Annotated in this window: 55 protein-coding genes and 1 tRNA gene (2 of these 56 cut by a window edge); 31 read left to right on the top strand and 25 right to left on the bottom strand. The window is 33.5% G+C overall.

Annotated features, from left to right (window positions below; genetic code table 11):
- The 3 genes from HNP35_RS03710 to HNP35_RS03700 form a co-directional block, all read left to right on the top strand.
- On the top strand, nt 1-807 hold the 3' portion of the coding sequence (locus HNP35_RS03710; protein WP_184158343.1) for an acyl-CoA dehydrogenase family protein. It extends 372 nt beyond the left edge of the window; only the last 807 of its 1,179 coding nucleotides appear in the window; the start codon falls outside the window, past its left edge; it ends in the stop codon at nt 805-807.
- Nucleotides 808-897: 90 nt separating this feature from the next.
- Complete coding sequence (locus HNP35_RS03705; protein ID WP_184158345.1) at nt 898-1,680, top strand: DUF3050 domain-containing protein; 783 nt, start codon at nt 898-900, stop codon at nt 1,678-1,680.
- A 64-nt stretch (nt 1,681-1,744) separates the two neighbouring features.
- Nucleotides 1,745-2,503: an SGNH/GDSL hydrolase family protein gene (locus HNP35_RS03700; RefSeq protein WP_184158347.1), complete on the top strand. Its 759-nt coding sequence runs from the start codon at nt 1,745-1,747 to the stop codon at nt 2,501-2,503.
- Between the two features lie 530 nt (nt 2,504-3,033).
- On the opposite strand, the gene HNP35_RS03695 is transcribed toward HNP35_RS03700, so the two are convergent.
- From HNP35_RS03695 to HNP35_RS03655, 9 genes are all read right to left on the bottom strand, one after another.
- The gene (locus HNP35_RS03695; RefSeq protein WP_184158349.1) at nt 3,034-4,053 is read right to left on the bottom strand and encodes a hypothetical protein; all 1,020 of its coding nucleotides are present in this window, start codon (nt 4,051-4,053) and stop codon (nt 3,034-3,036) included.
- Nucleotides 4,031-5,659 (bottom strand): NAD(P)/FAD-dependent oxidoreductase, encoded by a 1,629-nt coding sequence (locus HNP35_RS03690; protein ID WP_184158351.1) that lies wholly within the window; start codon nt 5,657-5,659, stop codon nt 4,031-4,033. The genes HNP35_RS03695 and HNP35_RS03690 overlap by 23 nt, the downstream gene beginning before the upstream one ends.
- Entirely contained in the window at nt 5,634-7,154 is a 1,521-nt protein-coding gene (locus HNP35_RS03685) for a polyamine aminopropyltransferase (protein WP_184158353.1), read from the bottom strand. Before HNP35_RS03685 ends, HNP35_RS03690 begins: the two co-directional genes overlap by 26 nt.
- A complete protein-coding gene (locus tag HNP35_RS03680) occupies nt 7,147-7,362 on the bottom strand; it encodes a DUF350 domain-containing protein (protein WP_184158355.1) in 216 nt (71 codons plus the stop codon). The genes HNP35_RS03685 and HNP35_RS03680 overlap by 8 nt, the downstream gene beginning before the upstream one ends.
- Before the next feature lie 13 nt (nt 7,363-7,375).
- The gene (locus HNP35_RS03675; RefSeq protein WP_184158357.1) at nt 7,376-7,555 is read right to left on the bottom strand and encodes a hypothetical protein; all 180 of its coding nucleotides are present in this window, start codon (nt 7,553-7,555) and stop codon (nt 7,376-7,378) included.
- On the bottom strand, nt 7,548-8,780 hold the full coding sequence (locus HNP35_RS03670) for a DUF4178 domain-containing protein (protein WP_184158359.1): 1,233 nt from the start codon (nt 8,778-8,780) through the stop codon (nt 7,548-7,550). Before HNP35_RS03670 ends, HNP35_RS03675 begins: the two co-directional genes overlap by 8 nt.
- Nucleotides 8,781-8,783: 3 nt before the next feature.
- The gene (locus HNP35_RS03665) at nt 8,784-9,146 is read right to left on the bottom strand and encodes an S-adenosylmethionine decarboxylase family protein (RefSeq protein ID WP_184158360.1); all 363 of its coding nucleotides are present in this window, start codon (nt 9,144-9,146) and stop codon (nt 8,784-8,786) included.
- A 136-nt stretch (nt 9,147-9,282) separates the two neighbouring features.
- Nucleotides 9,283-9,369 (bottom strand) — tRNA-Ser (locus HNP35_RS03660).
- Between the two features lie 51 nt (nt 9,370-9,420).
- A complete protein-coding gene (locus HNP35_RS03655) occupies nt 9,421-10,302 on the bottom strand; it encodes a LysR substrate-binding domain-containing protein (RefSeq protein ID WP_184158362.1) in 882 nt (293 codons plus the stop codon).
- 90 nt (nt 10,303-10,392) lie between these two features.
- On the opposite strand from HNP35_RS03655, the gene HNP35_RS03650 reads away from it, so the two are divergent.
- On the top strand, nt 10,393-11,634 hold the full coding sequence (locus HNP35_RS03650; protein WP_184158364.1) for an MFS transporter: 1,242 nt from the start codon (nt 10,393-10,395) through the stop codon (nt 11,632-11,634).
- A gap of 168 nt (nt 11,635-11,802) precedes the next feature.
- Here HNP35_RS03650 and HNP35_RS03645 read toward each other — a convergent pair whose 3' ends face one another.
- The 6 genes from HNP35_RS03645 to HNP35_RS03620 form a co-directional block, all read right to left on the bottom strand.
- Nucleotides 11,803-12,831 carry an asparaginase gene (locus HNP35_RS03645; protein ID WP_184158366.1) on the bottom strand — a complete coding sequence of 343 codons (1,029 nt, stop codon included), beginning with the start codon at nt 12,829-12,831 and terminating at the stop codon, nt 11,803-11,805.
- The gene (locus HNP35_RS03640) at nt 12,821-13,957 is read right to left on the bottom strand and encodes a 1-acyl-sn-glycerol-3-phosphate acyltransferase (protein WP_184158368.1); all 1,137 of its coding nucleotides are present in this window, start codon (nt 13,955-13,957) and stop codon (nt 12,821-12,823) included. The genes HNP35_RS03645 and HNP35_RS03640 overlap by 11 nt, the downstream gene beginning before the upstream one ends.
- A 63-nt stretch (nt 13,958-14,020) precedes the next feature.
- Nucleotides 14,021-14,800 carry a TatD family hydrolase gene (locus tag HNP35_RS03635; protein WP_184158370.1) on the bottom strand — a complete coding sequence of 260 codons (780 nt, stop codon included), beginning with the start codon at nt 14,798-14,800 and terminating at the stop codon, nt 14,021-14,023.
- 292 nt (nt 14,801-15,092) lie between these two features.
- Nucleotides 15,093-16,742: a S41 family peptidase gene (locus tag HNP35_RS03630; protein WP_184158372.1), complete on the bottom strand. Its 1,650-nt coding sequence runs from the start codon at nt 16,740-16,742 to the stop codon at nt 15,093-15,095.
- A gap of 130 nt (nt 16,743-16,872) precedes the next feature.
- Nucleotides 16,873-17,598, bottom strand: a complete 726-nt coding sequence (locus HNP35_RS03625; RefSeq protein WP_184158374.1) for a tetratricopeptide repeat protein — start codon at nt 17,596-17,598, stop codon at nt 16,873-16,875.
- A 2-nt stretch (nt 17,599-17,600) separates the two neighbouring features.
- The gene (locus tag HNP35_RS03620) at nt 17,601-18,185 is read right to left on the bottom strand and encodes an RNA polymerase sigma factor (RefSeq protein WP_184158376.1); all 585 of its coding nucleotides are present in this window, start codon (nt 18,183-18,185) and stop codon (nt 17,601-17,603) included.
- A 130-nt stretch (nt 18,186-18,315) separates the two neighbouring features.
- On the opposite strand from HNP35_RS03620, the gene HNP35_RS03615 reads away from it, so the two are divergent.
- The 5 genes from HNP35_RS03615 (at nt 18,316) to HNP35_RS03595 (ending at nt 25,031) form a co-directional block, all read left to right on the top strand.
- Nucleotides 18,316-18,615: a hypothetical protein gene (locus tag HNP35_RS03615; RefSeq protein WP_184158378.1), complete on the top strand. Its 300-nt coding sequence runs from the start codon at nt 18,316-18,318 to the stop codon at nt 18,613-18,615.
- Between the two features lie 191 nt (nt 18,616-18,806).
- Nucleotides 18,807-19,778, top strand: coding sequence for a hypothetical protein (locus HNP35_RS03610; RefSeq protein ID WP_184158380.1), 972 nt, complete (start codon nt 18,807-18,809; stop codon nt 19,776-19,778).
- Nucleotides 19,779-19,890: 112 nt separating this feature from the next.
- Nucleotides 19,891-21,843, top strand: a complete 1,953-nt coding sequence (locus HNP35_RS03605) for a PKD domain-containing protein (protein WP_184158382.1) — start codon at nt 19,891-19,893, stop codon at nt 21,841-21,843.
- Nucleotides 21,844-21,994: 151 nt separating this feature from the next.
- Entirely contained in the window at nt 21,995-24,634 is a 2,640-nt protein-coding gene (locus tag HNP35_RS03600; protein WP_184158384.1) for a CHAT domain-containing protein, read from the top strand.
- Nucleotides 24,594-25,031 (top strand): retropepsin-like aspartic protease, encoded by a 438-nt coding sequence (locus HNP35_RS03595; RefSeq protein WP_184158386.1) that lies wholly within the window; start codon nt 24,594-24,596, stop codon nt 25,029-25,031. Before HNP35_RS03600 ends, HNP35_RS03595 begins: the two co-directional genes overlap by 41 nt.
- A 297-nt stretch (nt 25,032-25,328) precedes the next feature.
- Here HNP35_RS03595 and HNP35_RS03590 read toward each other — a convergent pair whose 3' ends face one another.
- From HNP35_RS03590 to HNP35_RS03565, 6 genes are all read right to left on the bottom strand, one after another.
- The gene (locus HNP35_RS03590; protein WP_184158388.1) at nt 25,329-26,579 is read right to left on the bottom strand and encodes a TCR/Tet family MFS transporter; all 1,251 of its coding nucleotides are present in this window, start codon (nt 26,577-26,579) and stop codon (nt 25,329-25,331) included.
- A gap of 323 nt (nt 26,580-26,902) precedes the next feature.
- Nucleotides 26,903-30,079 (bottom strand): efflux RND transporter permease subunit, encoded by a 3,177-nt coding sequence (locus HNP35_RS03585; protein ID WP_184158390.1) that lies wholly within the window; start codon nt 30,077-30,079, stop codon nt 26,903-26,905.
- A 96-nt stretch (nt 30,080-30,175) separates the two neighbouring features.
- Complete coding sequence (locus HNP35_RS03580) at nt 30,176-31,243, bottom strand: efflux RND transporter periplasmic adaptor subunit (protein ID WP_184158392.1); 1,068 nt, start codon at nt 31,241-31,243, stop codon at nt 30,176-30,178.
- A 12-nt stretch (nt 31,244-31,255) separates the two neighbouring features.
- The gene (locus HNP35_RS03575; RefSeq protein WP_184158394.1) at nt 31,256-32,587 is read right to left on the bottom strand and encodes a TolC family protein; all 1,332 of its coding nucleotides are present in this window, start codon (nt 32,585-32,587) and stop codon (nt 31,256-31,258) included.
- A 95-nt stretch (nt 32,588-32,682) separates the two neighbouring features.
- Nucleotides 32,683-33,282: a TetR/AcrR family transcriptional regulator gene (locus HNP35_RS03570; RefSeq protein ID WP_184158396.1), complete on the bottom strand. Its 600-nt coding sequence runs from the start codon at nt 33,280-33,282 to the stop codon at nt 32,683-32,685.
- A gap of 110 nt (nt 33,283-33,392) precedes the next feature.
- Nucleotides 33,393-33,914, bottom strand: a complete 522-nt coding sequence (locus HNP35_RS03565) for a YceI family protein (RefSeq protein WP_184158398.1) — start codon at nt 33,912-33,914, stop codon at nt 33,393-33,395.
- A 267-nt stretch (nt 33,915-34,181) separates the two neighbouring features.
- On the opposite strand from HNP35_RS03565, the gene HNP35_RS03560 reads away from it, so the two are divergent.
- Both HNP35_RS03560 and HNP35_RS03555 read left to right on the top strand, forming a co-directional pair.
- Nucleotides 34,182-35,156, top strand: a complete 975-nt coding sequence (locus HNP35_RS03560) for a polyprenyl synthetase family protein (RefSeq protein ID WP_184158400.1) — start codon at nt 34,182-34,184, stop codon at nt 35,154-35,156.
- A 52-nt stretch (nt 35,157-35,208) separates the two neighbouring features.
- Entirely contained in the window at nt 35,209-35,562 is a 354-nt protein-coding gene (locus tag HNP35_RS03555) for a hypothetical protein (RefSeq protein ID WP_184158402.1), read from the top strand.
- 29 nt (nt 35,563-35,591) lie between these two features.
- Here HNP35_RS03555 and HNP35_RS03550 read toward each other — a convergent pair whose 3' ends face one another.
- Both HNP35_RS03550 and HNP35_RS03545 read right to left on the bottom strand, forming a co-directional pair.
- Nucleotides 35,592-36,107, bottom strand: a complete 516-nt coding sequence (locus HNP35_RS03550; protein WP_184158404.1) for a hypothetical protein — start codon at nt 36,105-36,107, stop codon at nt 35,592-35,594.
- Nucleotides 36,108-36,149: 42 nt separating this feature from the next.
- Nucleotides 36,150-36,701: a hypothetical protein gene (locus HNP35_RS03545; RefSeq protein WP_184158406.1), complete on the bottom strand. Its 552-nt coding sequence runs from the start codon at nt 36,699-36,701 to the stop codon at nt 36,150-36,152.
- A gap of 117 nt (nt 36,702-36,818) precedes the next feature.
- On the opposite strand from HNP35_RS03545, the gene HNP35_RS03540 reads away from it, so the two are divergent.
- The 6 genes from HNP35_RS03540 (at nt 36,819) to HNP35_RS03515 (ending at nt 44,642) form a co-directional block, all read left to right on the top strand.
- Entirely contained in the window at nt 36,819-39,593 is a 2,775-nt protein-coding gene (locus tag HNP35_RS03540) for a 2-oxoglutarate dehydrogenase E1 component (protein WP_184158408.1), read from the top strand.
- Nucleotides 39,594-39,682: 89 nt separating this feature from the next.
- The gene (gene odhB, locus HNP35_RS03535) at nt 39,683-40,927 is read left to right on the top strand and encodes a 2-oxoglutarate dehydrogenase complex dihydrolipoyllysine-residue succinyltransferase (protein WP_184158410.1); all 1,245 of its coding nucleotides are present in this window, start codon (nt 39,683-39,685) and stop codon (nt 40,925-40,927) included.
- A gap of 203 nt (nt 40,928-41,130) precedes the next feature.
- The gene (locus HNP35_RS03530) at nt 41,131-41,463 is read left to right on the top strand and encodes a hypothetical protein (RefSeq protein ID WP_184158412.1); all 333 of its coding nucleotides are present in this window, start codon (nt 41,131-41,133) and stop codon (nt 41,461-41,463) included.
- A gap of 21 nt (nt 41,464-41,484) precedes the next feature.
- Nucleotides 41,485-41,784, top strand: coding sequence for a hypothetical protein (locus tag HNP35_RS03525; protein ID WP_184158414.1), 300 nt, complete (start codon nt 41,485-41,487; stop codon nt 41,782-41,784).
- A 5-nt stretch (nt 41,785-41,789) separates the two neighbouring features.
- Entirely contained in the window at nt 41,790-43,340 is a 1,551-nt protein-coding gene (locus HNP35_RS03520; RefSeq protein ID WP_184158416.1) for a PepSY-associated TM helix domain-containing protein, read from the top strand.
- Nucleotides 43,341-43,529: 189 nt separating this feature from the next.
- On the top strand, nt 43,530-44,642 hold the full coding sequence (locus HNP35_RS03515; protein ID WP_184158418.1) for a PepSY-associated TM helix domain-containing protein: 1,113 nt from the start codon (nt 43,530-43,532) through the stop codon (nt 44,640-44,642).
- Between the two features lie 51 nt (nt 44,643-44,693).
- Here HNP35_RS03515 and HNP35_RS03510 read toward each other — a convergent pair whose 3' ends face one another.
- Nucleotides 44,694-45,041 carry a toxin-antitoxin system YwqK family antitoxin gene (locus HNP35_RS03510; protein WP_184158420.1) on the bottom strand — a complete coding sequence of 116 codons (348 nt, stop codon included), beginning with the start codon at nt 45,039-45,041 and terminating at the stop codon, nt 44,694-44,696.
- A 211-nt stretch (nt 45,042-45,252) separates the two neighbouring features.
- A complete protein-coding gene (locus tag HNP35_RS03505) occupies nt 45,253-46,248 on the bottom strand; it encodes a TlpA family protein disulfide reductase (RefSeq protein WP_184158422.1) in 996 nt (331 codons plus the stop codon).
- A gap of 157 nt (nt 46,249-46,405) precedes the next feature.
- Between HNP35_RS03505 and aspS the strand changes: the two genes are divergently transcribed.
- The 14 genes from aspS to nuoL all read left to right on the top strand — a co-directional run.
- Nucleotides 46,406-48,157: an aspartate--tRNA ligase gene (gene aspS / locus HNP35_RS03500; RefSeq protein WP_184158424.1), complete on the top strand. Its 1,752-nt coding sequence runs from the start codon at nt 46,406-46,408 to the stop codon at nt 48,155-48,157.
- Between the two features lie 307 nt (nt 48,158-48,464).
- Entirely contained in the window at nt 48,465-48,659 is a 195-nt protein-coding gene (locus tag HNP35_RS03495) for a cold-shock protein (RefSeq protein ID WP_007137066.1), read from the top strand.
- 242 nt (nt 48,660-48,901) lie between these two features.
- Complete coding sequence (locus HNP35_RS03490; RefSeq protein ID WP_155101580.1) at nt 48,902-49,267, top strand: NADH-quinone oxidoreductase subunit A; 366 nt, start codon at nt 48,902-48,904, stop codon at nt 49,265-49,267.
- Nucleotides 49,268-49,425: 158 nt separating this feature from the next.
- Nucleotides 49,426-49,974, top strand: coding sequence for an NADH-quinone oxidoreductase subunit B (locus tag HNP35_RS03485; protein ID WP_184158426.1), 549 nt, complete (start codon nt 49,426-49,428; stop codon nt 49,972-49,974).
- Nucleotide 49,975: 1 nt separating this feature from the next.
- Entirely contained in the window at nt 49,976-50,497 is a 522-nt protein-coding gene (locus HNP35_RS03480; protein ID WP_184158427.1) for an NADH-quinone oxidoreductase subunit C, read from the top strand.
- 21 nt (nt 50,498-50,518) lie between these two features.
- Nucleotides 50,519-51,757, top strand: coding sequence for an NADH-quinone oxidoreductase subunit D (locus HNP35_RS03475; RefSeq protein WP_184158429.1), 1,239 nt, complete (start codon nt 50,519-50,521; stop codon nt 51,755-51,757).
- 199 nt (nt 51,758-51,956) lie between these two features.
- Nucleotides 51,957-52,487, top strand: a complete 531-nt coding sequence (locus HNP35_RS03470) for a complex I 24 kDa subunit family protein (RefSeq protein ID WP_057115709.1) — start codon at nt 51,957-51,959, stop codon at nt 52,485-52,487.
- 1 nt (nt 52,488) lies between these two features.
- Nucleotides 52,489-53,859, top strand: a complete 1,371-nt coding sequence (gene nuoF / locus HNP35_RS03465; protein WP_184158431.1) for an NADH-quinone oxidoreductase subunit NuoF — start codon at nt 52,489-52,491, stop codon at nt 53,857-53,859.
- A gap of 171 nt (nt 53,860-54,030) precedes the next feature.
- Nucleotides 54,031-55,059, top strand: coding sequence for a 2Fe-2S iron-sulfur cluster-binding protein (locus HNP35_RS03460; protein WP_184158433.1), 1,029 nt, complete (start codon nt 54,031-54,033; stop codon nt 55,057-55,059).
- Nucleotides 55,060-55,062: 3 nt separating this feature from the next.
- A complete protein-coding gene (gene nuoH / locus HNP35_RS03455; protein WP_184158435.1) occupies nt 55,063-56,115 on the top strand; it encodes an NADH-quinone oxidoreductase subunit NuoH in 1,053 nt (350 codons plus the stop codon).
- An 83-nt stretch (nt 56,116-56,198) separates the two neighbouring features.
- On the top strand, nt 56,199-56,744 hold the full coding sequence (locus HNP35_RS03450; protein ID WP_184158437.1) for a NuoI/complex I 23 kDa subunit family protein: 546 nt from the start codon (nt 56,199-56,201) through the stop codon (nt 56,742-56,744).
- Nucleotides 56,745-57,284 carry an NADH-quinone oxidoreductase subunit J family protein gene (locus HNP35_RS03445; protein ID WP_091490517.1) on the top strand — a complete coding sequence of 180 codons (540 nt, stop codon included), beginning with the start codon at nt 56,745-56,747 and terminating at the stop codon, nt 57,282-57,284.
- Nucleotides 57,284-57,604 (top strand): NADH-quinone oxidoreductase subunit NuoK, encoded by a 321-nt coding sequence (gene nuoK, locus HNP35_RS03440; protein ID WP_008466103.1) that lies wholly within the window; start codon nt 57,284-57,286, stop codon nt 57,602-57,604. The genes HNP35_RS03445 and nuoK overlap by 1 nt, the downstream gene beginning before the upstream one ends.
- A gap of 6 nt (nt 57,605-57,610) precedes the next feature.
- A protein-coding gene (nuoL, locus tag HNP35_RS03435) for an NADH-quinone oxidoreductase subunit L (RefSeq protein ID WP_184158440.1) crosses the window boundary here: on the top strand, nt 57,611-57,671 show its 5' portion. The gene runs 1,823 nt beyond the window's last position; only the first 61 of its 1,884 coding nucleotides appear in the window; its start codon is at nt 57,611-57,613; its stop codon lies off the right edge, out of view.

Raw genomic sequence — 57,671 nt, 5'->3', positions numbered from 1 at the left:
CCAAAATTGGCAACAGGAGAATTTATCGGTTGTTTTGGTTTAACAGAGCCAGATCACGGTTCTGATCCAGGAAGCATGATTACTAATTTTAAAGATATGGGCGATCATTATCTTTTAAATGGTGCCAAAATGTGGATTTCAAATGCTCCATTTGCCGATATCGCTATTGTTTGGGCAAAAAATGAAGAAGGCCGTATTCACGGTTTAATTGTAGAACGCGGTATGGAAGGTTTTACAACACCAGAAACTCACAACAAATGGTCGCTTCGTGCGTCTGCAACGGGTGAATTAATTTTTGATAATGTAAAAGTTCCAAAAGAAAATCTATTACCTAATAAATCTGGTCTTGGTGCTCCGCTTGGCTGTTTAGATTCTGCTCGTTACGGAATTGCTTGGGGCGCAATTGGCGCAGCAATGGATTGTTATGATACTGCTTTACGTTACTCTAAAGAGAGAATCCAGTTCGGAAAACCAATTGGAGGAACACAATTACAGCAGAAAAAACTGGCAGAAATGATTACCGAAATCACAAAAGCACAATTATTAACCTGGCGTTTAGGTGTTTTGAGAAACGAAGGAAAAGCAACAACAGCACAAATTTCGATGGCAAAACGCAACAATGTTAATATGGCTATCAATATCGCACGTGAGGCAAGACAAATGCTCGGAGGTATGGGAATTACTGGCGAATACTCAATTATGCGTCATATGATGAACCTAGAAAGTGTAATTACTTATGAAGGAACTCACGACATTCATTTACTAATAACCGGAATGGATGTAACTGGAATTCCTGCATTTAAATAATTGATATTTATTAAAATATATACAAAATCAATCTAAAAAGCTTCTTCTAACAAAGAAGCTTTTTATCTTTGCATCAAAATTTTTTTAAAAATGAATATCGAAGCGATAAACAAAAGTATCCAACCACAGAAAGACCAACTATTAAACCATTCTTTATATAATAAAATTCAAAACATTGACGACTTACATAGTTTTTTAGAAACTCACGTTTTTGCTGTTTGGGATTTTATGTCTTTATTAAAAGCCTTACAAGCCAAACTTACCTGTACAACAACACCTTGGTTTGCTACTAAAAATCCGGAAACACGATATTTAATTAATGAAATTGTTCTTGCAGAAGAAACTGATTTAAGTATAGACGGTAGAAGACAGAGCCATTACGAAATGTATTTGGAAGCTATGGAAGACTGCGGAGCAGATACAACTGGAGTTTTAAAATTCTTATCAGAAGTAACTTCTCTTCATAATATATTTGTGGCAATCAAACAAAGTTCGTTACATCCAAATGTAAAAGAGTTTTTAGATTTTACTTTCAGAGTAATTGAAGAAGGAAAACCACACGAAATTGCCGCTGCATTTACCTTCGGAAGAGAAGATTTAATTCCGAGCATGTTTACGCAAATACTAAAAAATTTCCAGAAAAATCTGCCAGACATCGATTTAGCAAAATTGCTTTATTATTTTGAAAGACATATCGAATTGGACGCCGACGAACACGGTCCAATGGCAATGCAGATGATTACTGAATTATGTGAAGAAGATGCTCAAAAATGGAAAGAAGTAGAAGAAGTTTCTATCCTTGCCTTAGAAAAACGTATCGGACTTTGGAATGCCATCGAAGAAGAAATCGTGATGAAAACCGAAATGGTTTAAAATCCAAACCCACATATTTAACGTAACTATTTGTTTAAAGCCATCAATCTAATTTAAACAAATTATGAAACCACATTTTAAACAAATAGTTACCGTTATATTTGCTGCATTTCTTCTAAGCTGTACTTCCGAAGAAAGCAGTTCTATACCAACCACCACTACTCCACCCGTTGTAACTCCGCCTACGACACCAAATCCTCCTATTCCGAGTTCTGTAAATTATTTAGCTTTAGGCGATAGTTATACTATTGGTCAAAGTGTTTGCGAAACCTGCCGTTTTCCAGAACAGTTAAAATCGAGTTTAAGAGCAATGTATTCGAGTACAATTTCACTCAAAATAATTGCCACTACTGGTTGGACAACATCTAATTTACTGGCAGCAATTGAATCTCAAAAACCAGAATCCAATTACGATTTAGTTACACTTTTAATTGGTGTTAACAACCAATATCAGCGCAGAGATTTTTCTGTATACGAAAAAGAATTTCCAGAATTGGTGAACAAAGCTGTTATGCTCGCCAAAAATGATAAAAAAAAGGTGGTCGTTATTTCGATTCCAGATTACGCCTACACACCTTACGGAAAAAATCTTGCTGGCACTCAAAGCGCCACAATTTCTGCCGAAATAACCAAATACAATTCTTTTGCAGAAAATTATTGCAACACCAATCAAATTGCTTTTGTTTCGATTACAGACATCACGCGCGAAGGTCTTAACAGTCCAAATCTTGTAGCTTCAGATGGCTTACATCCTTCAGAATTAGCCTATAAAATGTTTGTTGACAGAATGATGCCGAAAGTCAAAATCGCACTACAGAATTAATATTTATTATTTTAAGAAGCAGAAAAATTCGTTTTCAAAAGACATTTAGTCCCGCTATCCGCTATATCTTTTGTTCTGAACCCCAGAACAAAAGGATATCGCTTCTATCGGGGCTAGAGTAGAAATTTTGTTTTTCAAAAAAAAAATTGGTTACTATATTCAAAAAAAGACTGATTTATACTTGAAACAATCCTATCTATCCTATTTAAAATTGTTCCGTAGGAACATTTCATCGGTAGAAAAATTAAATTGTTACACGATGGCACGTTCCATAGGAACGTTTGGTTTTGACATCATTTTTAACAATCTCGTCTATCAAACGTTCCTACGGAACGCAAACCTAGCTGGTCGTTTTTTTTCTACCAACGAAACATTCCTACAGAATGAAAATGCATGTCAAAAAATGAAAATCGAAAATTTTTCTAAAAACAATTTCAGCTTCTAAAAAAAAATATTCTTTTGAAAATCAAACAAATAAATTCGGCATCAGATTAGAATAGGAAATTTGTTTTTCGAAGAAACAGAAACGTTTATTTGTTTGACTTCCAAATAAATCCGTCCAGTAAATAATGCGTAAACTGTGGAACACTCAATAAGGGAACCAATACAATCTGCCAGCTCGAAAAATCAAAAGTGCTTACTGTGATATTTTCATTCCAAACAAAAAACTCCCAGAGAAATTCTTCTGAAAAAGCAATTAATAAAAGAATTCCAATGTAGATTAAAATTCCTTTATATTGTTTTAAAAAAGATAAACTTCCCAATTCTGATTCTGATTTTCCGTCGATTTCTTTAAAATAAACCAAAGCCATATACGGAATTCCGTGTGAAACGACATTCAATAAAGTAAAAATCAAATCATTATTAAAATATACTATTCCGAAATACCAAGACAAAGCAGTTCCCAAAATAATACTGTTTTTCGGAATATTAAAAAATCGATTTTGAATAGATTTTACAGCAGTATAAACCATATATAAACCCAAAATTCCAATATAAATCCAAAACAAGATTTCTAGAATTCTTTGATTTTCAAACCTAAAAAATTCATTTTCGACAAACCAATTGAACTTTCGCTTTGACGAAAAAAACCAATACAACATCGGGTATCCTGTTGAAGCATAGATTGTCAGGTTATCAATCCAAACCGATATTTTCGTTTTTGTTTCTTTTCGAGCATATAATCTCATAAAACCATATTGCTGTCTGATGAAATGAAAAACAGCTACATAAGCGAGAAACGACCAAAAAACCAAACTCCCAAAAGAGAAAAGTACAATTCCTGTCACTAAACAAATAATAGGCAACAGAATTAATCTTCTTTTCTGTTTTTGAAATTCGTCTGCAACAAAATAGGTTTTAAATAAAGTTGCATAAACGTGCGCTACGTCTATAAAAACAATCAGAAAAAGCCAAGTGTAAAAAGAATAATTTTCTTCAATTTGGGTAATATAATCTTGAAAAATAAAGATAATCGCCAATACAAAAAATGACGGTCCAATTATAAAAGCTAAATCCGTTTTGGGTTTATGAATCCAAGGTTGTTCCATCTACAATTTCATTTACAACATTAATTCCTTGATGAAAAGCTTCTTCAAAAATCGAAATTCCAGATAAATCACTGTGTGCGAAATAAATCTTATTTTGAATATTTTGTTTGGCTTGTTGTTTCGCTTCTCCAAAAATAAAACCTGGCACTGGCGAAATCATTCCGTGACCTAAAAGAAAAACTTCAATATCTTCTGTGTATTCTTCAATATCTGGATGCGCGACTTTTAAATCGTTCAAAACAAACTGTTTCCAGTATTCTTTGTCTTTTTTATAAAGTTCTTTTCTTGTTTTCTTCAAATCGGCAGACGAAAAACTATAATAATACGTAATGACTTTTTTGTCCTGAACCTGATTCACTGTCTGATGCTGGTCATAAACATATCCCAAACCTTTTGCATCATAAATTACATTATCCCACGAAAGTGGAAAACTAAAATTATCAAACAAATCATTGACTGTGAGCGTTGCCAAAAGCCAAGGTGTGTAATGAAAATCTTTAGTAAATTCTTTTCGGTTTTCCATCAAATATTGGTTTACAAACTGCGGAGAAGCCATTATGACTTTGTCTGCAATAATTTCAACCGAAGATTTATTGACATCATCAAAAGCCTTTGCGATTACTTTATTGTTTTCAATTTTGACTTCATAAACCAAATGATTTTTCAGCGTTTTATCTTTGGTGTATTTTTTTAGATGATTGGCTAAACGCGAATTTCCTTCTGCCCAAGTTAAAACGCTATCGTGCTTTTCGGGTGTGCAATCTTGCTTTCTTCCTGCAAAATAATGAATTCCAGCCCAAGCCGAAACGTATTCGATTCCTAAACCAAAATCGTCTTTACAACAATAATCGATATAATTGTATAAAGGTTCTGAAGTGAAATGATTTTCTTGAAACCATTTTTTCATTGTGATTTTATCTAGAGCTCTTGTTTTTTCATCAGAAGAAGAAAGATAAAGCGGAATATCAAACAAATATTTCTGATCCTTTCCTTTTCCTGTTCTGAAAATGTCCATTTGTTTAAAGAATTTATCAAACTCCAAATCATCAGCAACCGAATTTCCTTCTTTTGGAACAACGCCTTCCTGCCAATTATTTTTGTAAAATAAACGTTCGTCTGGCGCAAAAGTCAATTGTAATTCGTCGAAAACGGGAAATCCTTTTGAATCGTAACTCAATATTATTTTTTCTTCTTCTAGAAAACGAAGCAATTCTTTGTCTTGAAAATTTGGCAACGGCAAATAATGCGCACCTAAAGGATATTTGGAATATTTATTTTCTCCGTTGGAAGAATTTCCGCCCAAATGATTTTCTAATTCTACCATCAAAAAATCTGAAATTCCTTTTTTATGAAATTGTCTTGCGGCACTTAAACCAGAAATTCCTCCACCAACAATCAAATACGAAACTTCAATTTGTTTTGTCGGTTTAGGGAAATCTTTTATCCATAAACGATGTCCAAGCAAATGTTTTGTACCCGATAAACGGATCATTAGTACCGCAATTTTATCCGAACAAAACTGCAAAAACGGAACCGCAATTAAAGCCGCTCCAACTACTTTTATAAAACTCCTTCTGGATTTATTGCAGTTTTCCCCACTCTTCATCAAAATAGCGCACTAAAATTTGGTTATCTAAACGATTGATTTCTATTTGGTTTGAAATCATATCATTCGTAAAATAATTAAATCGGTCGAATTGATAATTGTAAAATTTCAATTCGTCTGCTTTTCGGTTTACGGTATTAAAAGTTGTTTCGAAACCATTTATCGCAATTGTGTAACCCCATTCTCCAAACGACGGAACATAAGCATGATAGGCATCAACTTGCGGAAAAACCTGCATAACCGTTTTATTGATACACCAAAAAGATTTCGGCGCAAAATAAGGCGAAGTTGTTTGTATTACAACCGCTGCGTCAGGTTTTAAAATGGTTTTTATGGTTTGATAAAAATTAAGCGAATACAATTTCCCCAAACTATAATTAGAAGGATCTGGAAAATCGATTATTGCAACATCGTATTTCTCTTTACAGCTTTTTGCCCAAATGTAAGCGTCAGTATTGATTACGGTAACTTTAGAATTGTTCAATGAATTTTGATTGAAATTAGTTAATACCGTATTGGTTTTGAACAATTTCGTCATTCCTTCGTCTAAATCTACCAAAGTTACTTTTTCTACATCTTTATATTTTAAGATTTCACGAACGGCTAAACCATCTCCTCCACCTAAAACCAAAACTTTCTTAACACTTTTTGCCATAGACATTGCGGGATGCACCAAAGCTTCGTGATAACGGTATTCGTCTGCCGAACTAAATTGTAAATTATTATTTAAATAAAGTCTGTAATCGCTTTTATTATGCGTTAAAACGATTCGCTGATACGGAGTTGAGTTGGTATAAATAATGTTTTCTCCGTATAATTTCCCTTCAGAATAAGCTAAAATATCATTCGAAAAAATAAAAACTACAAGTAATAATACAAACGAAAAAATGGCTTTTACTTTTAGAAAATAGACTCTTTTCAATTCTTTTTCCAGCAAAAAACATAATGCAATCGCAATACTCACATTGATCATTCCGAAGAAAAGCGAAGTTCCCATGATGCCTAATTTTGGCACTAAAACTAATGGAAATAAGATTGAAGCCAAAAGCGCTCCGATATAATCAAAGGTAAAAACATTTGAAACCAGATCTTTAAACTCCACTCTGTCTTTTAGAATATTCATTAAAAGCGGAATCTCCAATCCGACCAAAAAACCGGTTACGAAAACAAATAAATATAAAATGAATTGAAATGAGCCTACATTTTCGAACAATAGAAATAAGACAACAGAACTTAATCCGCCGATAAGTCCAACTAGTATTTCAATTTCTACGAAAGTATTCAGCAGATTTTTGTGAAAAAACTTTGAAAAAAACGAACCTATACCCATCGAAAACAGGTACACGCCAATGATAAATGAAAATTGTTTTACCGAATCGCCTAATAAATAACTAGCCAAAGTTCCTGCGACCAATTCATAAATAAGTCCGCAAGTGGCAATTATAAATACAGCAAAAAGTAAAAGAAATTCGAACCTAAGAAACTTTTTACCCATGAATTGCGGCACTAATAATCATCGAGATTCCGATGATAAATGCTGCCAGAACAATCGCAACAGCAACGTTATTTTTTTCTACGACTTCTTTCCAAGTATTTTCTGGAGTAAGTTTTTCGATAATAAAATAGCCGATTAATAAAATAACAATCCCTAAAAGAGAATAAATAATCGAATTTACTATTGGCTGAGTGTGAATTAATTCCATACAGATTGATTTTTTATTTGTGATAAAAACGGTTATAAGATGTTCGGCTTCCTGCCGTGGTATATTTTTCAGTTCTTTCGCAATCGCAGATTCGGTTTCCTGCAAGAGCAAAGTACATATAAACTCCAAAGCAAAAGAAACCTATTGCCAATGAAGCCCAGTTATTGCTAAAGAAATTAGAAATTTTATTCATAATCGTAAGTTGAATAGGAACTATCTGCCCATCTATTTTTTTCAAATTGATTTTTAAAGAATCTTATAATAAAGTAAATTACAATCATCCCGATAATAACGAGCCAAACGTTACGGCTTGAAGGTTCATTCCAAATCACATTGACACGCATGGCATTGTTTTTAATGTCTTCAGGTGCTTTCATTGGCGTAATAACAAGATGGTATTTTCCTGGTTTTACTCCACAAATATTAAACTTTTCAGAACTGCTTCCTTCTCTCCAATATTCTCCATCGGTGTATCCCGAGTAATATTCAATGTCTTTATTGGCATAAATTTCGTCATTAGTGTCTTCATTAATCAGTGCAATATTTAAGTTGGCCCAAGAATTATCAACATCTGTAGAAACCGAAATTGTCATGGGAGCCGAAGCACCTTTAAGCTCAAATGTGGGACTGGTAATTTCTTTATTATCGAATTTACTAAATTGTATGGTTTGAGAGAAAACCGTCTGTTCAAATTGATTTCGATAGATGTACCAATTTGCCGTTATAATCATCAAAGCAAAAAGACAAAAAATAATCGCTGTATTTTTGAGATCAAAAAGAGACGGCTGAATCATACCGGTTCCAGAAAGATAAGGCAGCTTTATTCCTGGAAATGCTTTTCGCATTTTTCTTTTACTGAGATATTCTCCATGAAAAGCAGTCTGAACATTATTCATTTTTTCAACCGAAACAATATATGGCGGATTTATAAATTCAGCCAAATGTATTTTTTTGTTTGGAAGCTTAAAATCAAAAAAACCTTTTGCATCAATTATTTCAGCATCCGAATGTTCAAACAAATCATAATCCTGACCATCATAATCCAGTACTTCAACTCCTTTTTTTAGATCGTCAATCTTTTCCATTTCGGTAAGCATCATCCAATGTCCATTTGAAACAGATAGATATAGAAATTCTTTTGCTTCATTCTGCAAAATAAATTCTGTCCATCTATAATCTGGATGTACTTTTTTTCTCAAAATACCAGTTACTTTGTATTCGTTTCCTTTTAAGAAACCTGTTTCGCCAATAACTAACGGATACGTTTCTGTTTCTGCTTTATATTTTGATTTTCTACGAAATTTTCCCTCATCGTCAGCTTCATATAAACTGCGACATATAGGACAAACAAAACTGACTACTTCAAAACCAACCTCTAATTCGGTTTCTACATTACAGTCGTAACAAGGAATCTTCATATCTTATCGGTTAATTTCAAAATCTTTAATAATTTCTGCTTCAAAATAAGTAACATAATCTGCCATCACGGCACGTACTTTTTGCGAGTTATCCTGAAGATAATTGCACAAATAAACATCCAAAGTAAGCTGATTGTATTCTGGCCAAGTGTGTATACAAATGTGTGATTCTTTAAGACAATAGGAAATCGTAAAACTATCATTTTCAAAGTCATGCACGACAGCTCCAACTTTTTCAAGTTCGTATTTTTCTAAAATGGAATTGGTAACCGTAACAAAACCTTTGCTGTCTGTAAGCTTCTCGGTTTTGTCGACATGTAAAGTAACCAGTTTATGCAATCCTGGCGAATAAGGAGGTAAATCCATCAAATTATTTGTATTACACTGGAGTCAAATATATAATATTTTTTGTAACAAAATAATGAGGAAAACCGTATTTTGGATATAGTTTTTTAAAGAAAAAACCCAAACCTTGAAAATACGACAGGTTTGGGTTTCTTAGCAGAAAGGAAGGGATTCGAACCCTCGATACAGTTACCCATATACTAGCTTTCCAGGCTAGCTCCTTAAACCACTCGGACACCTTTCTATTTTGGTCTGCAAATAACACGAAAAAAAATGAGTTAAACAAAGTAAATTTTTAAGATTCGTTTATGCTTTTTCTAAATTCTTCCATAAACAACTTTACGGCTTTCTTTTGGTAGCTTCCAATCGTGAGCATAAAAGATTCTCGTTTGGTTACAACTCCAGTTATTTGAATGGCTTTTAAACTATGCTCCCAGCCTTTTAGTGCCTTTTCTGCCACGATAGTTGCCCAATCGCTGTTTTCTACCATTTGCAATAAGGCATTAATCGAATTTAGTTCTATCGAAATCTTCGGTTTCATGTGATGCTTTACAAATAATATTTCTACATACTCTCTAGAATTCGATCCTTTTCCTGGAAGAATCAATGGTACATCTTCAATTTTCTTGAATGGTATTTTTTCTAAGGAAGCCAAAGAATGTTGTTTGGAAACGGCCATTACCATATTAGAAGTAAACAAAGGCACTTTTTGAATTGGAGGTCCAATCTCATGCGATGAAATTACTAATACTAAATCTAGTTCATTATTAATCAGTTTTTGTTCTAAGGATTCTGTTGTACCATAATCTACTATGATTCTTAAATTTTGGTAGCGTTTCGCAAATGTATTTACAACTGGCAAAACCAATAATCCAAAGATGTAGGTTACGCCAATTCTGAGTTCGCCGCCAATCATTTCGTTTAAATCTTCGATTGCCTGTTTTCCGTTTTCTACATTTTCTACCACTTTTTTGGCGTGAATTAGAAACACCGAACCCGCTTCTGTCAACTGTACTTTCTTCCCGATTCGCTTAAATAATGGCATACCGAGTTCTTCTTCCAATTTTTTGATTTGCTGCGAAAGTCCCGATTGGGTTACAAAACATAATTCTGCGGCTTTGGTAAAGTGCAAAACCTCAGCCGTTTTAATAAAATACTGTAGTTGATAGATTTCCATATTGATAAGTTTTGCTACTTATTATGAGTAAAATTATTAATTTTTCTAATGAAATCATAATCCCGAACTTTGTATCAAATAATTAAGATCATGTTTAAAGCCTTAAAATCTAAAAATTTCAAATTGTTCTTTTACGGACAATCTGTTTCAGTTATTGGTACTTGGATGCAGAAAACAGCCGTGAGCTGGATGGTATACAGTATAACGGGATCTGTTTTTTTATTGGGATTGGCTACTTTTTTAAGTATGATTCCGTCTTTGTTTTTAGCGCCTTTAGCAGGAAGTATTATTGGACGTTATGACAGACATAAAACGCTAATTTTTTTACAATCTCTTGCGATGCTTCAGGCAGGAACTTTAGCTTTGCTGATTTACTTTAAAATATACAATATCAATTTTATTTTGGCTTTGAGTCTTATTCAAGGAATTATTAATGCTTTTGATATGACTTGCCGCCAGACCATGATGATTGATATTGTCGATAATAAAGACGATCTTCCAAATGCAGTTGCGCTGAATTCAACAATGAACAATTTTGCTCGTATCGCCGGTCCTGCACTTGCGGGAATTATTCTGCACGAATACGGAGAAGACATTTGTTTTATTGGAAATTTCATGAGTTACATTCCAGTTTTAATTTCATTATTGCTTATGAAATTAACTCCGCATATTAAAGCCGAAAACAAACTTAATATGCTCGACGACCTTTTAGAAGGTTTGGAATATGTAAAAAAAGAGACCGAAATGGCAAGAATGCTTATGATGCTTACTTGCAGTAGTTTATTTGTTATTTCCTTCAATACTTTAATGCCAGTTTTTGCAAAAGATATTTTTAGCGGAAATGCCGAAACCTTCAGTTGGTTCGAAAGTGCCGCCGGAATTGGTTCCGTTTTATCTGCTGTTTATTTAGCCAATCTAAAATCTGCAGAAAACATGAGTAAATTAATGATTGCTGCTAGTTTGCTTCTTGGTTTCAGCGTAATTATTTTAGCCGTTTCAAACAGTATCACTATTGCTCTTATCTGTATGACTTTGAGCGGAATCGGAATGATGGGCCAAACTTCATCTATCAATATCTACATTCAGACACACAGTTCTGTCAATATGCGTTCTAGAAGTATCAGCTATTTTATGATGGCGTATCAAGGAATGATTCCTGTTGGAAGTTTAATTATTGGCTATGTTTCTCATTCGCTTGGCGTAAGAGCTACAGTTGCTATTCAGGGAATTATTTGTATTCTTTCGGTTTTGGTTTATGTGTATTACAAAAAACATAAAGAAACTGAAGAATTGGAAAGCTGTCCAGTTACTTATAGAAATTCTAATAATTAAAAGGAAATTCAAATATTAAAAATTAAAAATTCCAAATTCCAATTATCTACAATCTTGTCATTTTATGACAATCATACGTGTACAACTTTGTCAAAGTTTAAAACTTCGACAAAGTTCTTAGCCACAAAGTTTTTTGGAATTTGGAATTTTAATATTGGAATTTTATTTTTAAGAAATTTCCCCTCTAAGAGCAGTTTCAAAAATATCTTTAAACTCGTTTTGCGAAATATTATGCCCAAGCAAATACATCAATTTTGTAATCGCTGCTTCTGTAGTAATATCTTTTCCTGAGATAACTCCAAGAGATTTTAAAGCCGTACTGGTTTCATATTGTCCCATATTTACACTTCCGCCTGAACATTGTGTTACGTTTACAATGTGCATTCCAGATTTGATGGCTTTTTCGATTAAGTTTAAAAACCAATCTTCGGTTGGGGCATTTCCAGAACCGTAGGTTTCTAGAACAATTCCTCTTAAACCTTTAGTTTCGAGAATTGATGCCAAAACAATTTCGCTCATTCCAGGAAACATTTTGATAATCGCAACATGATTATCTAAGTTTTTATGAACGATGAGTTTTGAATCTTTATTTATCGGAAGAAATAAATGTTTATTTAATTTTAAATGAACACCAGATTCTACCAATTCAGGATAATTTGGTGCTGTAAAAGCTCTAAAGTGTTCCGCATTTACTTTAGAAGTTCGGTTACCGCGGTATAATTTGTATTCAAAATACAAGCAAACTTCTGTAATAACTGGTTTTCCGTTTTCTAAAAGTGAAGCAATCTGAATTGCTGTGATCAGGTTTTCTTTTGCATCTGTTCGTAAATCTCCAATTGGCAATTGTGAGCCTGTAAACACAACTGGTTTTGCTAAATTCTCAAGCATAAAACTCAATGCAGAAGCAGAATACGACATAGTATCTGAGCCGTGAAGAACCACAAATCCATCAAAAGAAGCGTAATTTTCCTCAATAATCGTGGCGATTTTTGTCCACATCTGAGGATTCATATTAGAAGAATCAATTGGATGTTCGAATGAAATAGATTCAATTTCGCAGTCCAATTGCTTAATTTCTGGAATTTTCTGAATTAATTTACCAAAATTGAACGCTTTAAGCGCGCCCGTTTCAAAGTCTTTGCTCATACCGATAGTTCCTCCGGTATAAATCAGAAGTATTTTAGCTTTAGATGACATCTTGGTATTTTAATTTATTGACAACCGGATTGGCATACATAGCCAAGAATCCTTGTCTTGTAATAGGATTATCGCTTCCTATTCTCATTTCTAAACGACGTTCAAAAAGTGATTTCTCGCTTTCTTTATACTTATCAGCAAATCGATTTGTTTCGTTTAAAATATCGTAAGCAATAAAATTAGTTGGCCACAATTGGTAGTTCTTCAAAATAACGTCATCAATTGTTTGCGCCAAAGCCTGAACTTGTTTGTTTACATTATCATTTTCTGCCACAATCTGATCGATTTCTGTGTCTAAAACATCCCCAACAGAAATATGGATTCTTTTTTTAGTTCCCATGATACCACTCAAAATGGTCATGAAATCTTCATTTTTATCTTTTACGTAAACTTCGTTGTTGGCTTCTGCCATTAATTGTGGCATTTTCAAAACGTCAGTTGGATCGTATTCGTAAGAAATAGAAACCGGAACGATTTTTAATTTCTTAAAATAATCCATTAGATTTTCTTCATCAGAACCCATTCCAATCATTTTTAAAACGCCTGGATTGGTTTCGTCGTTTCCATCTTTTGTTCTTCCTTCCCTTTGTGCAATCCAAACCGAACGATTTTCGCGAAGCAATAATTGCCCCATATATTCAGAAAGAAGTTTAGAACTTTGAAGCATTTCGCGAGGTGTTAAACCTCTTAAAACCAAAAAGTTTCTATTTAGCTTTGCTAGTGTTGCTAAGAAGGCTTTTTTAACCAAATTATCACCAATTGCCGAAGCTGTCATTACTAAACCATGTTCGAACAAACATACATTTAATAATGTTGTATCTAAAAGAATATCTCTATGATTCGAGATAAACAAATAGGAAGTATTTGGTTCTAGTTTTTCAAAACCTGAAGTTGTTAATCCTTCTGAGCTTTTTTCTAAAACTTTTTGGATTGTATTATAAATAAAATTGCATTGAAAATCACGAATAGAATGTGTTTTCTTCAATTGTTCCTTCCAAACCTCATCTTCTACTTCCGGAAAAGTAAAGTTCATCATGGTTTTCATCATAGGATGATTTACAACATCATGAAGGGCTTCATTTATTTCGGAATCATAAAACGGTCGAATGGCATCAAATCTCTGCATTATTTATTTGGGTTTAAGTGGGCAAAAGAACAAAAAAAAAATTAAAGTTTTGTAAGGCTAGGGTTAAATCCCAAAAACGTCCTTTGAATTCTGTGTTGTTATTTCCGCAATTTCTTCTGCAGAAACACCATAAATATCGCTTAATTTAGCTATTACATTGACTAAATAACTGCTTTCATTTCGTTTTCCTCTATACGGAATTGGTGCTAAATAAGGAGAATCTGTCTCCAAAACGATATGTTTCAAATCAATTTGATTTAAAAACTGATCAATTTTTCCGTTTTTGAAAGTTACAACACCGCCAATTCCTAATTTCATATTATAGGAAATCGCTTGTAATGCTTGTTCTAAAGTTCCTGAAAAACAATGAAAAATCCCAAACAAATCTTCGGATTTTTCTTCTTCTAAAACTTCAAAGATTTCATCAAAAGCTTCTCTGCAATGAATTACAATTGGCAATTTGTATTGTTTTGCTAGCTGAATTTGCCTTTTAAAAGCAATTTGCTGTTCTTTTAAATGCGTTTTATCCCAATACAAATCGATTCCGATTTCGCCAACAGCGTAGAATTTTCTCTTTGCCAATTCGTTTTCAACATGCGCCAATTCTTCCAGATAATTATCTTTCACGTAAGTGGGATGTAAACCCATCATTAAAAAGACATTTTCGGGATAATTTTTCTCTAAATCGTACATAGATTGCGTCGCTGCGGCATCTATTGCAGGAATAAAAAAACGGGTAATTCCGGCATTAATAGCGCGCTGTATCATTTCATCACGATCCTGATCAAATTCTTCAGAATATAAGTGCGTGTGGGTATCGGTAATAATTGGTGTTGAATTCAATGGTATAATTTTAAAGCTGTCAAAATTACGACAATATTAAAAGAATACCAATTTTGTAGAGATTACGGGACGCAGATATAACCGATTTTTATTTTTATTTGATCTCTAAAAAAGAAAAAACCTTTGTCAAAGTTTCAAACTTTCACAAAGGTCAACAAATTAAAAACTAAATTTTTACCCTCTTGAGGAACGAAGAACCTCACAAGTAGCTTCGCAAAGAAAACCCCCATTTTTTCCGCAAATTAACTAGTGTGATCCTTCGTTCCCCAATTTGATAAATTTGAACTAATAATTATTTACCTGTTTCTATAAATAATAAAGCACGATCTAAAACCTCATCTTTTCCTTCCTGAATGCCTTTTATAGTTGGTTTTATTTCTATATCAGGAATAATGCCAATTCTTTGTGTTTCGCGTCCATCTGGATAATAAACGCCAATTCCTGAAAATCCTGTATGAAATCCTTGAAAATCAAATTCAAAAACATTTCCGTCTGTTCCGGCAGTTTGACTTCCTATAATTGTTGTATTGCCAGCCGTTTGAAAACTCATTGCCGTCCATTCTGACTGGCTGAAAGAATCTTCATTAACCAATACGACTACTTTACCTTTGTAATTATTTTTATTATCAAATCCAGCTTTTACTCCTTCTTTCCATTCATATTTTCCCGGATAATTTAAATATGGATAGGTATAAATAGCGAATTTCTTTTCTTCTGGATTTATGAAATCTGAAATCTCCTTCCAAGTATTCTGAGGATAATTTCTCATATCAAAAACAATGGCTTTTGTTTCTTTTAAAGACGCAATCATATTCGGAATATTTCTTTGTTTTATAACTCCCATATCAACATAACCGATATTATTATCTAGAAGCTTAAATTTGTCTTTCTTTTTCTGAGCTCCTTTTTTAAATTCATTTCGGTGGGAATCATGATAATTAAACCAAACCATTTGTTTTGTTTCGTATTTTCCGTCTTTTAAAAATTCTACTTTTACATTTTCAGAATATGAGGTAAGAATAGGGTTTACGACCTTATTTAAATAAGACGCCTCATTTGAAGCGCTTACCAAACTTCTGCTTTCTTCAATATAATCTTTGATCGATTTATCATTTATTTTGGTAATAACATTTCCTATTTTAATGTCGTATGCGTCTGCCAGACTATCACCTAAAATCTCTGTAACAACAAGTTTTTCATCTATTATTTTGCCCGTTGCCGGAAAATAATGCTTCGCTGGTGACGGTAAACTTAACGATGGATAAATATGAAACATAACATGGCCGTCATTTAACTGAGTTGACATTTTTTTCATTGCTAATAAAAATTCATCCATATTTTTGGCAATAGAAATAGAGGGTAAAGATTCTTCTAAAGTCTTATTCCAATTTTGATTCATTTTATATTTATAAGGAAAAAAATATTCGATGACATTCCAATACGTAAATAGCATTAAGATTCTTGAATCTTTAGCATCATAATTAAGGTCAAAATAGTTTTTGTGATTTTTAAAACCATCAAAATCAGGCCCGAATTCTTCGGTAGTTTGAAATCTGTTTTCTTCAATAAATTTTAATTTCTTTGAAAGTCTTTTAGAGAACAACTTATCATTAAACCAGCTTAAATCGAAATTTTTATCAAAATACTTTACATCTTTTGAAACCGTAATTGGCGCAATTTCTTTTACTGGACCAAGTTCATCGATCCAATTTTCTAAGATTAAAGAGAACTCTTCTTTGGTTTGTGCTTTTTCTATTTTAGGTAATTTCTCCAAAAGCTGATCGTCCCAATTGACTTTACCTCCAGCAACTTCTGGGTGATAATATTTCAAAAATCCCCAAACCTTGCAAGTTGACGCAAGCTTTTCTGTTTCAGTTATTTTAGGAGCACTAAAAATAACTTGAGACAGAAAAATAAGAATTAATAAAATAACTTTTTGCATCAGTCGATTGAGTTAAGTTTAAATTGTTTTTGGGGCAATTCTTATAAAAATAAAATCGAATTTAGAACTAAAATTCCAAATTCGATTGAGGTTTTCCACAATGGGATAAAATTTTTTTATTTTTTAAGATTTATTCCAATTCTTCTAGTAAATGTTCTACTTCATCATAATCTTCATAATCCTGAGAAATAGTCTGCAAAATCTCCTTGCATTCTTTGTATTTCCCCTGTTTTAATTTAGATAAAGCCAGATTCCATTTTGCTTTTTCTTTGAAGACAGAATTTCCAGATTCTAATTCTTTAAAAATCGTTTCGGCTTTTACATATTTACTTACTTGCAATAATGAAACTCCGTAGAAATATTTAATTTCTGGTGAATTATTTTCTTTTAAAATGCTTTCAAAAAGCGGAATTGCCTTTTCATATCTTTTTCCATTAAAATCATTTTCTGCTTTTTTCAATGTTTCTTCAGAAACACTTCTTTCTGTAAAATAGGCACTTTCTGGATGATTGTAATCTTCAAAATTTGGATAATGGTTATAATCAAAGAAAAACAATCCGAACATAATGGTAACAGAAGCTGCTGCGGCAAAATACCATGGTTTAAGCGAAACGACTTTGGTTTTCTTTTTATTGAAATACTTATCAGAAATTCGAGTCAGATTTTCAGTAAAAATTTCTCTTTCTGCTTCTTTTCCGAATTTATTATCTAGTTGAAAATGCATTTCTTTAAAACTCTCAAATGCCGATGCCAATGTTGGATCTTCAGATAATTGTTTCTCAAAATTGTTTTTTTCATCAACGGTCAGTTCGCCTTGAAGATACTGGTCAAATAATATATAGCGTTCTTCGTTCATGACTAATTGTTTTTTAAAGAGTTAAAATTTTTCGCTTCCTGAATCCACTCTGTCAGCTGTCCTACGCATAACGATTTCTTTTTTCGAACATAACCGTAAGTCACATTGAGTTTTTCGGCCACTTCTTCCATCGATTTTAATGTAAAACTGAGTTTTAAAACTTCCTGGCATTTTTCTCCCAATTTCTGAAACATAGAATCAAAAAGTTTCTGTTTTTCATCAAATTCTTCGGCTTGTGCAATCAGTTCGTGGGCAGATTCATTAATAGATACTACATTCTCATAAATTGTTACCCCTTTATTAGATGATTTTTTTAATTCGTTTAACCAGCGTCTTTTACACAAAAGAAAAAAGTACGCATCAAACGGGCAAGTTAATTGTAGTTTATTGGCTTTCGCCTGATTAAAAAGCAAGATCAAGACTTCTTGAATCACATCTTGCGCCTGATCTTTATCTCCCGAATTATTGGTTATAAAAAGAACTGCTTTTGGAGCAAATTTCTTGTAGATCATCTCAATAACAACCGAGTCGTTTGCGGCAAGTCCGTCGATATATTTTTGATCAGGATGAATTTTATTTTGACTCATAAAAAGACATTTTACAGCTAATTTAAAAAAAGTATCTCAAAAAATTTCAAAAACGAAGGGTAACAATATTGCAATCAATTGTATCTATCAAAATAAAAGTCTTTTAAAAACTCATAAAAAATTAAAAGAAATGAAAAGTTATTCCTTAACCAACGAAAAAAATCTTGACCGATTTTACGAAATAATCGCCGCTAAAACCCGAAATGGTTTTGTTGTTACAGAACATAATGAGAAACTGCCATATGTGGTTTTATCTAAAGAAAAAAAAGAACTCAACCATGCACTGCATTTATTCATCAGTTTAATGACTTTAGGTTTTTGGGTTATTGTCTGGATCTATCTGATTCTAAATTTCTCTCGTAAAAAAGACATTTTAGTTGCCGTTGATGAAGACGGAAATTTATTTGAAGACAAATGTCTTTCGGCTTAAATAAAAAAATCCAAAAACATGGGTAACAAATTTTTTACCCAATTGATATAACGATATAAAAGCCTTTAAAAATATTTTTTGAAAACAGGGGTAACAAAGTAAAACCCAAATTGATTTAACTATATAATTAATAACCAAATCTGAAAAACTACTTGAAAACAATCAAGCCAGATTTATAAAAACTAGAAATTATGAAAACAAATTTTAAAAAAATCGGACTTTTAATATTAGCAATGACAACTTTCGCAAGCTGTGATAATACAGATGGAGATGATATTAAACTTTCTCCTCCAACAGCAGCCGCTTTTAAAAGCATTAGTGAAAAAGGTGTAAAAAGAAATACTCAAAATTTTACAATGACTGCCGGAAACGGTGTAGTTACGCTAACATCAGCAAAGGGTGTAAAGCTTTACATTAACGGAGATTGTTTAACAAAAAATGGAAATGCAGTAACAGGTCAAGTTGATATTGAATTTATTGAGCTTTTTGACAAAGGAAATATGTTAGTTACTAACAAACCAACAATGGGAATTATGCCCGACGGAAAGAAAAACTTATTGATTTCGGGTGGTGAATTCTTCATCAAAGCAACTCAGGGGGGAGTCGAATTAAAAACATCGTGTTCGTTAAGCATGATTGTTCCAACTGCATTAACAGACGGTTACGATAATTTAATGACTTTATGGACTGGAGTTATTGATGAAGATGGTGAATTGGCTTGGAAAGATGCCAGAGGCGCAGACGGAAAAGGTGGCGTTCAAGGCGAAGGAAACAATTATTATGTAACTTTTGGAAATTTTGGCTGGACAAACGTAGACCGTTTTTACAGCGATCCAAGACCAAAAACAACAATCTTAGTTGATGTTCCTGAAGGTTATAATAACACTAACAGCGCCGTTTATCTTTCTTATGATGGCGAAGGAACAAATGCATTGGCAAAATTGGACACTTATACTGCCGAAGGATTATTTAGCGAACACTACGGTCAGATTCCGGTTGGTCTTGCTTGCCACATTATTTTCGCAACAGAAGACAATGGCAACTGGAGATATGCAATAAAAGGAGTAACAACGACTGCAAATGCTGTTTACACCTTTACTTTAGCCGAAACAACAGTCGGTACCGAAGCTCAATTGGTTGCTGCAATTAATGCCATTCAGTAACTTACAAATGCTTTTTTTAAGAAGAAGTGATGATTTTCTCATCACTTCTTTTTACATTTAATCACGTTTTAAATTGATTTTGATCATTTTAGAATCCCAAAACTATCTAGTTATGAAACCACAACTGTCTATTTTCTTTATTTTATTCAGCATCTGCGCTATTGGACAAACCAAAGTAAAAGACACCATAACCCGAAGAGCCAATATTAGTTTTATTCAAAACGGAAATCAGGTTTCTTATAAACCAGAAACACCGCCTTTGATTCCGATTGCGGGTGCGCCAAAACCAAGTTATTCTTATTTATGGGAATTGGGCGATGGTCATTACAGCAAAGAAGCCGAACCAAAACATGTTTATAAAAACAAGGGAACTTATACCACAAGACTTGCCGTAACGAATAATTACGACAATGGAAAACCACCTGCAACACGTCCGAAAAAAGTGGCTGTAAATGACATTACAGATAACAATTATAAAGACATTGCTTCGATTGCAGATCAGAATGGCTTTGCTATTATTAAGAACTGTGATCCGATTCCAGAACAGGAAATGGTAGTCGTAGTGGGTTATCAAAATCTGGAAAATTATGTTTCGAGCGGAAAGCTTTATTTGTTTTATAATGAAAAGCAATTCAAACACAACAATTTCGAATTGAGCGATTTCAGAACTTATGCAGGAGAACGCGAAGTAAAAGAAAATTTGGTCGCTTCCGTTGATGATCTTAATGATTCGAATAATTTTCTAGCTTCCGCCGAAGGGAATTTCAAAACCAAAAAATATAGAAATACAACAACCGAAGAAGATTTAGACGCATCGCTTTTAGATGCCCATAAAACCTATCATAATGTTTCTGTTTTAGAATTTGATGATGCCAATCCCGGCGAAACTCGAAATGTTTTTTACACTTTCAAAACCACTCCAGAAATGATTAAAGATACTAGTGCAACAGTTACGATGCGCGGTATTTTTGTTCCAAATAGAAGTTATAAAAACCATAAAGTAAAAAATCTGGAAATGGAAATTGTAACTTCTCACGATCCGAACAAAATGGGATCTAATGGAAGATTTATGAATTATAGATTGGTTCGCTTTAAAAGAGTGAATTTTAAAACACGTTTTCAAAATAATGGTGAAGGTCCGGCACGAAAAATTCGTTTAGAAACCGATGTTCCTGATATGTTCGACAAAAAGACTTTCCAAATTGAAAGCATGTATCCAGAATGTCCAATTTGTCCAAAAGGCGAAGAACCAACGGTAAGTTGTCTCGATACAATTATCAAACAGAAACAGATTATTTTTACGTTCAAAAATATTTATCTTCCTGGAAGTGAACAGAAAAATGTTCATGAAAAAGATTCTACAAAAGGTTTTGTAAAATATTCGATGAAGTTTGGCGAAGACTTTCATAAAGTAAAAACCAAAAGCCGAACTGCCATTATTTTTGATAAAAATGAACCAATAATTACCAATTATGCCACAACTCGATTTATGCCTGGAATTTCTATTGGCGCAAAAGCGGGTTATAACTTTTATCCAGATTTAGATAAATCGACGAGTTATTTTGTGGGAGCAACGCTTTCGCCTTTTAAATCGTATCGTTTTTATTGGCAGGTAGAATGGGTAAATGCTTTAAATCAATACAACAGCGATGTAAATGTTACGGATGCATTTAATACCAACGCCAACGGAACAAGGCAGTTGGTTCGCACCACAACTTCGACCGAAAATAAAAATATCAATTGGGAAGTTCCGGTTTTAATTCGATATAACATCAATAATTATATTGGAGTTGGCGCTGGAATTCAGGCGAATGTGAATGTTTCTTCAGAACAAAATCAGACGATTAAAATAGATACTTACGAAGGCGATAAAGAGAACTTTTTGATTAGTTCGGAAACTAGTTCAAATAAAATAAAAAACAGTTTTACGGATGTTAAAATAGGTCTTTTATTGGATTTGACAGCTGGTTTTGCCAGAATTGGTCCGAGTTTGGGCGCTCGTTATGTGATTAATTTTGAACAGAATTTTAATTATTTTCAGGTTTATGGAATTTGGAAGTTTTAGTTTTTTTTCACCATATAAGTAATGTAAGTTCATATTACCTACATTGTCTTATGTAATACAACTGTCATCCTGAGCGGAGTCGAAGGCTTTGTCACGAAAAAGGTCTTCGACTTCGCTCAGACTGACACTATATAGATAATCTTATTTGCGTATGAAATATTATCAACTGTATATTTTAATCTTTCTTTTTCTGAGCCTGAATGTTTTCGGGCAAAGTCAGGAAGATAAAATATATAATGCTGTCGATATTTTTACCGCAAATCCTTCCGCGAAAGCGTTACAAAATCTCAAAAACATTGAAAGTGATTTTTGGAAAAGCGCAAAACCAAAAACTAAAGACGAATTATTAGCGATTGTTATTTTAAACTGCAATAAAGCGTATTATGAAAATCAGTTTGGACAAACTCAAAATGCGATTTCTAGTTATGAAAAAGCTTGGCAGATTTATCAGAAAAACAAACTTTCTAATTATGATATAATTGAATTTTGCCTAAAACCTTTAGGCAATTTATATACTGTTTTAGGTGATTATGACAGCGCGGAAAATACTATAAAACAGTATTTTTTTATTGCTAATCAGGAAAAAAATGAAGAGCAAAAAATAGCAGCGATTTTGAATTTATCGAATGTGTATCAAAATACAGGGCGGATTATTGAAGCCATTTCGCTTTTAGAAAACACTTTAAAAACAGAAAAACTATCAAACTCTCAGAAAGGGATTTTACTGAATAATTTAGGCAATAATTATTTGCTTTTTAAAGGAAATCTGATGACCCAGGAGCTTTATAAAAAAGCTGAAAACGCCTTTAAAACTGCTGTAAAATATTTGGAAAACGATAAAGATCATTTGGAAAATTTATCCAATTCTTATCGAAATCTTGCAAATGTAAGCCGACAAACACACCGATTTAAAATTGCCGATTCTTATTTCGAAAAAGCAACAGAACTCTTCCTTAAAATTCCAAATCAGCAACCAAGAAAAATTGCCAAACTGTATTATGAAAAAGCATTATTGCTTTTTGATGAAAAAAAATATGCTGAAAGCACCCAGCAAACCACTAGAGCTTTTAAAATTTTAATTCCGAGTTATGTTTCCGAAAACATTCTTCCAACTGAAAATGAATTATATGCAGAAACTGTTTTAATGGATATTTTGGATTTACAAGCGGCAATTTTTGCCAACCAAAACCAACTTAAAAAAGCACTTGAAGGTTATAAACTTTCTTTTCATATTGAAAACTTATTGATGAGCGGTTTAGTATATGAAAACTCTAAAATCATTTCACAAATTCGTGCTAGAAATCGTACTGAAAAGTGTCTCTCGATTTATGACAAATTGTATAAAAAGGAAAATAAAATTCAATATTTAGAAGAAGCTTTTCAATTGGCAGAAAAAACAAAATCGGGAATTTTAAAGCGTCATCTTTCAAATATCAAAACAGCTTCTGCAGAAGAAAAACAGCTTTTGCAAGAATTTCAAAATGCCAATAATTCGATTTTAAAAGAACAGCAAAAAGGGAGTTCGGCTAACATTTCAAACATAAATTCGGCTATAAAAAAGCAAAATGAATTGATGCTTTCATTAAAGAAAATTCAATCTGAAAATCCAAATTCAATTGCTGAGAATTTCAATTTTAAAGCAATCACTTCCAAGTTAGAAAAAGAGAAAGCCATTATGATTTATTATTTTATGGGTGCTGAATACCTATATTATTTCACCTTACAAAATAATCAAATTCAATTAAATCATTTTGACGTTACTGATGCTTCAATTCCCAGAATTTTGAGGTTTGTTGATTACTTCAGAACTGCAGATGCCATCACAAACGACATTGCGGGATATAATTATTATGGAAAAAACGTCTATGATTTATTAAAATTACCATCAAATTTAAACTATAAAAACCTCATCATTGTGCCTGACGGAATTTTGAGTTTTCTTCCTTTTGAGACTTTAATTACCCGAGAATCGAATACGACGAATTTTGCGAAAATGAATTATTTAATGAACGATTTTAAAATCGCATACAATACTTCGGCAAATATTTATCTGAATTCTAAACCTGTTTCCAGATCCAAAAAAACAGTTTTAGGTATTTTTCCAGTTTTCGAAAAAACACCTTTTGAATTGCGTTATTCGAAGAAAGAATTAGCATCTATACAGAGTAATTTTAAAGGGAAATATTTAGAAAATTCTCAAGCCAGTTTTTCAAATTTTAAAAACAATGCTGCCAGTTTTTCTATTTTACATTTGAGCACGCACGCTTCTTCTGGCGATATTGAAACTCCAGCGAGTATTAAGTTTTATGATCAGGAAATTCTGTATTCTGAATTGTATAATCTGCATATTAATCCAGATTTAGTGGTTTTGAGCGCTTGCGAAACTGGAATTGGAAAACTGTATAAAGCAGAAGGCGCAATGAGCGTTGCAAGAGGTTTTCAGTTTGCTGGTGCACAGAATCTATTGTTCTCTTTATGGAAAGTGAATGATTTTACGACTTCGGTTTTTATGTCCGATTTTTATAAAAATATTAAAAATGATGTTTCTTATTTTGAAGCCAATACAAATGCAAAACGAGATTATTTAAATGATAAATCGATTCCGAATGCTAAAAAATCTCCTTATTATTGGAGTTCTTTCGTTTATTACGGATCTATTGCTACAGAAGAAAAATCAGCAAATTATATCCCATATATTGTTAGTGTATTGATTGTAATTGGCTTATTTTTGGGATTCAATCAGTACAGAAATGGAAAATCTTCACGAGATTCTCAAAAAAGGGAATTATAAAAAAATAAAGTTCAAAATTACTAAAACACAGCATTTGCAGATTAAAGCCAAGATTAATGGCATTTCTGGAAATTTTATTTTAGACACCGGAGCATCCAACACTTGCATCGGATTTGAAAGCATTGAGCGTTTTGAATTATCGGCAAAAAACTCCAAAACAAAAGCTTCTGGCGCTGGCGCAACCGGAATGGCAACGCAGATTTCTTCTCAAAACAAACTTCAATTAGGAAGCTGGAAAAATAAAGATTTTAGTATCGTTATTTTTGATCTTTCGCATGTCAATGAAGCCTTAGAATCTTTTAAAGCCAAACCTGTTCATGGCATTATTGGTGCTGATGTTTTGTTGGAAGGAAAAGCGATTATTGATTATTTTAATCATTATTTGTACCTTAAATAGAAAAAATTCCAAATTCCAAATTCCAAATTCCAAATTCCAAATTCCAAATAATAAAAAATAGGTTTGTCTCACTTTTTAGACAAACCTATTTTTATGTAAAACTGCTCCAGCGGAGCAAAATATTTATAGAAATTTAATCATCGATATAAAGGAGCTCCAGCGGAGCGAAATAGTTTCGTTAAAAATATGTCGCTCCGCTGGAGCTTCGTAATTAATATTAATACGATTTCTATAAATATATCGCTTCTCCGAAGCTGACTATTGCTTGACCTATACCTCTGGAGTTTTTTTTAGTTTTTATATAGTTTCTTGATTATCAATTTCTGTTTTTGGCACTGAATGCTTTTTCAAAGAAAAATAAGCTACAACTGTACTCAACAACATTAAAGCTCCACCTAAAATAAATGGTGCTCCGGCAAACTTAAAAGGCGCATCGTTATGAGTAAAAAAGTAAAATGTATTCGCCATCATTGGCGGACCAATAATAGAAGAAGCGCTCATTAAACTAGTCAAAGTTCCTTGAATTTCTCCTTGCTCGGTTGGATCTACTTTACTTGCTACAACAGATTGTAAAGCTGGCCCTGCAATTCCGCCAAGACAATACGGAATTAAAAACACGAACATCATCCAGCTTTCTGTTGCAAAAGCAAATAATAGCATTCCGAGAGTGTATAAAGCCAAACCGATGTAAATGCTTTTTTCATTTCCTAATTTTGGATTGATGTAACGAATCAATCCTCCTTGCACAACGCCGACTAATAAACCAATGATTCCTAATGAAATTCCGATCATTCTTTCATCCCAATTGAATTGATAAATGGTAAAGAAACTCCAATTGCTTTGTACCGCGTGAGAGCCTACATACAAAAGAAATATCGCTGAGATTAAACCAATTAAAGTTGGATGTTTTCTCAAACCTAAAATTGCTCCTACAGGATTGGCACGTTTCCAATCAAAAGGTCTACGATTTTCTTTTTTAAGTGATTCAGGAAGAATGAAAAATCCGTAAAGAAAATTCAACATGCATAAAACTGCTGCGGCATAAAAAGGAACTCTAGCTCCGTATTGTCCTAATAAACCGCCAATAACTGGACCGATAATAAATCCTAGTCCAAAAGCCGCACCAATTAATCCGAAATTTTTTGCTCTGTTTTCTGGTGTACTCACGTCTGCAATATAAGCTGAAGCTGTCGTAATACTTGCACCAGTTATTCCTGCAATAATTCTTCCGATGAAAAGCCAAACGATTGTTGGCGAAAATGCCAATAAAATATAATCTAATGAAAATCCGAAAAGCGAAATTAAGATAATGGGTCTTCTCCCGAATTTATCACTCAAATTTCCAATTACTGGAGCAAATACAAACTGAGTTATCGCATAAGCGAAAGTTAACCAGCCTCCTATTTTTGCGGCTTCACTAATATCTCCGTGAATTAATTCTTCAATTAATTTTGGTACTACAGGAATAATAATTCCCCATCCTGTAATGTCAATTAACATGGTTATGAAAATAAAACCAATGGCTGCAGATTTATCTTTTTGTAACATAGTTATTTTAGTAAGGTGATGCAAATAAACATATTTTTCGATTAAGAATAAAAAAATCCCGAATCTCAAGGCTTAAATTCCAAAGTTCAAATTCCAAATTCCAATTGAAAGTGCTATTTTTTTCACGCAGATTTAAAAAAGATTTAAGCTAATGAACGCAGATCTTTTTCTAATTGAATCTGCTACAAATCTGTAAAATCTGCGTGAAATTTTTCTATTCGTAATCAAAAAAAAATCCCAAATTCCAATTGAAGGAATCTGGGATTTTTCATTTGGAAATTCTGAATTCGGGTTCAGAATTTCACTATCAAAAATTAAAACTATTAATGAGTGTGTTTTGGATTGAAACCGTCTTCGCTTAATTCTGTTGGCGTATAATCGGCAACCATTTCGGCTTCGTAATCGATTTTTTCTCCTTTAGAGAATTTTCTAATAATTTTCTCCATAATGTCATAGATCACAGGAACTACAATTAACGTAAGGAATAATGAAGAGATCAAACCTCCAATAATTACCCAAGCTAATCCGTTTTTCCATTCTGCTCCAGCTCCAGAAGCTAATGCAATTGGGAACATACCAAATACCATCGCAATTGTTGTCATCAAGATCGGACGTAAACGAGCGTGGTTTGCTTGAATCAAGGCATTTCTGATTGATTCTCCAGCTGCTCTTCGCTGATTCGTATAATCGACAAGCATGATCGCATTCTTACACACCAGACCAATCAACATGATGACCCCTAAAATGGTAAAGATGTTTAAAGTATTGTTGGTTAATGCCAGTGCAAATAAAACCCCAATGAACGAAAGCGGAATTGCGAACAATACAACAAACGGGTGAACGAAACTGTCATATAATCCAACCATTACAAGGTAAACCAAGATAATAGCGGCTAATAATGCGATTCCTAAAGTACCAAATCCTTCAGATTGGTTTTCTTGGTCACCACCCCAGATGTAATTAACTCCAACTGGTTTTTTCAATTTGTCTAATTTTGCCTGCCATTGTTGAACGATCGTTCCTGCTGGAACCCCAACGTTCTGACCTTGTACCGTTACAGAAGCTGTTTTATCTCTACGCTCCAATTTACTTGGTCCTGAACCTTCTGTAATTGTTGCGAATTGGTTTAATTTAATCTGCTGTCCTGCATTGTTAATGAAAATCAAGTTACTAACGTCTGTGATGTTTTTTCTATCAAATTCGTTGTATTTGATGTTGATATCATATTCGTATTCACCAGCTCTATATTTACCGTCAGTATTTCCGCTATAAGCAGTCTGCATAGTTAGACCAACTGTTTGAAGCGTTAATCCTAATGCAGCCATTTTATCTCTGTCAACTTGAACGTTAATCTCTGGGTTTCCGTCTTCAACTGTTAATTTAATCTCAGTTGTTCCAGGAATTGTACGTAATTCAGCTTCAGCTAATTTTGCAAATTGCATTGCACTTTCTACGTTCGGACCAGTTACAATCAAACCTAAAGTTGCATCTTCTGCTGTTCCTAAAATACCTACAGGAACTGTTTTTACTTTGGCACCAACTAGAATTTTCTCCAGTTTACGTTTTGTTTTTGCAGCGTAAACGTTGGCGTCATCTGTACGATCTTTTTGTTCGATCATTTTAACGTCAATCTCTGCTTTGTAAGCTGTAGCTTGAGCTGCTCCTAAACCTTCACTGGTTTGACCTACCGTTGTAATTTGGCTGAAAACATATTTTTCTCCTTTTAAGAATGCCTCAGCTTTTTGAGTCATAAAGTTAGTCTGCTCTAGCGAAGCATCTTTTGGCATCTCAATTTGTACTAAGAACTCACCACTATCAGATGATGCGAAGAATTCTCCTCCAATGTATCCACCTCCCATTAACCAGAAGATTGTTCCAAAAAACATTACTACAACTGCAACAATTGTTTTAATGTAGTGATCTAAACACCAGTTTAGTAAGTTAGATACCCAATCCGTAAAACGAGTTAAGTAGCTTTCGAATCCAAGAATAATTCTTCCGAAAAGATTTTTACCTTCAATGTGCTCTAATTTTCCAAAACGAGAAGACAACCATGGAATAATGGTAAATGAAGCCAATAATGAGAACATTGTTGAAATAATTACCGTAACACAGAATTGTGTAATAATGTTTGATACTAATCCGGTACTCATTGCAATTGGCAAGAACACTACCACAATTACTAATGTAATCGAAGTTACTGTAGCGCCAATTTCTGCAGTTCCGTCATAAGCGGCACGGATTCGGCTTTTACCCATCTCCATGTGTCGATAAATATTCTCTAGTACCACAATCGCGTCATCCACAAGAATACCAACCACAAGAGATAAACCAAGTAAAGACATTAAGTTAAGCGTATAACCTAATAAATAGATTCCGATAAATGTTGCAATTAAAGAAGCAGGAATAGATACCATTACGATTAATGAGTTTCTAATACTGTGCAAGAAGAACAACATTACAAATGCTACCAGAATAACCGCAATCAACAAGTCATGTACAACAGAATCTGCTGCTTCTAACGTAAATACAGTACTATCTTTTGCAACTTCCAATTTCAATTGAGCCGATTTATAATCGTTCTCTAATGTTTTGATTGTTTTAATCAACTGCTCACTTACCGCTACGGCATTGGCATCTGATTGTTTTACAATTTGAAGTACAATCGCACTTTTTTGATCTACACGCGCAATTTTCTCCGCGATTTTTTGTGTATCCTGAACGTCAGCAATATCTCCTAAACGAACTTGAATTCCGTTTTGAGAAGAAACCACCAAGTTTCTTAATTCTTCAACATTTTTATATTTACCCGCTAAACGGATTAAGATTTTTTGGTTACGAGTTTGAATATTTCCAGTAGGGAAATCCAAGTTTGAACTCAAAATAGTCTGTTGTACCTGAGGAACTGAAAGTCCGTAACCTTGCATTTTCACAGCGTCAAGATTTACTTGGATCTCACGCTCTTGACCACCAATAATGTTTACCTGAGCAACCCCTTGTACACGAGATAAGATCGGAGCAATCTTTTTATCGATCAAATCGTAGAAAGCTGCTTCGTCCATTTTACCATTCGCTCCAAGCGTCATAATTGGTAAATCACTCAAAGAGAATTTAGTCAAAGACGGCGGATCTGCGTCATCTGGCAAATCACTCAAAATGGCATTAATTTTACGCTGCGCATCGTTCATCGAAATATCAACATTTGCATTTGATGTTAATGTGATCGATACTACAGATAAACTCTCATAAGATTTTGAGTCAATTTTCTTGATATTTTCCAAAGATGCAATCGCATCCTCAATTTTCTTTGTAACGGTATTTTCAACCTCACTTGGAGAAGCTCCAGGATATACAGTAGAAACCGTAATTACGTTGGTTTCAAATTTTGGGATCAGCTCGTAGCCTAATTGGCTGTAACTGAACAATCCACCTAGTGTCAGAATTGTAAACAATACAATTACCAACGACGGACGTTTAATGGATATTTCGGCTAATTTCATTTTTTTTCGCTTTAGGCTTTAGGCTTTAGGCTATATGCTTTATGCTTCAGACAAAGTATGTCTAATGCTTAAAGCTTACTGCTTATAGCCTATTGCTTATTTAATAATTTCTACTGTATTTCCGTCTTGTAAGTTGATTTGACCTGTAACAATTACAGTTTCTCCATCATTTAAACCATTAATGATTTCAACTTTATCTCCTAAGATTCTTCCAGCAACTACTTTTTTCAATTTCGCTACATTGTTTTCTACTACGAAGATTTCATTACTGCTTACACTTCCAACAAAAGCATTTCTAGGAACCACTTTTAAGTTTTGTTTTTGGTTGTTTGAACCAAAGTTTGCTGTTCCGTACATACCTGCTTTCAAATCATTGTTAGCGTTGTTTGTAATTTCAATTTCAACAGGGAAATTTAAAGAAGCATCCGCTTTTGCAGCAATGAACGTAATTTTTCCAGAGAAAGTTTTATCAGGATAAACACTAGCAGTAATATTTACTGTGTTTCCTAATCTTAAACTTGCTACCTGAGTTTCGTTTACTGTAACAGCCAATTTTAATTTAGAAACGTTTACAATATCAAATAAAGCAGTTGCAGGCATTCCAGCTAAAATAGATCCTGGCTCAACATATTTTTTGTTGATGTATCCGTTAATTGGAGCTTTTACTTTAGTATCTCCTACATTAATATTTGCTTGAGTTAAATTAGACTGAGCATTTGTCATAGCCAATTTTGCTTGATCTAATTGTTGTTTAGTAACACCGCCAGTTTTAAAAGCATTTTCGTATCTCGCATAATCCGCTTTTGCATTTTGATAAACAGCCTGAGCTTGTTGTGCATTTACATTAATAACATCACCTCTTACCGTTAAAAGAGTTTGTCCAACTCTCACATAATCACCTTCTTTTACTAAAACGCTGATTACTTTTCCAGATTTTTCAGCAGAGAAAGTCAATTCTTGAATTGGTGCAAAGTTTCCGTTGGCAGTAAAACCAAGATTAACATCTTCTGTTTTTACCGTTGCTACTTTTACAGAAACCGCCGCATTTTTTTCTGCTACAATTGCAGTTTTTCCTTCATTTTCAGCTTTATTCTTATTTAAAATGAAGTTAATCCCGACAAGTGCCACGACTATGATTACGATTGTTATAATTATTTTTTTCATTGTAATAATTTGTTATTTAGTAAGAGATTTTAGTTCGCCTTTTGATTTGATTAGAGATATTTCGGCAATTTTATAATTTAAAACTGCTCTAGTATAATTATTTTGAGCTTCAAGTGATGCATTTTCAGCGTCTAGCAAATCGGTTAAAGATGCTAAACCTTGAAGATAATTGTTTTTGGTATTGCTCAGAATTTCAGTTGCCAAACGCATATTTTCTCTCTGATTTTCAATTGTCACCAAGTTGTTATCAATTTGAGCCATTGCATTTCTGTAATCTAAATCAAGTGACAATTTAGTGTCTTTGATATCTTCTTGAAGTTCTCTAATTTGAACATCTGCTTGTCTTACTTTAGCACGAGTCCCAAAACCTGTAAAGATTGGTACGTGTAAGTTTAAAGCAATCGCAGAGAAATCTGACCAGTAAACTCCTTTTTCTGGTTTTGCAAACCAAGGAAATTCAGGACCTTGACCAATATAGTTGTAACCTGCAGATAAAGAAAGTGTTGGATAATATGCAGCTTCAGTAGCTTTTTTATTAAAAACTAAAAGCTCTTCTTGTTTTTTCAAAAGTAGATATTCTGTTCTGTTTTCAATATTTGGCTCTTGAGTTAAAGCAGCTGGAACAACTTCAAATTCTTCTTTTGGTAAAACGATTTGAGTTTCAATTGGCATTCCCATGTAAAACTTCAAAGCATTTTCTTGTAAAGTAATCTGATTTTTAATTTGCTGACGTTCTGTATCAATGTTAGACATTTTAACCACAATACGATCTAAGTCTATTTTTTTAGCTAAACCATTGTCAAATTGACCTTTTACGATGTCACGAACTTTTGTAGTATTTACATAATTGCTATCCAAAAGGATCAATCTTTCCTGCTGAACATATACAGAATAATAGTTATTAGCAACTCTCTCAATAACTTGCTCTTCTGTTAACTGATCGTTGATTTGGTAAAACTCGCGTGTAGTTCTTGCCGCTTTTAATCCTGTAAAAACAGATTGATCAAAAATAGCTTGAGTTAAAGAAAGCCCTGCAGTAGAAGTCCATTTTTGACCAAAAGCTGCCTGAATTGTAGTTCCCGGTTGTCCAAATCCTGCACCATCAATAACAGTTGTCTGAATGATTGGATTATGTGTCAAGTTTCCGTTTGCACTAATTTGAGGCAATGCTCTAGAACGCACTTCCTGAATTTGATACTCACTATTTTCAACCTGAAGTTTTGCTTTTTTTGCATCCGCTTTATTCTGAAGCGCATAATTGACAGCGTCTTTCAGAGTTAAAGTGGTTTGTGCGTTGGCAGACAAGCCAATGGCACACAAAAATATAAGAAGGATTCTTTTCATAAGTAGTTAAATATTTATTTTTTTAAATTTTGAGATAGTACCGCCACTATTCCATCCTCACTCAGAATAATGACGTTTGGATATATTTGGATGAATTAATTATTTATTCTTTTTAGTTGCTTTTCTAATTCCTCGACTCCTTTTGGAGTAGCCATTGCACGAGTATGATATTCTAATGCTTCTAATTCTATTCTTTGAGCTTCACTTTCAGAAACCGTATTTTCATTAATATGAAAAACCAATGTGTAATAAAACTTCACATAAACCTCAATATTTAGATCGCTTCTGTAAAGTCCTTCACGAATTCCTTTTTCGATATTATCTCTAAAACATTTTGTACATTGATCGATTTCGATAGAAAGGATATTTTGGTAAATCTCTGGATAATGTTTTTTGGGCTGATAAATTGGCGAAGTATCAATGTTGTTTTTAAACATGTCACGAAACATTTCTCTAATCTCAAAATTTTCATGAATAGCATTATAATTCTTTGCAATAATGGTATCCATAATTTCGTGAACTTGTCCGTGAACCATTGAAGTGCTTTCTTCGATCAGAACCTCTTTATTGCAGAAATATTTGTATATCGTTTTTTTAGAAATACACATTTCACCTGCAATATCATCCATCGTAACACTCTTAAAACCAAGCTTTAAAAATAACTCGCTTGCTTTTGAAATTATTTTCTCTTTCATCTTAAACTCCTCAAATTGCATTACAAATATACCTCGGAAACTCAAATCAAAAAAAATAGTTTCCGTTTAATTTGTAATAATTTTACATTAATTTATTGATTTAGTAAGAATTATATGCTAAATTCTAGATTTGCTATAATTTTGATGTCTTTTCCTAAAGCTGCGCCATTTGCATGATTGAAAGAACCGTATTCTAAACCAAAATCTTCACGCTTCACATTTCCTTTTATTTCAAAAGCAACTTTTTTCTGTCCGTTGTGCATATTCTCTCCTAGAAATTCTGCATCCAATTCTACTACTCTCGTAACATCTTTGATTGTTAGATCTCCTTTGAAAAAATTAATATTCTGATTTACTTTCTGAAATGAAGTCGATTTGAAACTGATTATTGGATGTTCATCTTCTTCAAAAAAGTCTTGAAGTTGTAAATACGCATCGATTGATTGGAAACTTTCATTTTTATTATTGATATCTAATGAGAATTCAACCGAAGCATCTTCAATCTCATTATCTTCAATATTTACATAACCATCAAATTTATTGGCAGTTCCTCCTACATAAGCCGTTCTTGATCGTCTCATTTTTAATAAAACGTCTGATTGCGCTGAATCTAAAGTCCATGTTGTTTTCATAAAAACCTGATTTAATTAAGTTTATAAATCATTAAAAACTTGATATGGAAACTTTTTTAGTGTTATGAGTTTCCAATTAACGCTGCAAATATAAACAGGAAACTGAGAATACCAAAAAAGTTTCCAAGTTTTTTTTGTTTTTTTAATGGATTAATTTTGAGTTGTTTTACCCCTAAACATTAAATGTTTGTCAGCATTTGACATTTATCAGGAAATAATTCATAATTGAATTGTATCTTTGAGGCTCGTAAATCAGATTTTCATTTTATGCACGATATTAGTCAGTACCAGGATTTTTTTATTGATTATTTAAAAAAGCAAAACATTCACAAAGAGCCTGTAAATCTCTATGAACCGATTGAATACATATTAGGACTTGGCGGAAAACGCATTCGCCCTGTTTTAACTTTAATGGCTGCTGAAGTTTTTGATACTGATTATGCTACTGCACTTCCTGCCGCGATGGCTGTAGAAGTTTTCCATAACTTTTCTCTTGTTCATGATGATATAATGGATGACGCACCTTTGCGAAGAGGACAAGTAACGGTTCACGAAAAATGGAATTTAAACACCGGTATTCTTTCTGGCGATGCGATGCTGATTTTGGCTTATCAGTATTTTGAGCAATACGAGCCAAATGTTTTTAGAAACCTTGCCAAATTATTCAGCAAAACAGCTCTTGAAGTTTGCGAAGGACAACAATGGGATGTGGATTTTGAAACTCGTAAAGACGTTACGATTCCGGAATATTTGAAAATGATCGAATATAAAACAGCTGTCTTAGTTGCCGCTGCCATGAAAATGGGTGCCATTGTTGCCAAAACTTCTGAAAAAGAAGCCGATTTAATTTATGATTTCGGACTGAATTTAGGCTTAGCTTTTCAACTTCAAGATGATTATTTAGATGCTTTTGGAGATCCGGAAACTTTTGGAAAACAAGTTGGCGGTGATATTATCGAAAACAAAAAAACCTATTTATACTTAAAAGCTTTAGAATTTTCTTCTAAAGAAAAAGCCTCAGAATTAGAACAATTATTTACTTTACAATTAGAAGATAATTCGGAGAAAATTGAAACTGCCAAAGCAATTTTTAACGAATCGGGAGCATCAAAAGCAACTCAAGAAGCTATCGAAATGTACACTTTTAAAGCTTTTGAAACTTTAGAAAAAATGGAAATTAATTCTGAAAAGAAAGACGTTCTGAGAACTTTCGGAGAAAATTTAATGGGAAGAAAAGTTTAGTGTTCAGTATTCAGTTTCAGTATTCAGAAAAAAAACTAAAATCTAAAATCTCATGTTTGTAGCACCAGCAAATACCGAATCTTTATTAGCGCAAGCGCAAGCAGAGACTTTATATCTAAACTTAATTGAACAGATCAATAAAGATTTTAATCTGGCCAATGAAGGTATCGATTTTCCATTAAGCATTTCGCCCGACGAACTGAAAATTCAGCTTCACGAAAAGATTTACAGAATGATTCAGTACAAGTTTGCTGAATATTTGAATCTACTTTATATAATTGATGTTCCAGAAAACGAAATCAAACAACTTGATGGTTCAGATTTGGTAATTTTGGCTGAACAAGTTGCGTTTTTGATTTTAAAAAGGGAATGGCAAAAAGTTTGGTTTCGCAACTATTATAAATAAAGTTGCTAAGGTTCTGAGATGCTAAGATTCTAAGTTTTTTTTGCAATTTCGATTTTTAAAATCTCATGTCTCATTTTTCCATAAGTAATCCTAACATTCAGACCATTTTTAAATATTCCGTTATTTGTTTTAGTAAAAGTATTAAAACGCCCTAATAGAGCATCTTCATATTGAAAATTAATTGAATCTACTCTAAATCTCTCTATGGTTACCCATCCTCTTCGAGAAGCCGGACTGAAACTTTCGAAATTAGAAATTTTCCCTTCAACCACCATCACGTTTGGAGATTTAAAGAGATTCTGAATTCTTTTTTCGGTAGTATCTGTTGTATATAATTTCAAATAGAAAAATACAATTATCGACAAGCTAAAAATTGCACCAACTGACCACAATAATATCATTTTTTCATAATCATCATTTTTCTTTTTGAATCTTTTAATTAAAATCCAAAGAACAAATGATACAATTGCAATCCAAAAAAAGACATCAAAGGATTTTGTATTACTTGGTAATTCCGAAACAGACCAATATGTATAATAATTCATCTAAAAAAACTTAGAATCTTAGCATCTCAGAACCTTAGCCCCTTAAAAATAAACTCTCACAAAAGGCATAAATCCAGATCCGTAAAGGCTTTTATTCGGATTATACAAAACATCGTAACGAGCGCCGATGGTGACGCTTCCCGTTCTGTAACCTGCTCCTAAATACAGTGCTGTATTCCAATAACTATCAGAATATGAAGGTCTGTTGAAATTAGATTCATATCTGGTGTCTATTCTAACTTGTTCCAATTCTGCAGACAATTGAATTTCTGGAATTGGATTTACAAGCGTTATTAAACTTCCTCCATAAACGTACGATTCATAATAATCTCTCGAGTTTAGATATCCAAATTGCAATCCGACACCAACGGCAACAATTTCATTAACATTGTAAATTGCACTTGGCATTACAGAAATATCTGTATAACCAGAACCAAATCCTAGACCTAAACCTCCTCCAAACTGAACTTTATCCCAGAAATGGCTACTGTTGTCTATGACATAATTTTGCTGTGCGAAAGAATAACTTGAGAAAAAGACGGTCAAAATCACAAAATAATATCTGCAATCGATTGAAAAATGAATTTTATTCATAGTTAACGTTTATTTTAACAAATTTTTACGTAAAAGTACGTAAAAAAAAGATTTAAATAAATGTGATTGTTGTACTTTTGCCTTTCTAATATAACAAAAAGTATATTCACTCATATTATGGATAGGTTTTCATTTTTAAACGCAGCGCATACCGAGTTCTTTGCACAATTATACGATCAATATTTAGTTAACCCAGACAGCGTAGAGCCTAGCTGGAGAAGTTTCTTTCAAGGTTTTGACTTTGGACAAACGACTTATAACGACGAAAATCCAGTGCAAACGATCGTTGAGTACGTGACTAGCGACAATACAGATTACAGTCAAGTTTCAGAAAAACTAAAGAAAGAATTCAACGTTTTAAAATTAATTGACGGATACCGTACGCGCGGACATTTATTCACAAAAACAAATCCTGTTCGTGATCGTAGAACTTCATCTCCAACTTTGGATATTGAAAACTTCGGATTATCTGCAGCCGATCTTTCAACTGTTTTTGATGCTGCTCAAACAATTGGATTGGCACCTTCTTCTTTACAAGATATTGTAAATCGCCTTAAAGCTATTTACTGCCAGCATATCGGTATTGAATATATGTATATTAGAAATCCTGGCGTTGTAAAATGGATTCAAGATAAATTAGCTGTAAATGTAAATCAGCCTAATTTTTCTACAGACGAAAAGAAAACAATCTTAAATAAATTAAACGAAGCTGTATCTTTTGAGAACTTCCTTCATACTAAATATGTTGGACAAAAACGTTTCTCATTAGAAGGTGGAGAATCTATCATTCCTGCTTTAGATGCTTTAATAGAACAAGCTGCAGAAAAAGGTGTTGAACAATTCGTAATGGGAATGGCTCACCGTGGCCGTTTGAACGTTTTGGCAAATATCTTCGGAAAATCTACTCAGGATATTTTTGGTGAATTTGACGGAAAAGATTACGATCAGGAATATTTTGACGGTGACGTAAAATACCATTTAGGCCTTACTGCTGATAAAAAAACAAGATCTGGAAAAAGCATCAACATCAATTTAGCACCAAATCCTTCTCACTTAGAAACTGTTGGAGCTGTAATTGAAGGTATCACAAGAGCAAAACAAGACAAATATTTTGCTGATGATTTCTCTAAAGTATTACCAATCGCTGTTCACGGTGATGCTGCAATCGCAGGTCAGGGTATACTTTATGAAATCATTCAAATGGCACAATTAGATGGTTACAAAACTGGAGGAACAATCCATATTGTAATCAATAACCAAGTTGGATTTACGACTAACTATTTAGATGCTCGTTCTTCTACTTACTGTACAGATGTTGCAAAAGTAACTTTGTCTCCAGTATTACACGTAAATGCTGATGATGCTGAAGCTGTTGTACACGCTGTATCTTTTGCATTGGACTACAGAATGCAGTTTGGACGTGACGTATTTATCGATTTATTAGGATACAGAAAATACGGTCATAACGAAGGTGATGAACCTCGTTTCACACAGCCAGTTTTATACAAAATCATTGCTAAACACAAAAACCCAAGAGACATCTACGCTGAGAAATTATTATCTGAAGGCGTAATCGATGCTTCTTATGTTAATGGTTTAGAAAAACAATACAAATCGGCTTTAGAAGAAAACTTAGAAGCTTCTCGTAAAAAAGATTTGACAATCATTACTCCATTCATGAAAAACGAATGGGAAGGATTTGTTCAGGTAACTGATACACAAATGCTTCAAAAAGTAGATACTACTTTTGCTAAAGAAGGTTTAGATTCTATCATCAATACTATTTCAACTTTACCTTCTGACAAAAAGTTCATCAACAAGATAACTAAAATTGTTACAGACAGAAAAGTTGGATACGACAACAACACTCTTGATTGGGGAACTGCTGAAGCATTGGCTTACGGATCTCTTTTAACAGAAGGATTTGATGTTCGTATTTCAGGACAAGACGTTGAACGTGGTACATTCTCTCACCGTCATGCTGTAGTAAAAGTTGAAGATTCTGAAGAAGAAGTAATTCTTTTAGATGCAATCGAAAACAAAAAAGGAAAATTCGGAGTATTCAACTCTCTTTTATCTGAATACGGTGTTTTAGGTTTTGATTATGGATATGCATTAGCGAACCCAAAAGCCTTAACCATCTGGGAAGCGCAATTTGGAGATTTCTCTAACGGTGCTCAGATCATGATTGACCAATATATTTCTTGTGGAGAAGATAAATGGAACAACCAAAATGGTATTGTGATGTTGTTACCACACGGTTATGAAGGTCAAGGTGCTGAACACTCTTCTGCTAGAATGGAACGTTACTTACAACTTTGTGCAAGACATAATATGTATGTGGCTGACTGTACAACTCCTGCAAACTTCTTCCACTTGTTGAGAAGACAAATGAAAACAAACTTCCGTAAACCATTGGTAGTTTTCTCTCCAAAAAGTTTACTACGTGATCCAAGATGTGTTTCTACAGTTGAGGAATTAGCAACAGGAAGTTTCCAAGAAACAATTGATGATAATACAGTAGATAAAAAGAAAGTAAAAACTTTAGTTTTCTGTACAGGTAAATTCTATTACGATATTGTAGCTGAAAGAGAAAACAACGGAAGAAATGATGTTGCTGTTGTTCGTATCGAGCAATTATTCCCTTTCCCAGTTGAGCAAATCAAAGAAATCATTGCAAAATATCCAAATGCAGATGATTATGTTTGGGCTCAGGAAGAACCTAAAAACATGGGAGCTTACAGCTTTATGTTAATGAACTTTGATCTTGTAAAATGGAGATTAGCTTCATTAAAAGCATACTCTGCTCCGGCATCAGGAAGTTACACACGTGCAAAACGTCGTCATGCAGATGCAATTAGAATGGTATTCGATAAAAATTTATTCAGATAAAAAAATGTTCCAAGTTTCAAGTTTCAGGTTTCAAGTTTAACAGCCTGAAACCTAAAACTTGAAACCATAAAACCTTAAACAAAACAAAGATGATTTTAGAAATGAAAGTCCCATCACCAGGGGAATCAATAAAAGAAGTTGAAATTGCAACTTGGTTAGTAAAAGACGGAGATTATGTAGAAAAAGATCAGGCTATTGCTGAAGTTGATTCAGATAAAGCTACTCTTGAATTACCTGCTGAAATGAGCGGTGTAATTACACTAAAAGCAGAAGAAGGTGATACCGTTGCAGTTGGTGCTGTAGTTTGTTTAATTGATACAGATGCTGCTAAACCAGTAGGTGATGCACCAGCAGCTCCAGCAGCTGAAGCTCCGAAAGCTGAGGCTCCAAAGGCAGAAGTAAAAGCGGAAGCTCCAAAAGCAGAACCAGTTCAAGCTCCGGCAGCAACAAGTTATGCAGCAGGAACTCCTTCTCCAGCAGCAAGAAAAATATTAGATGAAAAAAATATAGCTCCAGCAACTGTAACAGGAACTGGTAAAGGCGGAAGAATCACTAAAGATGATGCTGTAAATGCAGTACCTTCTATGGGAACTCCAACTGGTGGAAGCCGTGGAACTGAGCGTACAAAATTATCTATGTTACGTCGTAAAGTAGCAGAAAGATTGGTTTCAGCTAAAAACGAAACTGCTATGTTGACTACTTTCAACGAAGTAAACATGACGCCAATTAACCAAATTCGTAATGAATACAAAGATGCTTTCAAAGCTAAACATGGAGGTTTAGGTTTAGGTTTCATGTCATTCTTTACAAAAGCAGTTACAAGAGCTTTACAATTATATCCAGATGTTAACTCTATGATGGATGGTGATTACAAAATCGCTTACGATTTTGCCGATATCTCTATCGCAGTTTCTGGACCAAAAGGGTTAATGGTTCCTGTTGTTCGTAATGCTGAATTATTAACTTTCCGCGGAATTGAAGCTGAAATCAAAAGATTAGCTTTAAGAGCTCGTGATGGTCAAATTACAGTTGACGATATGACTGGAGGAACTTTCACAATCACTAATGGTGGTGTTTTTGGAAGTATGCTATCAACTCCAATTATCAACCCTCCTCAATCAGGAATCTTAGGAATGCACAACATCATCGAGCGTCCAATCGCTGTAAACGGAAAAGTGGAAATTCACCCAATGATGTACGTTGCTCTTTCTTACGATCACCGAATCATCGACGGACGTGAGTCTGTTGGTTTCTTAGTTGCTGTGAAAGAAGCTTTAGAAAACCCTGTAGAATTATTAATGAATGGCGATGCTAAACGTGCTTTAGAATTGTAATCATTATAATTTTCAATTATATACAAAACCTGTTCATTCATTTGGACAGGTTTTTTTATTTAAAAACTATTAGTTGGAGTAAAATTCAAATTAATTTTTAAAAATTAATTTAGAATGAATAAGAATAACTTGCATTGTTTCATTTGATAACTTAGATTTGCACAATCAAAAAACAAATTTAAAACCATCTCAATCTATAAAAAATGATTACAATTGCCAGTCTTATTGTTTTTTTAGCTTTTTACACACTCTATTACACTTCTAAAAGAGCTGTTTTATCGTACGATTTAGGTTTTGAAAAATGGATGAAAAACAATCCAAAACCAACAAAAATAATTGGCCTATTATTATTAGGAACAGCTTATTTGATGTGGCTTTTTACACAATCATTAGGTTGTGGCACTTTAATGTTTTTTATTCAGTTAATGACAATCGGAAGCTTAATCATCATACTTACCCCTTTAAAAAAAGTAAATAGTAAAGCACTTCTAGCACTGCTAATATTGATTGCGCTATTAGAATTTTATTACAACTAATTACCATTTTCAAATTACAATATGCCAGCAAATTCAAAATATTTAAATCCTGCTTTTTGGCCTCGCTTTTCTAAAATTACAGCTGCAATTTTAGGAGGATACTTTGTTTCTGTTTCTTTTCACTTAGCATTAGCTACTTGGTTCAGTCGTGCAGATGTTCTTATAACAATGGCTTTCAGCGGTTTTATTCTTTGGGTAGCATTAATGGTGATTGCATTTTTAGCCAAAAGTGGCTGGAAAATATGGGGAATTTATATTCTTCTTACTCTACTTTTCTGTCTTTTCATTTATCTAGGTCAAACCTATAACACGGCGAAATAATTTTTATGAACAACCGTCATTATAATATCTATTTTCATACTCACACTGTAAGCGGAATTGTGATCAGTGTCGTTCTATTTGTAATTTTCTTTGCTGGATCTTTTTCTTTTTTTAGAGATGAAATTATCAATTGGGAAAGAAGTGAATCTACAGCAATTACAAGAGAAATTCAGCTTGACTACAACAAAGCGCTAGAGCATCTTGATAAAAAATATATTCTGCACGGTAGAAACATCACTATTTCTAAACCATCTATCGAAGAAAGAGTTGGGGTTTACATGGAAGGGACTAAAGATACTTTGGCTCCAGCCAAACAAAAAGAAGGACAATTTTTCTATTTAAATCCAAAAAACTATAAATCTTTTACTTACGAAGAATCTTATTCTTTAGGAGAACTTTTATATCGTCTGCATTTCTTGGCACAAATTCCTTATCCGATTGGTTATTATTTATCGGGTTTTGTTGCTTTGTTTTTCTTGTTTGCAATTGTAACTGGAGTTTTACTTCACTGGAATAAAATTGTTTCAAACTTTTATATTTTCCGTCCAAAGGAAAAATTAAAAACACTTTGGACTGATGCACACACAGCATTAGGAATGATTGGTCTTCCATTTCAATTTGTTTATGCAGTTACCGGAGCTTTCTTTATGATTAAATTGCTTATTGTCGCTCCAGCCGTAATGGCTTTGTATAACGGAGATCAAGATAAATTATACAAAGAGCTAGAATACACCGATCCTGATTATAAATTTGAAAACAAAAAACTAGCAAACCCTTTTGATATAGATGCATTGGTTGCTAAAACAAAAAAGAACTGGGCCGATTTTGAAATCACTCGAGTTTTTATACAGAATTATGGCGATGCCAATATGCACGTTTTGGTTGAAGGCGAATTGCTAAGTCATAAAAAATTTACTGGAATCGGAAAAGTCGTTTATCGCATTGCAGACGGAAAAGAAATTGCTAAAAAAGATCCAATCGCTCAAACTAGCTATCTCGATGTTGTAAAAAATGTTTTATACAGAATACATTTTGGAGATTACGGCGGATATGCTTTAAAAATAGTAAGTTTCCTTTTAGGAATTATAACTTGTTTTGTAATTATCTCAGGAGTTATGATTTGGTTGGTTGCCAGACAAAAAAATAATATGCCCGAAAAGAAAAGACGTTTTAATGCTGCTGTCGTTCGTATTTATCTGGCAATTTGCTTGAGCATGTATCCTATTACAGCATTGTCTTTTATTGGAAGTAAAATTTTCTATCCGTTAAGTCAGTCTAATTTGTTTACACTTTATTTTGGAGGATGGTTATTGCTGACAATATTCTTTATCATTAAAAAGAATGATGGATTTACCAATAAATTCTGTCTGATTTCTGGAAGCATTTTAGGATTTTTGATTCCAATTACCAACGGAATTGTTTCAGGAGATTGGTTTTGGAATTCTTTCATGGAAAATAAAATTCAAATTTTCTTTATCGATGTTTTCTGGATTTTCTTAGCTTCAATTTCATTATATGTCGCTTATCATTTAAAACCTAAAAAAGCGGTTGTTTAATTAAGCTTTTACAAAAAATTTTAATCTCGCAAAGACGCTAAGCCACCAAGTTTTTATTTAATAATTCTTTGCGACTTAGCGTCTTTGCGAGATTTTTCTTTTTCAAACGCTTACACTTACAAACAAAATACTTTAGAATTATTTGTCCCGTTTAGATTTTGCGTATACTTTTACGCTTTTAATCAAAAAATGGGATTCAAAACGCAAATACGATTTTTACATAAATGGCTCGGATTAATTTCTGGGCTTATTGTTTTTATCATAAGTGTTACTGGATGTATTTTCTGTTTTCATGACGAAATAAAAGATATTACACGAAAAGAATGGCGTTTGGTTGAACCTCAAAACAAACCTTTTATTCTACCATCAGATTTAGCAGAAAAAGCAAAAGAAATTCTTCCCAAGAATAAAGTCAGTATGATTTCCTATTATGGAAAAAATCGCTCGGCAATTGTTTACACTTATTCAGATACTGAAAATTTATATCTCTATTTTAATCCTTATACGGGTCAGTATTTAAAGACAGAAAATCCAGAAACAGATTTTTTTATTATTGTCGAATATATTCATTTGTATTTGCTGCTTCCTGATTATATAGGAAAACATATTATCGGCGGCGCAACCATAATTTTTATTCTTTTATTGATTTCTGGAATTATTCAATGGTGGCCTAAAAAAAGATCTGATCTAAAAAGAAGTCTTACTGTAAAATGGTCTGCCAAATGGCGCCGTGTCAATTATGATTGGCACAATACTTCAGGATTCTACATTTCTATTATTGCTTTAATTTTAGCCATAACAGGACTTACTTTTACATACGAATGGGTTGGTGATGGAATTTATAAAACTTTCAATTTTGGTGGAGACAAAGTCGCTGAAACAAAACTCCCTGTTATTGACACAACACAATTCAAAACCAATTCAATTACAGCAATTGATCGTGCTTATATTCAGACTCAAAAATTGAAGCCAAATGCTGAAATGATGTTTGTATTAATTCCGCAACAGAAAGGAGATATTATCAGTACAGGAACTTATCCGCATACATTGCGTTACGACCATCAAAGCAATTATTATTTTCATCCTAGCAATGGAAAACTCATTGACAAACAGCCTTTCGAAAATAAAACTCTTGGTCTACAGGTTGTAGAAATGAATTACGGAATTCATACAGGACAAGTACTCGATTTGCCTGGAAAAATTATTGCTTTTATAGTGAGCTTATTTGCTGCAGCGCTTCCGGTGACAGGATTTATAATTTGGTACGGAAGAAGTTTTAAAAGCAGAAAATCTAAAGCATAAAAAAACCGTCCTGAAAAGAACGGTTTAATTTATCTAAGAAATCTTTCTTAATTAGTTTCTGTTGGCAACAGCGTTTTTTTGTATATTCTTAACTGAACTCACTTTACTGTCAGCGTAAGCTACTTCGGTAAGATTTTTTTCATTGAAAAACATCCATTTTCCAGTTTTTAATCCCTCGGTATATTCACCTTCTACAGTTTTATTTCCCCTTTCATCATAAGATACCCAAACACCGTCCAATTTTCCATCTTTAAAAAAGCCTTCCTGCTGTATTCTTCCATTGTCATAATAATAAGTAGCTTTTACTTTATTACCAACAGCTTCTAACTCAGGTTTACCTTCTTGTGCTGTTAGAATTCCAGAGAATAAAACAGCCGCTAAAATCACACACTTTTTCATATCGTAGGTATTTAAATGTTATCAAATCGTTATCAAATATAGTTAATAGTTTACATTAAAAAAACTTTTGCTTAACAATTTGGTAACATTGAGTGAAAACTTAACATTGGAAAAGTGTCTAAAAAGAAAAAACCAGCGCTAAAGCACTGGTTTTACTGGTATTTTATAAAAAAAGACGTTTTACGATAACGTTATAAATTTCGTAAATAATTTAGTTCAATAAGGCGCTAAGCTCTTTATCAAGCTCAGGATCAGATGGTCTTGGTGCATCCGACTTCACAATATTTCCTTTCGGATCAATTAAAATAAATCTCGGAATTCCAGTTACTCCGTAGTTTACAACAAACTCAGATTCCCAATCTTTATCAGCAAAAAGCTGCGTTCCGCCAAGGTGCTTATCTGTCACAAATTTTTTCCATTTTTCGTTATCTTTCAGCTTATCGATAGAAATACTTACGAATTCAATATTTTTTCCGTGGTATTTCTCTTCAATCTTTTGCAAGTAAGGAATCTCAGCTCTACAAGGTGCACACCAAGTTGCCCAAAGATCTATGTAAACATACTTCCCTTTCAAGTCAGCAAGTTTTGTTTTTCCACCTTTAAAATTCTCATAATCAAAACCTGGAGAAGGTTTTCCGATCATTTTATTTGCTTTTGCAGCTCTTTCGTACTCTTCAGACGCATATTGGTGAAAACTTTCAAAACTACGTTTTAAAGCAGTTTTAAATTCAGCATCTAAATCACCTTTTTCAAGATTTTCGGTATCTTTCTTTAATTTAGTATCTAATAAAGTAGTAAACTCTCCCGCTTCTTTTTTGAAAGCATCATTCTGAAAAGTTTCATCTTTTAAAGCTTGCTGTGCCAAAAAGTTACTTTCATTAACACCTTTACCTTTATATACAATTGTTTCATCAAATTCTTTGGCATTCATCGTTAGATTCAATTCAGAATTTGGTTTTAAATAAAGGTTTGAGGATTCTTTTCCGTCAGAAAACATGTAAAATCCTTTTGGCGCATCAAAAGTGGCAGCAAAAACTCCTTTTTTATCAATTGGAATTACCTGTTTAAAATTATCTTTTCCTCTTATTATTAAAGTATCACTGTTTCTATTTTCGATTTTAGCAGTGAATTTAATCGAATTATTGCTTTGTCCTATAACATTCAAAGCATTAAAAATTACCAAACCAGCAACAAAAAGTTTCTTCATGGATATTATTATTTGTTTTTTAGAGAATCAAAACTAAAAAATTAAAGCTTCGGAATTTCACAATTAACAATTTATTTGAAATTATTATGCATCAACTTATCACTTTACTATATTATATTGAATTTTGTATTTACTTTTGCAATCTAAAATTTAGATCATGTATAGAAGTCATAATTGCGGCGAACTAAATGCCTCAAATATTAATACGGAAGTTACACTAGCGGGATGGGTACAAAAATCGCGCGATAAAGGATTTATGAACTGGGTTGACTTACGTGACCGTTACGGAATTACACAGCTTATTTTTGACGAAAGCCGTACCGATAAAACTGTTTTTGAATTGGCAAAAACTCTTGGAAGAGAATTTGTTATTCAAGTAAAAGGAACTGTTATTGAGCGTGAAGCTAAAAACAAAAACATTCCGACTGGCGAAATCGAAATTTTAGTTTCAGAATTGACGATTTTAAATACTGCCCTTACTCCTCCATTTACAATTGAAGATGAAACTGACGGTGGTGAAGATATCAGAATGAAATATCGTTATTTGGATATCAGAAGAAATCCAGTTAAAAATAGCCTATTATTCCGTCACAAAGTGGCAATGGAAGTTCGTAAATATCTTTCTGATTTAGATTTCTGCGAAGTTGAAACACCTTACTTAATCAAATCAACTCCGGAAGGTGCAAGAGATTTTGTTGTGCCAAGCCGTATGAACGAAGGTCAGTTTTATGCATTACCACAATCTCCACAAACTTTCAAACAATTATTGATGGTTGGTGGAATGGATAAATATTTCCAAATTGTGAAATGTTTCCGTGACGAAGATTTACGTGCAGACCGTCAGCCAGAGTTTACTCAGATTGACTGCGAAATGGCATTTGTAGAACAAGAAGACATTTTGAATGTTTTTGAAGGTTTGACGAGACATCTATTAAAAGAAATTAAAGGCATTGAAGTAGATAAATTCCCAAGAATTACCTACGATTATGCAATGAAAACATACGGAAATGACAAACCAGACATTCGTTTCGGAATGAAGTTTGGTGAGTTAAACGAATTTGCACAGCACAAAGAATTTCCAGTATTTAATTCAGCAGAATTAGTTGTCGGAATTGCAGTTCCAGGAGCAGGAAATTATACTCGTAAAGAAATCGATGGATTAATTGACTGGGTAAAACGTCCACAAGTTGGAGCGTCTGGAATGGTTTACGTAAAATGTAATGAAGACGGAACATATAAATCATCTGTAGATAAATTCTACGATCAAGATGATTTGGCAAACTGGGCAAAAGCAACAGAAGCAAATCCTGGAGACATGATTTTTGTACTTTCTGGTCCTGCAAACAAAACAAGAGCGCAACTTTCTGCTTTACGTATGGAATTAGCAACTCGTTTAGGATTGCGTAAACCTGAAGAATTTGCGCCATTATGGGTTGTAGATTTCCCATTATTAGAACTTGACGAAGAAAGCGGACGTTACCATGCTATGCACCACCCATTTACGTCTCCAAAACCAGAAGATATGGCTTTGTTAGAAACAGAACCAGGAAAAGTTCGTGCCAATGCTTACGATATGGTTTTGAACGGAAATGAAATTGGTGGAGGTTCTATCCGTATTCACGATAAAGCGACACAACAATTAATGTTCAAATATTTAGGATTTACTGAAGAAGAAGCAAAAGCCCAATTCGGATTCTTAATGGATGCTTTCCAATTTGGTGCACCACCACACGGAGGTTTAGCATTTGGTTTGGATAGATTAGTTGCAATTTTAGGAGGTCAGGAAACGATTAGAGATTTTATTGCTTTCCCAAAAAATAATTCTGGACGAGATGTAATGATCGATGCTCCAGCAGCAATTGATGATGCTCAATTGAAAGAATTACACATTAAAATTGATGCTATTTAAACAATTTTATAAAACTTAAAATACTCCAAAAGCGATTGAAGAATTTCAATCGCTTTTTTGCTTAAAAAACATAAAAATATTCCTAAAATCGACTTTTTTTTAAATATTAAATTCCTACAGATTATTATTTTGGATATTCTTACAATTAACGATTCTCAAATTATGGTATTTCATATAAAATTTGATGCAATAAACCACGTAAAAACACTGTAAATCAATAATTTTTACAAAAAATTAACACGTACATGTCTTTTGTATGAATTTATATGTTACATTTGTTTTATTATAAATTATTATTACAATTACAATGCGTACAGGTACAGTAAAATTTTTCAATGAGTCTAAAGGTTATGGATTCATTACAGACGAAGAAACAGGAAAGGACATCTTCGTTCACGCTTCAGGAATTAACGCGGAAGAATTACGCGAAGGTGACCGTGTAAGCTATGAAGAAGAAGAAGGAAGAAAAGGGAAAGTTGCTGCTAAAGTAGCAGTGATCTAAGAAAAATATAGCAATTTATTTTTTTTGCCTCTGAATGGTCTCAAAAGACGTCCCGAAGTATCGGGACGTTTTTTTTTGGACAATTCTTAAAAAAATACTAAAATACCATCATCTTATTTATAATCAATAAAAATTAGGCATAAACGCTGTTTCGCACCCTACTTAAAACCCTTTTTAGCTTGTGTTTTACAGACTTCCAAGTTATCTTTGTGGCTCATTTTTTAAGTATAAAACCGAAGTTTATGCAATCTGATCAATACAGTTACATTCCTATTTTAATGCAGTTTATTCTAGCTGTTGGTTTTGTGGTAGGAACAATCATTATTTCTGGAAAACTAGGCCCAAAAAGAACCTCTGAAGTAAAAGATAAAAACTTCGAATGTGGTATCGAATCTGTTGGTAATGCTCGTATTCCTTTTTCTGTAAAATATTTCCTTGTTGCCATTTTGTTCGTATTGTTCGACGTAGAGGTAATTTTCCTTTATCCTTGGGCGATAAACTTCAAAGACTTAGGAATTGAAGGAATGTTAAAAATGATAGTTTTCATGGCTTTACTTTTGGTTGGTTTCTTTTACATCATCAAAAAGAAAGCTTTAGAGTGGGAATAATTAGAGATTTTAGATTTTAGATTTCTGATTTTAGATTTAACCGATTTAGAATTAAAATTTAAAATTTAATCCTCAACAAAAAATTGATTTAAAAAATTGATTTTACTTTTTATGTTTTGAAAAAAATCTAAAATCTAAAATCAGAAATCTAAAATAAAATGAGCGATTCAAAAGTAAATATGGTTGCACCGCCAGAAGGAGTTACTGGTGAAGGTTTCTTCGCTACAAAACTTAGTGATGTTGTTGGTTTAGCAAGAGCTAACTCATTATGGCCGCTTCCTTTCGCGACTTCATGCTGTGGTATCGAATTCATGGCAACAATGGCATCTCATTACGATTTAGCTCGATTTGGTTCTGAGCGTGTAAGTTTCTCTCCTAGACAAGCAGATATGTTATTAGTTATGGGAACTATTTCTAAAAAAATGGCACCTATCTTAAGACAAGTTTACGAGCAAATGGCTGAACCTCGTTGGGTAATTGCAGTTGGAGCTTGTGCTTCTTCAGGAGGAATTTTCGATACTTATTCTGTTCTTCAAGGAATTGACAAAGTTATCCCTGTTGACGTATATGTGCCAGGATGTCCACCAAGACCAGAACAAATTGTAGATGGCGTTATGAGACTTCAAGATTTAGTAAAAAGTGAATCTGTAAGAAGAAGAAGCTCACCAGAATATCAAGAATTATTAGCTTCATATAATATCTCATAAGATGGCTTTAGAAAACACCCTGATCCAAGATAAACTTACTGAAACATTCAATAACGATGTTTTTAACTTTCAGCAAGAAAGAGATATTTTTTCTTTAGAAGCTTCGGCTGATAAAATTACACCGTTAATTCTATTCCTTAAAAACGATCCAGAATTAAAATTTCATTTCTTAACTGACTTATGTGGTATTCATTACCCGGACAATGAAAGTGAGCGTCAGTTTGCAGTTGTTTATCACTTACACAACTGGTACGAAAACAAAAGATTGAAGATTAAAGTTTTTCTAAACGGAGAAAAACCTGAAATCAAATCGGTTTCAAATATATTCTTGAGTTCAAACTGGATGGAAAGAGAAACTTTCGATTTTTTTGGAATTGACTTTATCGGACATCCTCAATTGAAACGTATTTTAAATATGGATGAAATGCAGTCTCATCCAATGAGAAAAGAATTCCCAATGGAAGACAGCGGAAGAACCGACAAAGATGACAGATTCTTCGGAAGAACAACAACAAATTGCTAAAAAATAATTCAACATTATAAAATGTCAGAACTATTATTACCACCAGAGCATCGTTATGCTAAAATAATTAAGGAAAGACTTAACGAAGACGGAAGCGAGCTTTCTGTTCTGAATTTAGGTCCAACTCACCCTGCGACTCACGGTATTTTTCAAAATATCCTTTTAATGGATGGTGAAAAAATTCTTGAGGCTGAACCGACTATTGGTTACATCCACAGAGCTTTCGAAAAAATTGCCGAGAATCGTCCTTTTTATCAAATTACACCTCTTACAGACCGTATGAACTATTGTTCTTCTCCTATTAATAATATGGGATGGTGGATGACAGTAGAAAAACTATTAGGTGTTGAAGTTCCTAAAAGAGCACAATATTTAAGAGTTATTGTTATGGAGTTGGCTCGTATTACCGACCACATTATCTGTAACGGTATTTTGGGTGTAGATACTGGTGCGTATACTGGTTTCTTATACGTTTTTCAATTTAGAGAAAAAATCTACGAAATCTACGAAGAAATTTGCGGAGCTCGTTTGACTACAAATATGGGAAGAATTGGTGGTTTTGAAAGAGACTGGTCTCCAGAAGTTTTCAAAAAACTAGACACTTTCCTTGAAGAATTCCCCCCAGTATGGCAGGAATTCCAAAACTTATTCGAGAGAAATAGAATTTTCCTTGATAGAACTGTTAACGTAGGTGGAATTACTGCTGAAAAAGCAATGGCTTACGGATTTACAGGTCCAAACTTACGTGCTGCCGGAGTTGATTACGATGTACGTGTAGCACAACCTTATTCATCTTACGAAGATTTTGATTTTATCGTTCCTGTTGGAAAATCAGGAGATACTTACGATCGTTTCTGTGTTCGTAATGCTGAAGTTTGGGAAAGTTTAAGCATTATTCGTCAGGCATTAGAAAAAATGCCTCCAGGAAACGAATATCACGCTGAAGTTCCAGATTACTATCTTCCTCCAAAAGAAGATGTTTATACTTCTATGGAATCTTTAATTTATCACTTTAAGATCGTAATGGGAGAAGTTCCTGTACCAGTTGCAGAAATCTATCACCCTGTAGAAGGAGGAAATGGAGAAATCGGTTTCTATTTAGTTACAGACGGAAGTAGAACTCCATATAGATTACATTTCAGAAGACCATGCTTTATTTATTATCAAGCATTCCCAGAAATGATTAAAGGTGCCATGCTTTCTGATGCAATTATCATTCTTTCAAGTTTGAACGTAATTGCAGGAGAATTAGATGCCTAAAAAATTTTAGATTGAAGATTTTAGATTTTAGATTGCTTTGCAGATTTTAAAATTAAGATTGAAAATCTAAACTAATTATAGAATTGAAGAATTGAAGAATTCAGATCGAAAGATCTAAAACTTATAAAGATTGCAGAATATGGATTATGGACAAAGATTGAAAAAATCTAAAATCTAAAATCTAAAATCTAAAATAAAAATGGAACGTAAACATTACAAACAAGAAATAAATATGACTGAGGCATTGATGAACCGCATCAATGAATTAATCAGTCATTATCCTGAAGGCAAACAAAAATCGGCTTTATTGCCTGTTTTACACGAAGTTCAGGATGCACATAACAACTGGCTTAGTATTGAACTGCAAGATAAAGTTGCCGAAATTCTTCAGATAAAACCAATTGAGGTTTATGAAGTGGTTACTTTCTATACCATGTTCAACCAAAAACCAATTGGTAAGTATATGTTTGAGTTCTGCCAGACTTCTTGCTGCTGTTTAAGAGGTGCCGAAGATTTAATGGATTATACTTCTGAAAAATTAGGCATTAAAATGGGCGAAACTACTCCAGACGGAATGTTTACCATTGCTGGCGTAGAATGTTTAGGTGCTTGCGGATATGCTCCGATGATGCAGTTGGGAGATTTCTACAAAGAGAAATTGACAGAAGAAAAAATCGATCAGATCATTGCTGATTGTAGAGATGATAAAATAATATTACACGATAAATAAGATGTCACAAAAAATATTATTAGATAAAATCAATGTTCCTGGAATTAAAACCTACGAAGTTTATCGCCAAAATGGTGGTTATGCTTCTGTAGAAAAAGCTTTAAAAACATTAACTCCAGACGAAGTAACTGAGGAAGTAAAAAAATCAGGATTACGTGGTCGTGGTGGTGCAGGTTTCCCTGCCGGAATGAAATGGAGCTTTATTGATAAAAAATCAGGAAGACCAAGACACTTAGTGTGTAACGCCGACGAATCGGAGCCTGGAACATTCAAAGATAGATTTTTGATGGAATACATTCCTCACTTATTGATCGAAGGAATGATTACTTCTAGTTACGCTTTGGGTGCTAACTTATCATATATCTACATTCGTGGCGAATATATGTGGGTTTTCAAAATTTTAGAAAGAGCAATCGCCGAAGCAAAAGCTGCCGGATGGTTAGGAAAAAATATATTAGGAACAGGTTATGATTTGGAACTTCACGTTCACTGTGGAGCTGGAGCTTATATCTGTGGAGAAGAAACAGCATTAATCGAATCTTTAGAAGGAAAAAGAGGAAATCCTCGTATTAAACCACCTTTCCCAGCGGTTTCTGGTCTTTGGGCAAACCCAACTGTAGTAAACAATGTTGAAACAATTGCGACTGTGCCTTGGATTGTAAACAATTCTGGTGACGATTATGCTAAAATTGGTATTGGACGTTCTACTGGAACTAAATTAATTTCTGCTTCAGGGCACATCAAAAATCCTGGTGTTTACGAAATTGAATTAGGTTTAAGTGTTGACGAATTCATGAATTCTGATGAATATTTAGGAGGAATGTCTTCAAGCCGTCCATTAAAAGCATTTGTACCAGGAGGTTCTTCTGTGCCAATTTTACCAGCTGAATTAATTTTCAAAACGGCAAACGGTGAAGATCGTTTAATGACTTACGAATCTTTAAGTGATGGTGGTTTTGCCACTGGATCTATGTTAGGTTCTGGAGGATTTATTGTTTATAACGACACTGCTTGTGTGGTAAGAAACACTTGGAACTTTGCTCGTTTTTACCACCACGAATCTTGCGGACAATGTACACCTTGCCGTGAAGGAACTGGATGGTTAGAAAAAATCTTATGGAGAATCGAAAACGGTCAAGGCCGTGAAGAAGATATCGAATTATTGTGGAGTATTCAAAGTAAAATTGAAGGAAACACAATTTGTCCTTTAGGAGACGCAGCTTCTTGGCCAGTAGCAGCTGCAATTCGTCACTTTAGAGATGAGTTCGAATATCATGTTCGTTTCCCAGAAAAAATCAAAAATAGAGATCACTTTGTCGCTGAACCTTTTTCACAAGTGAAACATTTAGTTGGCGGTAAAGCAATCGTATAAAAATAAAAAGCAGAAAGTTATAAAGTTCATAATGTTAAAAAGGACAGCAATTCTTTTCAATATTCCGACTTTCAACAAAAAAGTTTAAAATAGTTTAAAGTTTCAAGTTTTTTTAGTTTCAAGTGAAAACGTGAAACCTGAAACCTGAAACTAAAAAAACAAAATAAAGAGATGAAAGTAACCATAGACGGTCAAAGTATAGACGTAGAGCCAGGAACAACGATCCTGCAGGCTGCACGTATGATTGGTGGAGATTTGGTACCGCCAGCCATGTGCTATTACTCAAAATTAAAAGGCAGCGGCGGAAAATGCCGTTGTTGTTTAGTTGAAGTTTCTAAAGGTAGTGAAGCTGATCCAAGACCAATGCCAAAATTGATGGCATCTTGTGTAACAGGATGTATGGACGGAATGGAAGTAAACAGTAAATCTTCTGCCAGAGTTACCGAAGCACGTAAATCTGTAACAGAGTTTTTATTGATCAACCACCCATTAGACTGTCCAATTTGTGACCAAGCGGGAGAATGTGATCTTCAAAATTTAAGTTTTGAACACGGAAATCCAAAATCACGTTATATTGAAGAGAAAAGAACATTTGAACCAGAAAATATTGGTCCAAATATTCAACTGCATATGAACCGTTGTATTTTATGCCAGAGATGTGTACAAGTTGCAGATCAATTGACAGACAACAGAGTTCACGGAGTATTAGATCGTGGAGATCACGCTAATATTTCTACTGGAATTTCTAAAGCTATCGACAATGAGTTCTCTGGAAACATGATTGATGTTTGTCCGGTTGGAGCTTTAACAGATAAAACTTTCCGATTTAAATCAAGAGTTTGGTTTAACAAACCTTACAACGCACACAGAGAATGTACTACTCCAGGATGCTGCGGTAAAACTACCGTTTGGATGTTTGGTGGAGAAATTCAGCGTGTAACTGGTCGTAAAGACGAGTACCATGAAGTAGAAGAATTCATCTGCAACAGCTGTCGTTTTGATCACAAAGATGTGAATGATTGGGTTATTGAAGGTCCAAGAGAATTTGAAAAAGATTCTGTTATCAACCAAAATAACTACACTCAAAAATTAGAGAAAGTTGAAATCGATACAGAGAAAAATATCCTTTTAGGTAGAGATGTAGACCGTAAAAAAATTAGTATGGCATCAATTCCATTAAATACAAACGATAAAAAATAAGAAATGGAAAGTGCATTTATTATAGAAAAAAGTGTTGTTATTGTTGTCGTTTTTGCGGTTACAATGGTTATGGCAATGTATTCTACTTGGGCAGAACGTAAAGTTGCAGCTTTCTTGCAAGACCGTGTTGGACCAAACCGTGCTGGATGGGGAGGTTTATTACAGCCTCTTGCAGACGGTATGAAATTATTCTCTAAAGAAGAATTTGAACCTAATACTCCAAATAGAATTTTATTTTTCGTAGGTCCTGCAATTGCAATGAGTACAGCTTTAATGACTAGTGCTGTAATTCCGTGGGGAGATCGTTTGCATCTTTTTGGAAAAGACATTATACTTCAGGCAACTGATGTAAATATTGCTTTATTATACATTTTTGGAGTTCTTTCTGTTGGAGTTTATGGTATCATGATTGGTGGATGGGCTTCTAACAATAAATTCTCATTAATGGGAGCTATTCGTGCAGCATCTCAAATGGTTTCGTATGAAGTTGCTATGGGATTATCGATGATTGCTTTATTAATGATGACTGGAACAATGAGCTTGAAAGAAATCTCATTACAGCAACAAGGAATGAACTGGAATGTTTTCTATCAGCCATTATCATTTTTAATTTTCTTAATCTGTTCTTTTGCTGAAACGAATAGAACACCTTTCGACTTAGCAGAATGTGAAAACGAATTAATTGGAGGTTACCACACTGAATATTCATCAATGAAAATGGGATTCTATCTATTTGCTGAATATGCAAGTATGTTTATCTCTTCTACTATTATTTCTGTTTTATTCTTTGGTGGATATAACTACCCTGGAATGGAATGGATGGTAGAAAATGTTGGCGTAAATACAGCTAACTTATTAGGAATTGGAGTTCTATTTGCAAAAATTTGCTTCTTCATATTCTTCTATATGTGGGTACGTTGGACGATTCCAAGATTTAGATATGACCAATTAATGCACTTAGGCTGGAGAATTTTAATTCCGCTTTCAATTGTAAATATCATGATTACCGGTATTGTAATATTAAGACACGATATTGCAGCTTTCTTAGGGTTCTAAGACCGTAATTATTCACAAATAAAAAACAAAATAGATTTGAATTTGAATAATCAAATTTTGAATCATAAACTATAATAGTAAAAATGTCAATAGAAACTATATCATTATCGGGTAGAAAAAAGGTGGTGTCAAATAAGGACATGTCTTTTGTTGAGCGATTGTATCTTGTGGCGATTGTAAAAGGTTTATTTATTACTGTAAAACACCTTTTTAGAAAAAAAGTTACCATTCATTATCCTGAGCAGGTTCGTGAAATGAGTCCAGTTTACCGTGGTCAGCACATGTTGAAACGTGATGAACAAGGTCGTGAAAACTGTACTGCTTGTGGATTATGTGCTTTATCGTGCCCTGCAGAAGCGATCACTATGAAAGCTGCTGAACGTAAAGCTGATGAAAAACACTTATATAGAGAGGAGAAATACGCTGAGATCTATGAAATCAACATGCTTCGTTGTATTTTCTGTGGTTTATGTGAAGAAGCTTGTCCAAAAGATGCTATTTACTTAACTACTTCTAAAGTATTAGTTCCTGCTAGTTACGAAAGAGAAGATTTCATTTTCGGGAAAGATAAATTAGTGATGCCTTTAGAAATGGCTATGAAAAACGCTCAACTTAAAAACGCTAACTAAATGATACATATTCCTGATTTTGCACACGCGACAACCGTTCAAGTTATCTTTTGCTTTTTAGCGTTTATTACTGTTATTACCGCTTTCTTGACTATTTTTAGTAGAAACCCAATTCACTCAGCTATTTACTTGGTGATTTGTTTCTTCTCGATTGCTGGTCATTATTTATTATTAAACTCTCAGTTTTTAGCTGTTGTACATATAATAGTCTACTCTGGTGCTATTATGATTCTGTTCCTGTTTACGATAATGTTAATGAACTTGAACGAACAGCGAGAAGTTCACCGCCCTAGAATTACACGTTTAGGAGCTATTGTGTCTTTCTGTTTAATCTTGATTGTTTTGATTACAATCTTCATTAACTCTAAACCAATTGTTGGAGAATATGATTCTACAGGAGAAGATTTCCAATCTATTAAAGTTTTAGGTAAAATTTTATTAGATGAATATATGGTTCCGTTCGAATTTGCTTCTGTTTTACTTTTAGTTGCTATGATTGGAACAGTTCTATTGTCTAAAAAAGAAAAATTAAATAAATAATGGGTAATATATTAAATCAAATAGGTATTGAAAACTACATCTTTTTAAGTGTTGTACTTTTCTGTATTGGTATTTTTGGTGTATTGTACAGACGAAATGCTATTATCGTTTTCATGTCTATCGAAATTATGTTGAATGCGGTAAACCTTTTATTTGTTGCTTTTTCAACTTATCATCAAGATGCGCAAGGACAAGTTTTTGTGTTTTTCTCGATGGCGGTTGCTGCAGCCGAAGTTGCGGTAGGATTGGCCATTTTAGTTTCTATCTTTAGAAATATCGGATCAATTAGTATCGATAATTTAAAAAATTTAAAAGGATAATCAGAAATGGATACCAATTTAGCGTTAATTTTAGTTTTAACTCCTTTACTAGGATTTCTAGTAAATG

Source organism: Flavobacterium notoginsengisoli, from assembly GCF_014207905.1.
GTDB lineage: Bacteria > Bacteroidota > Bacteroidia > Flavobacteriales > Flavobacteriaceae > Flavobacterium > Flavobacterium notoginsengisoli_A.
Note: the sequence above shows the minus strand (reverse complement) of the source record. Positions and strands in the feature narration are given on the sequence as shown.

Bases quoted from the DNA above. Each gene is read 5' to 3' on its own strand.
- HNP35_RS03560 (WP_184158400.1), top strand. From the start codon at position 34,182: ATGCACGATATTAGTCAGTACCAGGATTTTTTTATTGATTATTTAAAA.
- HNP35_RS03460 (WP_184158433.1), top strand. From the start codon at position 54,031: ATGAAAGTAACCATAGACGGTCAAAGTATAGACGTAGAGCCAGGAACA.
- HNP35_RS03445 (WP_091490517.1), top strand. From the start codon at position 56,745: ATGATACATATTCCTGATTTTGCACACGCGACAACCGTTCAAGTTATC.
- HNP35_RS03630 (WP_184158372.1), bottom strand. From the start codon at position 16,742: ATGCAAAAAGTTATTTTATTAATTCTTATTTTTCTGTCTCAAGTTATT.
- HNP35_RS03590 (WP_184158388.1), bottom strand. From the start codon at position 26,579: ATGTTACAAAAAGATAAATCTGCAGCCATTGGTTTTATTTTCATAACC.
- odhB (WP_184158410.1), top strand. From the start codon at position 39,683: ATGATTTTAGAAATGAAAGTCCCATCACCAGGGGAATCAATAAAAGAA.
- HNP35_RS03640 (WP_184158368.1), bottom strand. From the start codon at position 13,957: ATGCAGAGATTTGATGCCATTCGACCGTTTTATGATTCCGAAATAAAT.
- nuoF (WP_184158431.1), top strand. From the start codon at position 52,489: ATGTCACAAAAAATATTATTAGATAAAATCAATGTTCCTGGAATTAAA.
- HNP35_RS03520 (WP_184158416.1), top strand. From the start codon at position 41,790: ATGAACAACCGTCATTATAATATCTATTTTCATACTCACACTGTAAGC.
- aspS (WP_184158424.1), top strand. From the start codon at position 46,406: ATGTATAGAAGTCATAATTGCGGCGAACTAAATGCCTCAAATATTAAT.
- HNP35_RS03665 (WP_184158360.1), bottom strand. From the start codon at position 9,146: ATGGATTTACCTCCTTATTCGCCAGGATTGCATAAACTGGTTACTTTA.
- HNP35_RS03480 (WP_184158427.1), top strand. From the start codon at position 49,976: ATGGCTTTAGAAAACACCCTGATCCAAGATAAACTTACTGAAACATTC.
- HNP35_RS03605 (WP_184158382.1), top strand. From the start codon at position 19,891: ATGAAACCACAACTGTCTATTTTCTTTATTTTATTCAGCATCTGCGCT.
- HNP35_RS03490 (WP_155101580.1), top strand. From the start codon at position 48,902: ATGCAATCTGATCAATACAGTTACATTCCTATTTTAATGCAGTTTATT.
- HNP35_RS03675 (WP_184158357.1), bottom strand. From the start codon at position 7,555: ATGAATAAAATTTCTAATTTCTTTAGCAATAACTGGGCTTCATTGGCA.
- HNP35_RS03645 (WP_184158366.1), bottom strand. From the start codon at position 12,831: ATGTCATCTAAAGCTAAAATACTTCTGATTTATACCGGAGGAACTATC.
- HNP35_RS03525 (WP_184158414.1), top strand. From the start codon at position 41,485: ATGCCAGCAAATTCAAAATATTTAAATCCTGCTTTTTGGCCTCGCTTT.
- HNP35_RS03625 (WP_184158374.1), bottom strand. From the start codon at position 17,598: ATGAACGAAGAACGCTATATATTATTTGACCAGTATCTTCAAGGCGAA.
- HNP35_RS03585 (WP_184158390.1), bottom strand. From the start codon at position 30,079: ATGAAATTAGCCGAAATATCCATTAAACGTCCGTCGTTGGTAATTGTA.
- HNP35_RS03680 (WP_184158355.1), bottom strand. From the start codon at position 7,362: ATGGAATTAATTCACACTCAGCCAATAGTAAATTCGATTATTTATTCT.
- HNP35_RS03510 (WP_184158420.1), bottom strand. From the start codon at position 45,041: ATGAAAAAGTGTGTGATTTTAGCGGCTGTTTTATTCTCTGGAATTCTA.
- HNP35_RS03495 (WP_007137066.1), top strand. From the start codon at position 48,465: ATGCGTACAGGTACAGTAAAATTTTTCAATGAGTCTAAAGGTTATGGA.
- HNP35_RS03600 (WP_184158384.1), top strand. From the start codon at position 21,995: ATGAAATATTATCAACTGTATATTTTAATCTTTCTTTTTCTGAGCCTG.
- HNP35_RS03650 (WP_184158364.1), top strand. From the start codon at position 10,393: ATGTTTAAAGCCTTAAAATCTAAAAATTTCAAATTGTTCTTTTACGGA.
- HNP35_RS03700 (WP_184158347.1), top strand. From the start codon at position 1,745: ATGAAACCACATTTTAAACAAATAGTTACCGTTATATTTGCTGCATTT.
- HNP35_RS03485 (WP_184158426.1), top strand. From the start codon at position 49,426: ATGAGCGATTCAAAAGTAAATATGGTTGCACCGCCAGAAGGAGTTACT.
- HNP35_RS03595 (WP_184158386.1), top strand. From the start codon at position 24,594: ATGGAAAATCTTCACGAGATTCTCAAAAAAGGGAATTATAAAAAAATA.
- nuoH (WP_184158435.1), top strand. From the start codon at position 55,063: ATGGAAAGTGCATTTATTATAGAAAAAAGTGTTGTTATTGTTGTCGTT.
- HNP35_RS03695 (WP_184158349.1), bottom strand. From the start codon at position 4,053: ATGGAACAACCTTGGATTCATAAACCCAAAACGGATTTAGCTTTTATA.
- HNP35_RS03685 (WP_184158353.1), bottom strand. From the start codon at position 7,154: ATGGGTAAAAAGTTTCTTAGGTTCGAATTTCTTTTACTTTTTGCTGTA.
- HNP35_RS03505 (WP_184158422.1), bottom strand. From the start codon at position 46,248: ATGAAGAAACTTTTTGTTGCTGGTTTGGTAATTTTTAATGCTTTGAAT.
- HNP35_RS03470 (WP_057115709.1), top strand. From the start codon at position 51,957: ATGGAACGTAAACATTACAAACAAGAAATAAATATGACTGAGGCATTG.
- HNP35_RS03545 (WP_184158406.1), bottom strand. From the start codon at position 36,701: ATGAATAAAATTCATTTTTCAATCGATTGCAGATATTATTTTGTGATT.
- HNP35_RS03475 (WP_184158429.1), top strand. From the start codon at position 50,519: ATGTCAGAACTATTATTACCACCAGAGCATCGTTATGCTAAAATAATT.
- HNP35_RS03690 (WP_184158351.1), bottom strand. From the start codon at position 5,659: ATGAAGAGTGGGGAAAACTGCAATAAATCCAGAAGGAGTTTTATAAAA.
- HNP35_RS03570 (WP_184158396.1), bottom strand. From the start codon at position 33,282: ATGAAAGAGAAAATAATTTCAAAAGCAAGCGAGTTATTTTTAAAGCTT.
- HNP35_RS03550 (WP_184158404.1), bottom strand. From the start codon at position 36,107: ATGAATTATTATACATATTGGTCTGTTTCGGAATTACCAAGTAATACA.
- HNP35_RS03670 (WP_184158359.1), bottom strand. From the start codon at position 8,780: ATGAAGATTCCTTGTTACGACTGTAATGTAGAAACCGAATTAGAGGTT.
- HNP35_RS03555 (WP_184158402.1), top strand. From the start codon at position 35,209: ATGTTTGTAGCACCAGCAAATACCGAATCTTTATTAGCGCAAGCGCAA.
- HNP35_RS03610 (WP_184158380.1), top strand. From the start codon at position 18,807: ATGAAAACAAATTTTAAAAAAATCGGACTTTTAATATTAGCAATGACA.
- HNP35_RS03450 (WP_184158437.1), top strand. From the start codon at position 56,199: ATGTCAATAGAAACTATATCATTATCGGGTAGAAAAAAGGTGGTGTCA.
- HNP35_RS03620 (WP_184158376.1), bottom strand. From the start codon at position 18,185: ATGAGTCAAAATAAAATTCATCCTGATCAAAAATATATCGACGGACTT.
- HNP35_RS03565 (WP_184158398.1), bottom strand. From the start codon at position 33,914: ATGAAAACAACATGGACTTTAGATTCAGCGCAATCAGACGTTTTATTA.
- HNP35_RS03615 (WP_184158378.1), top strand. From the start codon at position 18,316: ATGAAAAGTTATTCCTTAACCAACGAAAAAAATCTTGACCGATTTTAC.
- HNP35_RS03655 (WP_184158362.1), bottom strand. From the start codon at position 10,302: ATGGAAATCTATCAACTACAGTATTTTATTAAAACGGCTGAGGTTTTG.
- nuoK (WP_008466103.1), top strand. From the start codon at position 57,284: ATGGGTAATATATTAAATCAAATAGGTATTGAAAACTACATCTTTTTA.
- HNP35_RS03540 (WP_184158408.1), top strand. From the start codon at position 36,819: ATGGATAGGTTTTCATTTTTAAACGCAGCGCATACCGAGTTCTTTGCA.
- HNP35_RS03580 (WP_184158392.1), bottom strand. From the start codon at position 31,243: ATGAAAAAAATAATTATAACAATCGTAATCATAGTCGTGGCACTTGTC.
- HNP35_RS03575 (WP_184158394.1), bottom strand. From the start codon at position 32,587: ATGAAAAGAATCCTTCTTATATTTTTGTGTGCCATTGGCTTGTCTGCC.
- HNP35_RS03530 (WP_184158412.1), top strand. From the start codon at position 41,131: ATGATTACAATTGCCAGTCTTATTGTTTTTTTAGCTTTTTACACACTC.
- HNP35_RS03705 (WP_184158345.1), top strand. From the start codon at position 898: ATGAATATCGAAGCGATAAACAAAAGTATCCAACCACAGAAAGACCAA.
- HNP35_RS03515 (WP_184158418.1), top strand. From the start codon at position 43,530: ATGGGATTCAAAACGCAAATACGATTTTTACATAAATGGCTCGGATTA.